Genomic DNA, 44,480 nt, shown 5'->3' with positions numbered 1-44,480 from the left:
TTCTTTGTCATGAGGTTTATTATATTATAAATTTGCTTTTTGGGACATAATCAACTTTGGTATACTAAGACATTATCATCTTTCGTTCATAAAAATGTTTAAAAAAATAAAATTCACTATTGACAATATATGTCCTCCAATATATAATATTAATTGTTGCGGTAATGATGTGGGTTGCGTGATTGAGGGCGCATAGCTCAGCTGGGAGAGCATCTGCCTTACAAGCAGAGGGTCACAGGTTCGAGCCCTGTTGTGCCCACCATGATGTAACGGCTAATTGGCTCAGTAGCTCAGTTGGTTAGAGTGCCGGCCTGTCACGCCGGAGGTCGAGGGTCCGAACCACTTCTGGGTCGCCAAAAAAAATGGCCAGATAGCTCAGTCGGTAGAGCAGAGGACTGAAAATCCTCGTGTCCCTGGTTCGATTCCTGGTCTGGCCACCATTGTTAATGCGGGAGTGGCTCAGTGGTAGAGCGTCACCTTGCCAAGGTGAATGTCGCGAGTTCGAATCTCGTCTTCCGCTCCAAGTAAAATTAGATATGTGGCGCTATAGCCAAGTGGTAAGGCAGAGGTCTGCAAAACCTTTATCCCCAGTTCAAATCTGGGTGGCGCCTCCAAAAATTATTTCAGAGTGTTTACAAGTGGTTTAACTGTTGATTTATCAATGGGTTGAATTGGTTGCAGACACTTTTTTCGTTTATTTCTTTCTTTACAATATTAAACCTGTCTACGAACCTTTGTATCGAGTTTTGCGTATAAACCTTTGTGTGGCTCTTTATGATGATTACAGTTATTATAAGGAGTGAAAGTTATGGCAAGAAAGAACGAAGTCAAGGCTACACGTAAGCTAATAACAATGGATGGAGTACCAACAGTAGAAACAATAGGAACACCAATAATTACAGAGAAGAAACATAAGGACACTTTTAATATTGGCGAGTTCTTAAAATTACATGAGCAGTTTATGACTGTAAAAAATCTTGAAGGATTAGCAGAAAAGACAATTCAAGACCATTTAACATTTATGAGGTACTTAAAAAACTGGGTGCAGAGTGAGGTACAGGAGTATGAGAACCGTATCGTTGAAAAGGGTATATTTTTAGAATATATTGCCTATTTATTCTAGAAAGAATATAAGCCATGTACAATTAATTTAAGATTAAGGACAGTTAAATGTTATTTACGTTGGTTATATACAGAGAAGATTATTACAGAGGATATTTCCAGTAAGATTAAGCTTGTTAAAGTGCCTAAAGATACAAAAGAACCTCTAACAGTAGCAGAAGTTAAGAGAATGTTTAAGGTTCTGGATTTAGCGGAGTATTCCCAATTTAGGGACTATGTTATTATGTTAGTTATATTGGACTGTGGTGTAAGAATAAATGAACTGCTTAACGTTAGCATAGAGGATTATAACAGCAAGGATAAGACGGTCAGAAACAGCTAAGACAAGAGAAACACGTATACTACCTATAAGCTTAAAGACTGCAAAACAACTGAAAAGGCTGATTGATATTGCCGAGAATAATAACGAGGAATACATTTTTAACTCAACTTATGGTGGCAGGATAATTACTCATAATGCTAACATTAACTGGTTATATGTCTTCCAGTCAGTTTTATATATGTTCCTCTAATTGTAAATTGTATAAATTATTATGGTATAACTGGAATAATTGAACTTGGGGTAGCTGTAATACATTTACATCATGTGGGGCATTTTAAGTTCAGAGGATAACATTGTATTACTGTTAATAGAGTGTTTTATTGGTATGGCTTACAGGGTTTGCTTCATGGGTTAGAAGCAGTGGCTTTGCAATTATAATCAGCATATTTTCTGCGTTATGACTGCGTAACCAAGTACCCATCCCCCAGATAAAAAAATACAGGAGCAGTACCGTTATTTCAGCACCGTACCACTCACCACTAAAAATAATTTTAAAATTTCTCAAGCTTTTTTCAAAATCATGCCCCAAACTACTCTAAAAATTCGTATATATATTGTAAAGGCAAAGCAGGAAACCCTCTCAATAAAAATAAAACAGTTATATTAATACTTAAATAATACTGATAACAGATAAAGCAGTATATATAGCCCCACAGGGTTAATTATATGAGTGGCGAGGTTTGCGAGTGTTTTAGTTAATATCTGTACGCAATAAATCAGCAACAATCCTACAACAAACTGGCTGTTTTAAGCAACAAATATTATTATCCTGCAACAAACATGAAACTCAATAACTGGCTACACAACTTCTGTAACTTCTTCATGTATCTACTTAACTTTTTTCTATCATCTTTATTTGTCCAGACCAGAACAGCAGGAATATTTTTCTTGCAAATTTGTCCAGTTGCTAATCCTATTAATACCTGTTTATCTATCTCAGAGCAGTTCAAGTTACTATCGCAAGGTAAGTTCTGTAAATCCAGTAACAATTCCATGTCTTGATAAATATTTTTATTATCTGGTATCTGCTCCAATATTTCCGTAGGTATGCAGTTCATATCCCATTGCCTTTTATTGGCATTATAATATTTCCGTTTGTCCTTGGATATACATTCTAATTGCTTGTACAGATTATTCATAAATGGGGTCATAAATTCCTACTCTAAATAATTCTTCTACTTTAATTTCAAGTTCGGTGTCCCAGTAGGCTCTACGTTTTCCTCTAACAGTTTCCTCGAAGTGTTCAAAAGAGTTGGACATTGTTTCCTGCAAGTGCCTGTTTACTACGCTGTTGCTTCTATTATTTGATTTTGTACATAAATTCCACATATCGTATCACCCTGTAACTGCTTTCGGTGTAACCTCTTTTTAGCAGTTCTTTTCCTTAACGTGACTTGTTTATTTTTTCCGCGTTTCCACTTTATTTATTGTTTTTGTTCTCATATATCATGTAGAGAAAAAGTTTGTTTTGTGACATAAATTTAATTTCAATATGATGTTTTGAATTATCCATAAAGCATGTATGGGCAGAATGTATCCTGTGATTTGAAATATTGTAAATTTTTGTTGAAGGATTTCTATTATTATGAATTTTAATTATTCAACACAGTCTGATTATAAGCATACTTGACAATATGATAGGTACACTTGTATTTTTGCATAGTATACTTGACATATATAGTGCCATATGTTACCATATTATTAAAGGAGATGGTAATTTGTATGAAAATATACAACTAAAAAACCGTTTAAAAGTTGCTCGTGCTGAGAAAAGTCTATCACAGGAACAACTTGCTATACTTGCAGGAGTAACTCGACAAACAATTAGTTCCATTGAAACAGGTCAATATTCTCCAACTGCAAAGTTGGCGTTAATACTTTCAAAAACACTTGGCAAAAAGTTTGAGGAATTATTTTATTTTGAGGAGGTAAAAAATAATGACTAATAAAATGATTACAAAGGATGAAAGAACAAATTTTATTGAAAATATTAGCTATAAGTTTGGATATAATTTCATTGCATTTACAGTATTGCTTGATGTTGTGTATAGAGGATTGAGATTTAATGAGGCACCATGGGATTTACTTGCAATAGTAATCATAAGTGGTTTAGTTATGACTGTATATCAGTACAGGAAAAAAATTTTAGGAAAGGCTTGGCTAAAAACTGTTGCTATAACATTTATGGTTACATTTATTATTGCCTTTATTTTTGCATTTGTTGTAAAAAAATTTTAAAACTTAAAATTATATTAAACAGGCTAAATAGATTAGTTGCTTCATGGTATTGTATGTATAAAATAACACTTATAAGAAAGGGTATTGCAACATTTTTGATATAGAGTTTTGATTAAGTCAGTATTTACAACAGTTATCATGGAATTAATATTAATTTTTGGTTGCAGTTTGTTTCATATACTTGATTATGGATATGCTTTATAAAATAATAGAAAGATATAAGATTGGGGATATTATATATTAATAAAGACCACAACGCGGTTAAATACGCATGAATACAGAGGTTGCCAGGCCAATAGCAGTGAACATAACTGCAAAACCTTTATCCCCAGTTCAAATCTGGGTGGCGCCTCCAAAGATAAACCCTTGAAATTCAACAGCTTCAAGGGTTTTATAATATAATTTTATTTTAATGATTTCTTAAGATGGTGTCCTAAGAGATCATTTTTGTTTTCTGGTGTCCTTTGCTTTATTAATTTGGAAAATTTTTCTACTACATCTTTTTGAGCTTGAGGTTTGATACGTATATAAATATCATCTGTGATTGACGTTCGAGCATGTCCTAGTCTTTTAGATATTACATTGCTAGGAACACCAGCTTCAAACATTATGCTAGCGTGAGTATGTCGTAAGTCATGAAAGGTTATTTTTTTAAAATTATATTTTTCTACGTATTTAGAAAATGTTTTGGTTATATATTGTGGCCTTAGTGGACGACCATCTGGCCATGAACATACATATTCATAATTAATTTTATTATCTTTATAAAGAGATAAATTTCTTTCTTGTTGCGTAATTTTTATTTTTTTCAGATGATTTTTAACAGTGTCATCTATGGAAATGCTCCTTTTCGAATTTTGTGTTTTTGTATCTTCGGGTATTAATTGGCCTTTGTCTTCAACCATACTGTGTATTACTTTTATTGTGTTATTTTCTAAATATACGTTTTCCCATTTTAAAGCAGACATTTCTCCTTTTCTCATTCCTGTCATGTAAGCTAAATAGGCAGCAGGAAATAACTGTGTATTTTTAATTAATTGCATAAAGGAATTTACATCTTTTACAGACCAAACTTCTATATCCATTTTGTAATCACTTGGCGGTATACGTTATGGGCAGGATTTACATGTAGCATCTGCCATTTAACAGCCCATCTTAGAGCTAAATGAAACATCTTGTGAGTTTTAAGTACGGTACCATTAGAATATCTTTTTTTAATAGTACCGTCTTTTAACTTTTTCTTCTCTAAAGGTAAATTACTATAGAACTGCTGAATTATAGGAGGAGTTAATTTTTTAAGCTTTATGTGGCCAATGTTTTCCTTTATACACTTGCAAAAAGCAATTACAATATTAGATGGAGAGTTTAAAGGAAAGAGTATGGGGACTTATCAATCAAATAAATGTAAAGAGATTATAGATGCAGTAAGAAAATCGATAGGTTGCCGGACTGTTAGCGTCAAAAATATTGAGAAAATACGTGAAATAGTGGATAGATATTAGTGCGTAAAATGAATAATTTACGACACAACTATTGGAATTTGAAATACGAACATTGGCCTTTGAAAATTAAATAATGCAGTGTAAAGAAATAAGTGATTTGTATTTGTTAGGAATATAATTGGTTTTTATTGGTAAAATTTATGATATAATTACTATTAATAAAATCAAAATAGTAAATTTTTATGAATTATTGTTGACTGATCCCTTAGGCGTTAGTTTATACTATCAATAACAAATAATACCTGAGGAGGATTTTTATATGAAAATAAGTGAAGTTATGAAGATTACATCTCTTACAAAAAAGGCTATAAATTATTATGAAGAAAGTGGAATAATTAGTCCTTTGGTAAATAGGGATAATAATTATAGAGATTACACTAAAGAAGATATTGAAAAATTAAAGCAAATTTCTGTTTTGAGAAGCTTTGACATACCAGTAAAAAAAATTAAAGAAATATTAATAAGTCCTAAAGAAATTGAAAAGATATTTAAGGAACATTTAAATAAAGTACAGATACAAATTTTAAATATGGAAAGATCTCAGGAAATTCTTCAACTATGTATAAATGATATTAATCTCATGAATTCTAATATGGACAAAATTACTGATGACATGATGCTATTAAAAAGAAGTTTTGACATGAGTGAAAGAGAAAAAGAAGGATATATGAAAAAAGAATTGTTACGTATTTTTCCTGGATTCTTTGGCAAATACATTTGTTTCAAATTTTCAAATTACCTTGATGAACCAATTGATAATAAAGAAAAAGAAAGTGCATGGATTCATTTAGTTAAAATACTTGATAATAGTCATGAGTTAAAAGTTAATAATGAAATTTTAAATAGTATTGAATCAGATAAGATGGATTGGAACTTGATTGAAGAAATAATTAAAAATAGAGATAAAGATTTTTATTCGATGAATAAGGAAGATATTCAAACTTATATAGACAATTTGTATGATATTGAACTAACTGAAACTGATTTAAAATTATTAAAGCAGTTTATAAATTATACAAGTTCTAAGGACAATATAAAATATATGAATGATTTACTTAAATTAATAGATGAAGATTTGAAGATACTTAGTTCAAAGTATAAAAAATTTCAAGAGAATCTTTTAACAGTTAATTGTGAAATGAAAAAAAGATACTCAGAGTGTTTTAAACCTAGTGTTGATGAAATTGAAAATAATATGGGGGTAACTACTTTACCTGAAATGATTTTTGTTGGATTTGAATATAAAAAAATTATTCCTCTTGGTAAAGTACCTAAGCTAGTTGAGAATTTTAGAAAAACAATTGATCAAATTAGTAATGTGATAAATCCTAACGATATTTATACGATTAACGGGATTGACAGCTTACCTCAATATAAAAAGCCTAAAACTTTAGTTCACAAATTTAACTTTTCATTTATAATAGGGGTACAAGTTTCCAAAGTAATACAGATACCACAAGATATGCAGGCATTTACCATACCTTCACATGAGCATGCTTGGTATACTACTTTAGGAGGAAGTAAAAATTTAAAGACGCTTATAAAAAATGAAATGACTTTAATTACTTTTATTTCAAAGGCGTATAAAATTGTAAAGTTCCCTGTGTTGACACTATATAGCAATGATTATAAAGGTACTGGAAAGTCAATTGTTTATAATTATATGCCAATAGAATGAAATTATATATTTAATACGCAAATTTCTTATTTAGTGGAACAACTGAAAAAACGAATAAATTACCTATTAGTTAATTGTATGTAAATATAATCATGGAGGGAGAAACATTGAAAAAATTTATTATTAGTTTATTGGTAATAATTTCAATGTTCTCTTTTTTTATATTATATAATGAGCAGAAGCAGATACAAACTTATAATATGAAAAATGCAGAACATCATCTGAAAAACAGTTACGAGGTAACAATACCATCCAAGATAAATTTACTTCCCAAAGGACAGCAGTATAAGGAAATATTGAATAGTTCAAATAATGATGATGCAAGTATATATTTTAGTCGTGTGGATGAGGTAAATGGAAGAGAGAAAATAATAAAGTATATATATGCAAATGACAATGAATATATGAATAAATTTCATCTTCTATGGGGTAAAAAACTTGATAAAAGTCTAATGAATACAGATTACTTTTTATCTACTGAAGATACAGGAAACAAAAATCAAATAGGTAAAATTGCAAGCTTTAATGGAATTCCTATGGAGATACACACGCTTCAGGGTATGATTGATGATGGACTTTTACTGGACGGGCCTTGTACTGTAACAGTTCCAGATAATAAAAGCATTTACAGCTTTAAAGACATGCTTGGAGATGGAATAGGTGTTAAAGATATGGACATTTCCAAATCACAGGATATAGGGGATGTTTCTAAAAATAGTTATATTGAGATATCATCACTTTTCTTTATAATCATGATTCTTATTTTATATGATATATTAAAATCTTATAAAAAGATTGCTGTAAAAAAGTTACTTGGATTTTCAACAATTGACATTTGGAAATTTAGAATTCTGAGAATAATTTTTACACAATTTATAACAATGATCCTTTCCACTATTATAATGAGCCTAATATTGTTTAAAGATCTTAACATATACTATATCTATTTCTTAAAAAATCTTTTAGGTATGTACTTTGTTTTAATGCTTATCACATTTTTAGTAGCTTCCATACCATATATATATGTGAATAATATAAATATATCCGCAGCTATAAAAAATAAATATCCATCAAAAGAGATAATGGTTTTTAACACAATAGTAAAGATTATATTATGTCTTGGATTTATATTTTTAATAAATAAACAGGCTGTAAATTATAACAATATAAAAATGGCATTTAATAGCTCTTATAAAATATGGGAAAATGTTTCAAACTATAGAGTTTTAAGTCTTGAAAAACTTGGAACTGAAACAAAATATTCCAATAAAAATATAGATATATACAAATATTTTAATAGTAGAGGGGCGCTATTTGCTGGGTTTGGAATGTATGAAAAACAGAGTGTTGAGGCTAACACCAAACTTCCTAGTACAGAGTATTTTGCCATGGTAAATCCAAATTATCTAAAAGAAAATTCTGTTTATGATATTAATGGTAAAAAAATAATGCTTTCAGAGAAAAATAGTAATTGGATATTACTTGTTCCGTATAAATATAAAAATAAACAAGCTGAAATCGAGAGATTTCATCAAAACTGGATTGATTCCTTTGGTGTTAAACGTAAAATCCAAATAATATGGATGAAGTCAAATCAAAAATTATTTTCCTATGATTTCATGGTAAACCCTGAAAGTGGATATTGCGTAAAGAATCCAATTTTATTTGTTGGTACTGAAGAAGGTGCCTATCCTGGATGGAACGCACAATTATTTAATATTCAAGGGAACCCATTTAAGATAAAAGTTGATAAAGGTGTGTCAGACAAAGATTTTATACAATCTGAATTAAAACAATATGGATATTTATCTTATGGACTCCATATTAACTATGCAGATGAGGAATTAAGTGCAAATATTAAAGAATACAAAACAATGCTTATATGGAGTTCAATTGGCATAGTATTAATATTATTTGTTCTTGTATTAATATTTGTCCAAAACATCTACAGCTTTTTCGAAGAATTTAAAGTTAAAATAGCTATAAAGAAACTTAATGGATATGGAAAGGCAGATAAATATAAGGAATATTTCATATTTATATTATTACAGTGGGCATTTATAGCGGAAGTTTCATATGCAGCTTCAATTGCCTATTTCAAGGTTATTCTTCTTGTAGTGTCTATAGGGTATATATTGGAGTTTTTATTTTCTTTTATAATGCTCAGCTATGTGGAGAATAAAAAAGTACTTGATTTTATAAAAGGAGGGGCTTAACTTTGGCAATCATAGAATTAAAAAATGTAGTAAAAACTTATGGAGATAAAAAAGTACTTGATAATTTTTCGCTTAAAGTAGAGGAAGGAGAGATGCTTGCCATAATGGGTTCAAGCGGAAAAGGAAAAACTACTATATTAAATATAATAGGATTACTTGAAACTTTTGATAAAGGTGAGCTTATTATTGATGGAGAAAACAATATTAAAGTTAATTCATCTAAAGTTGTAAAAATGTTAAGAAGTAAGATAAGTTATTTATTTCAAAATTTTGCATTGGTTGATGAAGAAAGTGTTTTGTATAATTTAAATCTAGCTTTAAAATATGTTAAAGAACCAAGAAAAATAAAAAAGAAGCTTATAAAAGATGCACTAACTGAAGTTAGACTTCCTGGAATTGAAAATAAAAAAGTATTTTCTCTAAGCGGTGGAGAGCAGCAAAGGGTTGCTGTGGCAAGAATAATATTGAAGCCATCTAAAATTATTCTTGCCGATGAGCCCACAGGTTCATTAGATGAAAAAAATATGCAGAGAATATTGAATCTTTTAAAATCATTGAATAAAAAAGGAAAGACTGTTATCATAGTAACTCATGATAAAAAAGTATCTGAACAATGCAGTAGAGTTATATGTATATAATTAAATCTAGCAAAAGAAAAATTAAAAAGGAGTAAAAAATGAAACTTCTGATACATGATCTGTCAATTAAAGATTTCAAACGAAATTTTAAAAATTTGCCTAAAGATATAAAAGTTATTTCGGACAACGGAACAATACATAATTGTATGGGATGTTTTGGATGTTGGATTAAAACTCCTGGAATTTGTATAGTACAGGATGAGTATAAAAACATGGGAAAAATTTTATCAAAATCCAGCGAGGTAACAATTATAAGTAAATGCTGCTACGGAGGATTCAGCCCCTTTGTAAAAAATGTATTGGATAGAAGTATTTCATATATACATCCGTATTTTACAATCAGAAACAAAGAGATGCACCACAGGGCACGATATAAAAATGTCATAAACCTGAAAGTATGTTTTTATGGTGAAAATATAACGGACCGGGAGAAGAAAATTGCCAGAGAACTTGTAGATGCCAATTCTGTTAATTTAAATTGCAATGTTAACAAGGTTACATTTACAAATAACATTTTGGAAATGGAGAGACATATATTATGAACATAGCTTTTATAAATGGCAGTCCAAAGCTTAAAAATAGTGTATCATATTATATACTGCAGGAATTAAATAGTCTTTTAAAAAATCATAATAATATGATTTGTGAATGTTGTTCTGGAGGTTGTAAACTAACAGAAACGGATATACAGAAGATAACTCAATGCAATATTCTTATTTTTGCATTTCCACTATATGTAGACAGTATACCATCTCATTTATTGAGTTATCTTGTAGAGATGGAAAGTGCATTTTTGTCCATAAATAAAAAGGATATAGGTGTATATGCCATATCAAATTGTGGATTCTATGAAGGTCATCAAAACAGAATAGCACTTGATATAATGGAAAACTGGTGTATAAAAACAGGACTTAATTGGAAGCAGGGCCTTGGAATTGGAGGAGGGGCAATGCTTACGGGAATAAAAAATGTGCCAATTGGCCATGGACCTAAGAAAAACCTTGGTAAGGCACTAAAGAAATTGTCAGAGAATATACTAGAAAATGCTTCAGATGAAAATATATTTATTACACCAAATTTTCCACGATTTTTATACAAATTTGCGGCTGAGGCGGGCTGGAGAAAATCAATTAGAAAAAATGGACTTAGTGTAAAAGATTTATCACGCTAAGAAAATATAGGGGCATGTGCAGAACATACCCCCTAACTGTGTCTTTAAGGAATAAAATATTTATTTAAAATTATATTCAGTGACTATGGAGTCTCTATCCATGGTTTTATCGTTGAAATATTCATAGAAGGATAGTCCTAGGAAGCCTCCGGTTATATTCCAAACATTATTAAAACCTAAATTTTGAAGTGCCAGTACAGCGTTATAACTTCTTTGTCCTGTTCTGCAGTGTACATATACTGGCTCGTCTTTTGGTATTTCATTTGTCCTTTTTCTAAGTTCACTTAATGGAATATTTACTGCATTTTTAATATGTCCATTGGAATATTCATCTTTTTCTCTCACGTCTATTATAACGGCCTTGTTTTTAACAAGTTTTCTAACTAAATCGATATTAATTTGTTTAAAGTCTCCATTTAGGAGATTGGAACCAACATATCCTGCATAATTGGAAACGTCTTTTGCCGTAGAAAAAGGTGGCGCATAGCATAATTCCAGATCCTTTAAATCATCAACTGTACCTCCAAATTTTATGGCTGTGGCAATTACATCGATTCTTTTAGTGACATCACCTTTGCCTATAGCCTGAGCACCAAGGATTTTTCCTGTTGGAATTTCATATAATAGTTTTAAATGTATTGGCGACGAATTAGGCATGATTCCAACCTTATCCGTTAGAATTACCTTTACGATGCCATATTGCACCTTCAGATTTAAAGCATTTATAAGTGATTCATTTAAACCGGTTGCTGCTCCGTTATAGTCGAAAACTTTTATGGCAGATGATCCTATATAGCCTTTATTTAAAACTTTTCTCCCGTTTATGTGATCTGCAACGGATCTTGCCTGCTTTTGAGCCGGACCTGCAAGGGATAACTTTGTTGAGGAATGTGTGAGAGAATTGTAGACTCCTATTGCATCACCGACTGCGTAAATATTTTCGTCGCTAGTCATATAATTTTGGTCAACCCTTATAGAACCTGTTTCGTCAATATCCAAAGCTGCTTCTTTAGCAAGGGTAATTTCAGGCGTGATGCCTATTGCCATAACTACAACTTTTGCTGCAATCTTTTTACCTGAAGTTAATACAATTTTATCTTTTTCGAAATTTTCAACTTTATCTTTTACAATCAAATTTATACCATTATCGTAGATTTCTTTGTGAAATATTTGAACCATATCATAATCAAATGGTTTTAATATCTGTGAGGTTCCTTCTATAAGAGATACATTGTAACCGGCATCCCTTAAATTTTCTGCCGCTTCAACACCTATGAATCCACCACCTATAACGGCTATGTCTTCTGCATTTATTGATTTTATATATTTATTGAGTTTGTCTATATCTACAACATTTCTTATGGTAAAAATATTAACATCCTGAATACCGGGAATATTAGGCACAATTGGCTTAGCTCCAGGAGACAACACCAGCTTATCATAGCTTTCTTTATATGTTTTGCCATTTTCCAAATTTTTAACTGTTACATATTTATCTATTTTATTTATTGATAAAACTTCATTATTCACTCTTGCCTGAATATTGTACTGAGCAAGAAATTTCTTAGGACTCATGAGGACCAATCTGTTTGCCTCATTTATTATTCCACTCAAATGATATGGAAGTGCACAATTTGAGAAAGATACGTGAGGTCCTTTTTCAAACATAATTATTTCATCTTCCTCGCTGAGTCTTCTGAGTCTTGCGGCAGTGGATGCTCCACCTGCAACACCACCAACTATTAATATCTTCCTTTTCATAATTATTTTCCTCCTTCCTAAAGCTGGACTGTTATTTTCTTTTAGTTCCTGCGTATGATCCCATTCCGCCTGAAACATTGATTACATTGAAACCTTTTGTCATAAGGGTACTGCAGGTTCTTGCACTCCTGCTTCCAGACTGACACATTATGTAGTATTCTTTGTCTTTGTTTAAATATTTTTCTGGAGAACTTAAAAGTTCACCCATTGGAATATTTTTTGCACTCTGTATACTTCCGCCTGCATATTCATATGTTTCTCTTATATCGATTAATTCAACCTTCCCGATTAAGCTGTCAATATCATTTATGTTGATTGCCTTCTGATTGCTTTTTTTAAATAATCCAAACATTTTGTTTCCTCCTTAGGTTTATATTAATAGTTCATTTAAATCCTTGAGTATTATTATTTTTCCTCTTTCCAATTTTATATATCCTTTTTTTTCGATACGTTTTAAACTTCTGCTGATAACTTCTCTTGCAGAATCAATTTCAAAAGCCAGTTCATTGTGAGTTGTATAGATTATTCTGTTATTTTTACCTATAAGTAGTTTTATGAGTCTTGTTTCTATTGACTCATGCATCATTTTTTCCTTGTTTTCTATAACAGTGCTGAACTTTTTGTGAAGGTCCTGATAAATATATAATAGAAATTCTTCATCCTTCATAATGTACTGCTTCACAATGTCCATTGGTATAATACATATTTTTGAATATTGAAGTGCTTTTCCAGTTATATTCAATGGTTCAAAGTTTGATACACAACTTAAAGCTTCGTGACAGAATTCTCCTTGTTTTATGTTATATAAATTAGTCTGTTCTCCGTCTGAATTTATCTTTTGTATATTGATTACTCCGTCCAGTACAAATAAAATTCCATTGCAGGTTCCCTCTGCCGCCTCTATATATTCATCAGCATATAAATTTTTGAAGTACGCCTGCTGACTTATTATTCCACTGTTTTTTTTATCAACTTTCTCTAATACGGGATATTCTTTATATAAAAATTCAATATCATGATTAGCGTTGGACATAATTTATTTCCCTCCATGGGTTTATTATATACGAATTATCAGTAAACTTATGTGACTATATCACACAATAATAATATACCTCAAAAGAGGGAGAATAAACTATTTTATATTTGCTTTTTCATAGCCAATTGCTGTTTTAGGACAGGCAACTGCGCATTTTCCACATTGTATACAATCAGGGTGACTTAGTAAATTACCTTTATAACTATAAGGAACTATTCCCAGGGGACATTTTTTTTCACATATTTTGCAGGAAACACAGCTGTTTGATACTTGAAGCACATTTTTATTCCTTTTAAACTTTGATACAATAGATGCCAAAGTTCCCATGGGGCAGAAATTACACCAGGTTCTATGATTATATACAAGGGACAGGACCACACCTATTACAGTTGTTACAACAATTAATCTGTAAAATACCATTCCTATACCATAGAGGTCGCCCCAATTTTTATATATACCGGATATGAAAACTGTCATCATAATTGTCAGGATTACAGCTCTGAAGTAGTAAGATTTAAAAAATTTAGGGGGCTTTTTCTTCCCACTAAATTTTGAAACTACGGAATCGTAAAAACTTCCTCTTGGACATAAATTGCCGCACCAAAACCTTCCTTTGAAAATAGAAACAAACACTGGTGCAAGCATGCAGATTATTGCAATTATTGCAAATCGCAAATCAAGTAGTCCAAGTAGTATAAAAGCTATTAATATAGCAAAGGAATATTTTTTCCATAATTTTAAGCCTTTTTTCATTTAAATACCTCCATTTTAATAAGTTTCTCTATCATTTTATTAAATATCAATAGTTCTATCTGTGACTTTATCACCTACATGTTATGGAGTATTCCATGGAATTTAATATTTATTAGTGGGTTGACTGCTGACGCTTTTTTGTACAGCAAAGTGAAAAGTATTGTGGAAAACAGCCCTTGACATTGAATTCAGCATATGATATAAATTAAGCGACAATTATTTAAAAAAATGTCGCTTAAAAGGAGGATATTTTATGCCTATATTATTTTCAGAAGAAGAAAAAAAGAAGCTCAAGGAACAAATGCTTGAAGTTGGATTTGATTTGATTCGAGATTATGGTGTTACACATGCTTCTGTAGACAAGGTTACAGGGTCAGTTGGGATTGGAAGAACAACTTTCTATAATTTTTTTCCGACAAAGGAGCATTTTCTCATTGAAATAATCCGCCATCAGCGAGAAAAAGGAAAAAGATATTTACTTGAGCTTTTAAATGGCAGAGAAAAAATGACAGTACCAGAGGCAAAGGATTATTTGAAATTTCTAATGACAGGGAAAGAAACCATTTATCAATATTTAACTATAGAGGAAAGCGGCAATGTATCAAAAACCATTCCTGAGGCATTTTTGCCAGACATTGAGAAGGAAATAAAAACAATAGATTATATTACATCCCATATGGAAGGGGTTAAAGAAAATTTAGAATATGGAATTATAGCAAATTTAATGAAGATGCTTGCAATAACGCAGACAGAAAAGAAATCATTTCATGAGAAAGATTTAAAAAAAACACTGGATGCAGTACTTGGGCTCCTGTTTTCCTATATTTTTAAAGAGGATGTGATTGAAAAGTGAAACAGGAAAAGAAAAATCCACTTTCCGATATATTTGTTTTTGCAGGTCAGGAAAAGAAGAAAATGATTGTTAGTACCATACTTTCAGGTTTTGCAGCTGTGTGTGGAATTATACCATATATAGTCATTGGAAAAATATTGATATTTTTATTGCCCGGTAATGTGTCGTCCCGGCAAATTATAATAAGCAGCTCGGTGGTGGCTGCAGCACTTGTACTTGAAAAAGTGTTTTCGGCATTATCGACAAAGTTGTCCCATAAAGCGGCTTTTGGCATACTTTCAAATATTCGATGCACTCTTGCAGAGAAGATAAAAAATACTTCCATGGGATATATAGAAAGTAGTACATCTGGAGCATTTAAAGAAACTATTATGGATCAGGTAGATCACATTGAGGATGCTCTGGCACATATGATTCCGGAATTAATACCAAATATTATTTTACCGTTTGCGGTAATTGCTTTTCTTTTCGTACTTGATTTTAGAATAGCTTTAGTTTCTTTAATATCAATTTTTATAGGCATTATGACATGGAAGCTTATGCTTGGGAAAAATGCAATGAAGATTTTCAAGTTAACCCAGGATGGAAACAGGAAAATGAATGAGAGAATTGTAGAATATATAAATGGAATGGAAGTAATTAAAGCATATCAGCAAACTGCCTCATCTCTTAAAAATTATAATGGAGCAGTTACAAATTATAGGGATGTTTTAGTTGACTGGTACCGTCACTGCCATCCTTATTTAAGTGTATACAGTGTAATTGCACCTGCAACTATTTGTTTTGAACTGCCCATTAGTGGAATTTTACTGCTTCATGGCTCTATAACAGTTGAAACATTTTTGATGTGTATGGTTCTTTCTCTTGGAATTGTAGGTCCTCTTATGAAAGTGGTCTCATTTACCGACCATATTACTGAGATATATGCGGCGAATACCAGAATACAACATATAATGGACGCTCCTGAAACCTTTAAAGTTAAAAATAAGGTTCAAATTTCAGACAGCGGCATTTCTTTTAAAAATGTATCTTTTTCATATGATGACACGGAGGTTTTACATAAATTATCTTTTGATGTGAAACAGGGAAGCACTACTGCAATTGTAGGGGCTTCCGGAAGTGGAAAATCCACAATTGCAAAACTTATGGTGCGTTTCTGGGATGCCAGTTATGGAAAAATTGAAATTGGAGGGATTGACATAAAGAAAATTCCGTTTGAACAGTTAATGAATCAGATTAGTTTTGTCTCTCAGGATAATTTTCTGGCAAATATGTCGATTGAATCGAATATAAAGATGGGTAAACCAGATGCTACTCACGAAGAGGTAGTGTTTGCGGCAAAACAGGCATGCTGTGATGAATTTATAGAGAGGCTTCCAAAAGGATATGATACAAATGTGGGCGATGCAGGAAGTTTACTGTCTGGAGGGGAAAAACAGCGAATTGCAGTTGCAAGGGCTATTATAAAAGATTCACCAATTGTAGTATTGGACGAGGCAACTGCTTCTATAGATTCTGAAAATGAAAAGAAAATAGGAATTGCCCTTGGTGAACTGACAAAGGGAAAAACACTGGTTACAATAGCACACAGGCTTTCAACAATTATAGCTTCAGATAAGATTATAGTGATGCAAAAAGGAAATAAAATAGCGGAAGGAACGCATGGAGAGTTACTTGAAAACTGCAGGGAATATAAAGTTATGTGGAACAATCACGTTGGAGCAGAAGGATGGAGTATTAAAGAGGAGGGAGTTACATGCTGAAAATTATTAAAAAGATTATGAAATTATCAGGAAAAAATAAAAATAGCATAAAATACAGTGTAATTACGGCATTCTTGTATTCCATTTTTATTTCATTTCCATATATGGCAATATATCTATTCTTTAAGGATTTTTCGCATAAAGAGTTGAGCATTAATACTATATTTTCGTGTACAGGAATATTTGCAGCTGGACTTTTGGGAGGAGTTGTTACAAAAACAATTACAATGCATTTGCAGGAATGTGCGGGAAATAATGTGGCAGCGGAAAAGAGAATTTATCTTGGAAATCACTTGAAAAGTGTGCCAATGGGTTTTTTTAAGAAAAAGAATTTAGGAGAAATAACAACTGTTTTAACAAATGATATATCAAGTTATGAGCATATAGCGAATGCATTTTTGGAATGGACTATTAACGGAGTTATCTCTGTTATTGTTTCATCCATTGTAATTTCTATATTTGATTGGCATATAGGTATTGTATTTTTATTGACTGCATTGGCCGCTCTTTTCATCATGAATGTAATACAAAACAGGGGAATGCATGTAATTACATTACACAAAAAGGCTCAGGCATCTGCAGTCTCTGCAACATTGGAGTTTATACGGGGCATTACTGTTTTCAAGCTATTTTCAATGGGATGGGAAAATGTAGAAAGAACCAAGGATTCTTATAGGAAATATTGTGATGCGGCTTATAGCTTGGAAATGGAAGTATTTCCTTGGAATGTGCTTTTGGATTTGATTTTACGTATTGGCATGGCATCCGTTATTTTACTGGCACCAATACTTACAGTAAAGGGGATTATTCCTGTAGAGAATGGGGTTTTAATGATTTTGGCAGGATTTCAGATTTTCAAGCCAATTGAAGAACTGGCAGGCGCTTCAAATACAATTCGAAGCATAGAAAATACTATAAACAGGATGGAGGAGATAGGAGATTTCCCAAGTATTGATGAAAATAGCAAGAATTTAAAACTTTCAAAGCATGATATTGTATTTGATAAAGTTGAATTTTCTTATGAAAAGGGAAAGAAGACCATTGAGGATGTATCGTTTAAAATACCTGAGAGTACAATAACAGCTATTGTAGGAGCTTCCGGTTCTGGAAAGAGTACAGTCGCAAGCCTTATAGCACGTTTCTTTGATGTACAGGCTGGAAGTATAGAAATAGGCGGAGTAAATATAAAGGATATAACTTGTGATTCACTATTAAAAGATATTGCAATTGTTTTTCAAAATGTGTATCTTTTTAACGATACAATAGAGGCAAACATCAGGTATGGAAAGCCGGATGCCACGAGAGAAGAAATTGAATCTGCGGCTAAAAAAGCTCGTTGCCATGATTTTATTCAGGAACTTCCAGATGGTTATAACACAATTGTAGGAGAAAGCGGATCACATTTGTCAGGTGGTGAAAAGCAGCGAATATCTATAGCCAGGGCAATTTTAAAAGATGCACCAATTGTTTTATTGGATGAAGCCACTTCCGCAATTGACCCGGATAATGAAGTGTACATACAACATGCGATTAATGAATTGGTGAAGGATAAAACGCTTATAGTAATTGCACACAGGCTGAAAACAATACAGGATGCCAATCAGATTTTGGTTATGAAAAATGGGAAACTTGTTGAATCGGGAACGCATAAACAGCTTATGAAAAGTCGGGGTGAGTATGAAAAGTTTTGGAGAATTGCAACTCAGTAGTGATAGCATGTATTTGTAGAGATTATATGGTTTTCCTGCTACTTTTCTTTTGAATGAACAAGGTTAAAGAGCTGAATTTTACTGGTAATTTCAAGCTTTTTATATATGTTTTGTACGTGATTGTCAACGGTTTTGTTTGAAATATATAGCTTTTTCGCAATTTGTTTATACGTGAGTCCATTAAGTAATAACTCAGTCACATTAGTTTCCTGTTTTGTGATTGAGTATTTTTTAATAAAAAAATCCGTTAGTTTATTATTTTCTATAAAATTTGGCGAGTTAAAGTATTTACTTGCAAATATAAGTGAAAATATATTGATTAGTAAAAAGTACAAGGGCATAGAAAAAATTTTAAGTATGACTATATTATTTAGCATAGGAATATATGCACGAATGGATTCGAAGATAAATAGTGGAAAAAATATGAGCGAGATAAAAGCAAATAGAGTAATTGCTTTTTTTAAAGATTTATTTCCTATTTTTTTATAATTCACTATTGTAATAAATATCTCATAGAAAATTACGAGTAAGATAGATATTTTAACGATATAATTGAGATACGGTATAGTGTATAAGCCACAAATTAGAATAGAAACTAATTGAAATCCAGAAATGATGGCAATAAGTCGTTTTTTATTTTTGGATATTTTTTTCAATAAAATACAGCTGACGAAAAGCACTCCACAAAAACTACTAAAGGATGTTCCTACTGCATCAAATATTTTAGATAGAGTATAAATAAATTCTGAGGATTTTTGTATACGCGTCTCATAAAGAGTAAAAAGTATTGAATTTTGGATTAGAAAAAATGATAGATTCAAACCAATAAATAAGTCTAAAGCCTTTTTTGTGTATTTCCGATTAATGAATATTGAAATTGATATAGCTGCCACGCCTGTAAAAATGGAAATCAAAGTAAATAAAATTGCTATGTCACTCATAGAATGCTCCTGTTCTTTAAGTCTGTTTTTATAATTATAGCATATTTATCAAAATTTATGACTAAAAGGATATAGGGGTTTTCCCCTAAAGTAATATTTTATTGAAAATAGGTAATCTTGCTCATTTTATTACGAAGAGTTTTATGCTTTACTTCAATCAATACTTAATAGTTTGAAGGGAGTATACAGATATGAAGTTAAGAAAAATTACTGGATTTGCCGCCTTTTTCTTTTTACCTGTGACACTAAATTATTTTTCGCCGGTTCTGCTTGTTCAATCTGGATTTGAAAATACTTTTTCTGTTATGCACATTGTTTTTGGAGCTATGATTATTCAGGCTATTTTCTTTGGTGCAGCATGGTGCGGGTACATATGTCCATTTGGTGCATTGCAAGATCAATTGCCAAGCAAAGGTAAAAAACCAAAGCTTATGCACAAAAAAAGGATTAATTTTAAATTTATTACAGGAGTGATATTTTTACTTTTAGTTCTGGGGCCAATAGTCAAGCATGGATTTAACAAGGTAGTAATATTTTATCATATGGAGGATACTAAAGTAACATTAGATGGTATCCATGGATTGATCTTGTATTATATAGTAACATTTTCCATAATTTTAATATGTATGATATTTGGAAAGCGTGTATGGTGCAGGTATTTTTGTCCAATGTATATTCTAAATTACATTGGTATTAAAATATCAAATTTATTAAGGCTTCCTCACCTTAAAATTTCATCAGATCAAAATAAATGCGTTGGTTGCCATAAATGTAATAACTCATGTATTATGGGTCTTGACGTAACTAACATGGTTAAAAATGAAAAGTGGAACTACAATGAATGCATACAATGCGGAGAATGTATCAACATATGCAAAAAGCATGTACTAAGGCGAGAATTTAAAAGGTGAAATGTGGCAGTTTTTTAATTTATACGATTAATTGAAGAAAAAGTTTTTTATGGTTTCCCCGGTATTTTTTAATAATGTTTTATTAGTGAAGAACTTGAGAAAGATGCCTGTTTTAGGGCAGGTATGATTACATATAATTCCGAGATAAATGGGACAAAATAAGTATTATGTTTAATTTGTTCATCCATAATATTGATTATAATATAATTTATGTAAAAATAACTACATAAAAATACTATATATACTTATATTCGTCAACTTTTTATGAAGTTTAATACATATTTACAAATTAATTTTATACTATTATGTACAAAAACTAGACAAAATATTTATTTTGTCTAGTTTTTGTATGTATTAAATTTAAAGATTTATATATTAATTATAATGGGGAGTGATTCTAATGAACTTTTTGAGAAATGTACAAGTAAGAGTAAAGTTGCTTGTTTCTTATTTAATTATTGCAATGTTAATTTTAATTGTGGGTATAATTGGAATGATATCTTTAAAAAACATTTCAAATAATTCTACTAGTATGTATAGTAAAAATATGCAAAGTATATATAAGTTGTCGGATATGAATAAAAATTTATCTGATATAAGGGCGGATACTTTAAAAATAGTTTATCAGAAAGATGACATAAAAAAACAGAAAGCTGAAAAAGATATAAAAGCCAAAGAAGTTAAAAATGATACATATATTAAAATACTAGATAGTACTGAGATGGATGAATCAGAAAAGAATATGTGGAGAACATTTAAAGGTCAGCTTGAAGATTATAAAAACATAATAGGAATTGTAGATGGGTTTATCGAAAAAAAGGATTATAAATCTGCAGAAGAAAAACTTCTCAATGAAGCAACGACTGAAAGAGAAAAGATGTCTGAAAGTCTTAATACTATAATAAACTTGAATCTTAATTATGCTAAAGATAGCAATAAAGATGGTTCTAATTTATATAAGATGTCCAGGACAATTATGATTATATTAATAATTTTAGGCTTTATATTTGTAATATTAATTGGGTTCTTTATGTCAAATGATATAAATGGAATACTTAAAAAGATGCTTGATTTTGCATCTAAACTTGAAAATTATGATTTATCGTATAATTATGAAGTAAAAAGAAAAGATGAATTTGGGAAAACGATGGCTGCACTTATGAATGCCAAGCAGAATATAAAAAATCTTGTTAAAAATATAATTGAAGATTCACAGGATATGAGTGCTGCCAGTGAAGAATTATCAGCTACAGTAGAGGAACTTTCTTCTGAAACGGAAGGTATACAAAATGCAGTAAACAACATGACATCTGTTATACAGGAAACGGGTGCATCCACTCAGGAAATCAATGCATCCATTGAAGAGGTTAACTCGAGTATAGGTGAGCTTTCACAAAAGTCACTGGATGGAAGTAATAGTGCGAGTCAGTCTAAAGAACATGCTTTAACTGTACAGCAAGATGGAGAAAGAGCAATTAAAGGAACTAGAGAAGTATATAATGAAAAAAAGGAAAAGATGTTGAAAGCAATTGAAGAAGGAAAAGTAGTGGAAAATATAAAGATTATGGCAGATACTATATCTGGTATATCAGAACAGACAAATTTGCTTGCGTTAAATGCAGCAATAGAGGCTGCAAGAGCTGGTGAAAATGGAAAAGGTTTTGCCGTGGTTGCTGATGAAGTAAGAAAACTTGCAGAACAGTCTTCGGAGGCGGTGGCTGGAATTCAAGATACTATTTCAAAGGTTCAAGATGCTTTTAAGAATATGTCTTCTAATGGATCTGACATACTTGATTTTATTTATAATGATGTTGGAAGAGAATTCAGATCTTTTGAAAGTATGGGCGATCAATACTATAGCGAGGCTGAATTTGTAAGCAAGATGTCTGAAGAAATTGCAGCCATGTCTGAGGAGTTGACTGCAACTATGAATCAGGTCAGTGAGGCTACGCAGGGCATGGCAGAGGCAACACAAAAATCTTCAGAAGATATAAACATAATAAAAGAGAGTATGAATGAATCAACACAGGGAATTGGGCAGGCGGCGAAAACTGCACAGGTTCAGGCGGAAACTGCACAAAAACTCAATGACATAATTCAAAAATTTAAATTGTAAGTAATATAGAGCTGCTTAATTAAAAGTAGCTCTATATTTATATTATAAGTAAGTATACATTGACAGGCGAAGTATATTTACTTATAATATAAATAAAAAAGGGTAATTTGATATTCAAGGAGTGAGCAGATGTCTATAACTTCAGATGTTATAAGGGGACACACTGAAACTATAATTTTAGCACATTTAGCTAATAAGGATAGTTATGGATATGAGATAAACAAGCGTATAAAACAAAAGACGGACAATAAATATGAGCTGAAAGAAGCAACACTTTATTCTGCATTTAGAAGACTTGAAAAGGCGGAGCTTATTGCATCATATTGGGGAAATCAGAAAACTGGTGCAAGGAGAAGATATTATTCAATAACAGAATTGGGAATGGAAGTATTGAAACAAAACAGGCTTGAGTGGAACGAATCAAAAGAAATAATAGACAAATTGATTAACGTGAACAGATGAAGAGCATGTATTTAGAGTGGCCATTTCAAATATTGGGAATTCTGAGTTTCTATTTGAGTTGAAATTAAAGTTGAATCCAACTAATTAATAGATAAAAGAGCGGTTTGATTGTTGCCGCTCTTTTTAGTTGTTTCAATTCCAAAAAGTAAAAAGCATGGTTGAAAATTTTAACTAAGTATTTTTAAAGTCCTTGATTTGCTTTTTTAAATCTTTGATCTGATCCTGTTTTTCCATTAAGGATTCAAGGGTTTCTTGTTGACCGGCAATTAAAAGTATGTTGGAGGCGATAGCAGTTAAAAAATTACCTAATGTATTATTATAGTCTGATGAATTGCCTTCTGTAACTTGAATTGCAATAAGACTTGCCAGCAGACATAATTCTCCAGGTGTTATTGAGTCAAAGGATGACATTATAGATCACCTCAGAATTAATATATTAAAAAGTTGTATAATTGTTACTGTGATTTAAATATGAAACAAGTGAGAAATTGAATTTATGATGAGTACTACACCTATAAATCTAATTGGAGCCCTTGAGGATGTACCGTCTTTTTTAAAGATTAATACAGCAAGCTTTCCTATAAATATATTTAATAAAATTCCTGCAATCAGTGCAATTGACCATAAAATATTTGTCATGTCCATTTTTAAAGCCTCCTTTATAATTTTTCAGTTTTTATATTAACATTTAACAGAATGCAGGATATTAAAAGGGCTACAATGCCCATAGCAGCTAGAATAATCATTGGAGTTAGCTCGGAGATTAGGTTTGCATTGTTAAATGTGATATCTGAGATTGAGTTTATAGCATAGGACTCTGGAGTAAATTTTGAAAGTGTCAAAATAGCTTTTGAGGAAACCTCATCAAGAGGAAAGAAGGAGCCTCCTAAAAGTCCTGTTAAAGCCATCAGTACTGACCCAAGTATTGTTAAGGTTTGCTGTCTTTTTATAAAGGGAACAAATATCATTACAATTCCGGTTATGGCAAATAGATAGACTGCAAATACAAAGGCTTCTGCACCTAGATTTTGAGCAAAGGTTATGTTAAAAGCATATTTCCCTATTATAAGGGTTACTATAAGCAAAATGACACTGAATATATAAGTTGAGGCTACTTTAGATATAAGGTATTTGGAGTAATTAATAGGTGAACTCAGTATTCTCTTAAAGATATCATTTTCTCTCTCTTCAATTAAAGTTCTAAAACCTTGAAGTATAACAAACCAAAGGAACATTAAGAGAAAACCTATCAAGCTTTTAGTTGTTTTGTTTTGAGAAATTGAGTCGTCTTTATCGTATATATGGATATTTGATGTATTTAAAGCTTTGGAAATACTTTTTGAATCTATGGCTGTTTTTCTAAGAGTGTTTGCTGCTCCAAGTGTAGCTTCTTTAACTATGACACTTTCTGAGCTTGGATAATTTTGAACCAGCTTTATATCTAGCTTTTTATTGTTAAAAAGATCATGCTCAAAATTTTCATCTATTATTAAAGCTTCGGGAACATCATTTGTATCAACTTTTTTTAGTATATCAGCTTTCGATACTGATATTAAATTTATATCTTTATTGTTTTTAATTATGCCTGCAAGCTCACTTGAATAGCGAGTTTTATCTAAATCAGCATAATATAAATTTATTTTATTATTAGAAGCCACACTTGAAAAAACATAAGTTAATGCAATAGGCAGTAAAATAACAAAGAACATAGCTAATCTATTATTAAATAGCAGCTTTAATTGGTTTCTTATCATTCTTAACATTTTTCCTATCTCCTTTGCGAGTAGATTTTGAAGAGGCTTTTGAATTATAAAAATGTATTCCAATTATAAGAAATACTAAGCCCAAAGCTAAAAGCTCTAAAAGATCTGTGCAGGCAGTCATAAGGCTATTGCCCTCGGATATCTTTAAATAGCAATTCAATGCTTTACCGTTGGGGACTAGCTGCTGAATTTTTTGCATAGCGCCTGGAAGTGAAGTTTTATTAAGTATACTTCCGCCTAAAATGCTCAGTCCCCAGAGGATGGCAGAAGAATAACTTGATATGGAGCTTTGATCCTTAGCCAAAGTACCGGCACAAAACACAATGGAACCTACAGCAAAACCGTAACAAATGGTTATTATAAGAAGATACAGAGGATTTCCCAAATATGCTCCAAATATAAAATGACATGAAGTGAATATTATAAACATTTGTACAGCAATTGCTAAAACCATTCCGAATATTTTACCAAGGGCGTATTGAAGATTGAAAGTGGGAGTTGTTTTTATTCTAAATTGTGTGTTGTTTAGCTTATCTTCAACTATGCTGTGAGAAAGTTCGAGTGCGGTTAATATTGAAAACATTATGCATATGCCAAGTGTAAGGTAGGTCATTACGCTAATGGGTCTAGTATTTTTATTAGTCGATACAGTAGAAATTTCAGAGAAATAATCTGGATTTTGAATTTTACTGGCAGTAGATTCAAATCTTATGGTATTTATATTTTGTTTGAATCTATTTAAGATATTTGTGATAATCATTTTATCAACTGGGCTGCTGCTGTCGGCAATCAGTGAAATACCTGTTTTGGTATTATCTAAGCAGGATTTTGTAAAATTTTGTGGTACATATATAAAAACGGATATTTTTTTAGCTTTAACCATGTTTTGACCTTCACTTAAGCTGCTTATTTTTGTTGTGGAAAAATATGATTTTGCATTCGCAGATCCTAAAACATCATTTTCAAGAGTATCTCCAAGAGAAAATGTTTTTCCGTATTTTGTAACAGAAGAATCTTTATTTAAGAGGCCAACTTCAAATTTTGAGACAGGCTTACTGGAATCGGAATTTCCAAGGGCAGTTCCTAAAATAAGGACTATAGCAATTGGAAATAGTATTAACTTTAAATAAAATACTTTGGTTTTTGAAAGTAATTTTAAATCTAGTAAAATAATTTTTAACAATCTAATCACGATAAATTCTCCTCTCTATTCTCTTAAAGACTTGCCGGTTACTTGAAGGAATATGCTTTCCAAGTTTACTTCCTCATATTTAAAACTTCTTAAGTTTATCCCAAGGGATCTAACTTTATCAATGACATCCATGGCATTTGTTTTACTTGGTGATACAAGCATGTATATTTCATTTTTGTTAATAGTCACTTTTTCTATACCACTTATATTTTTTATAGTTTCAAGTGCTTTTTTGTCTGCTGTACTGTAATTTAAAGTTAAAGTATCACAAGCATTCAATTTTTCTTTGAGTTCATCTTTTGTTCCGGTGATTATTAATTTTCCATGGTCAATTATAGCGACCCTTTTGCAGAGAAATTCTACCTCTTCCATATAGTGACTTGTGTAGATTACTGTCATACCTCTTTCTTTGTTAAGCCTTTTTACAGTTTCAAGAATGTGATTTCTTGATTGGGGGTCTATGCCGACAGTTGGTTCATCGAGTATCAATAATTTAGGATTGTTCATAAGAGCAACCCCTATGTTAACTCTTCTTTTCATACCACCTGAAAATTCACCAACAGCTTGATTTCTTTTATCTTTCAACTCAATTATTTCAAGAACCTCATTACATCTTTTTCTTATTTCACTGTTTGAAAGTCCGTAAAGACTACCGAAGAATTCCAGGTTATCTTTTGCACTTAAGGATTGATATAAGGCTATATCCTGTGGAACTATTCCCATTATTTTTTTAGATTCGATTGGATTTTCACTTAATAGTTTCCCATTTATTTTTATTTTACCGCTGGTAGGTAATTTGACTGTACTTATCATGGATACAGTTGTGGATTTTCCTGCACCATTTGGACCAAGAAGTCCAAAAATTTCACCATCTTGAACTTTTAAACTTATGTTATCAACTGCAGTGTAATCTCCGTATTTTTTTGTTAGATTTATTAATTCAAGCATTTTAGTTCCTCCTCTTGTTTTTTTATGCTCTAATTGTAGTCTTTATATAGAGAAATTCATATTTACAAAAGTAATTGGTTTGTATATTACTTTGGATAGAAATTCATGTGTTACTTTAGTCATATAGAGAAGGCGTATATATGATGGTATAATTTAATAGGTAGAATGGAGGAAGGTATTCATGATAGAGTATTTATCAACTAGAATCAGGCTGTTAATAAAAGAAAGTATGCGATTTGGGGCATTATTTTTGATATTTCATGATGCTTTTAATCGATTTCATAAGGAAACTCCATTATTTGTAATTATGCTTGTTTTAATTGTAGTAACGTTGATTAATGATTTTGTACGAGAAAGATTTTTAAAGAAGTATAGATCGATTTTATATGGTATGTCATTTATTTTAAGCGGCTTTATAAATACGTATTTTAGCTATAAACTTGCAGGAGATGGAACGTCAATATACAGTATTGTTTTAATAACTGACATTATGTTTAATAAAAAAATCGATAAATTCCTTTTGACTATGAATTTTATAAGTTACAGCATTCCATATAAAATTAGCTCCAGTTCACAAAGTAACCTTAGTATAGAACAGATATTTTTAAAATATTGTGGGATATTTATAATTATTTTCATAATGAGAAGTTTATTTGTTGAAAAAACGAAGGTGATTAAGTTAAATGAGGAACTCACTGAGGCAAATTCAAAGCTTAAGGAGTACTCCTGTAAAATAGAAGAACTCACAGTTTCAAGAGAGAGGACGAGAATAGCACAGGAATTGCATGATTCAATAGGACATTCTCTTGTAGCCTTAAGTATGAATTTGGAGTACGCTCAAAATGTAGCAGATATAGATTCTGGCAGAGCAAAAACTGTTATAAATAAAGCACATGGCATGACAAAAGACTGTATTCAAAAACTTAGAGATGTAGTAAGCGTGATGAAAGAGGATTCTTCCGTAAGCAATTTGCATGAGGCAATCAATAGCTTGTTTTTAAATTTTAAAAACAATGAAAAATATGAGTTTGATTTGAAAATGTATGATGGTATTGAGGAGGAATCGGGCAATATAAAAAGCTGCATATATAAGACGGTTATGGAAGGAATAACAAACGGCATCAAGCATGGAAAGGCAAAGAATTTTTGCATTGAAGTGGACTGCAAAAATGATAATATTTTATTTCAGGTGAGAAATGATGGATATATGGTTAAAGAAATTAAAAAATCTAACGGAATTCTTGGTATAGAAAAAAGAATACATGAACTCAATGGTACAGTAAAATTTTCTTCAAAAGAAGAAATGGGATTTATAATTGATGCAATTATACCTGCAGGGAGGGAAAAGCTGTGATAAAAGTTTTGATAGTTGATGATCAGGAAATAGTAAGAGAAGGACTTAAGATGATATTAAGCCTTCATGAAGAAATTGAAATTATAGGTGAAGCCTCAAATGGCGAGGAACTTCTGAAGCTTATGGAAATTAAGACACCGGAGGTTATATTGATGGATATAAGAATGCCTGTAATAGATGGAATTCACGCCACAAAAATTATGAAAGAAAGATATCCATATGTAAAGATAATAATTTTAACTACCTTTAATGAGGATGAGTATATTTTTGAAGGCTTGAAAAATGGTGCTGACAGCTATATATTAAAGGACTCGGGATCAAGTGAAATATTGACAGCGATTAAAAGTGTCATTCAAGGTGAGATGCTTTTAAATTCAAAGGTTACAGCTAAAGTTGTAGAGGCACTTAAAGGAATTAATAGCAGTGAAAAACAAGATAAAATTAGTGATAATAAAGTAAAGCTCTTAAAAATGCTTACACCGAGGGAAATTGAAGTTACAAATGGAGTTTTAGATGGAAAAAACAATAAAGATATTGCAAAAAGCTTATTTGTAACAGAAGGAACTGTAAAAAATTATGTGTCTAGGATACTGGAAAAGCTTGAAGTAAGAAGCAGAGCGGAATTGATATCTGAATTTAATTCCCATTATTATTTGAATATGATAAAATAAAGACAGCAAAATTTCTGGGAGGTAAATATGAAAAAAATATTATTGTGCCTGTTTGTACTCATCGCCGCAATTTCATTTCATACAACTACAGCTCTAGCTTCAGGTTCAGTTGATTTGTCCAGGTTTAACATATACAGTACAATAAACGAAGACGGCTCGGTTTACATGAAAGAATTTATAACTTTTGATTTTGACGGGGACTATAACGGAGCTTACAGGGATATATCCACAAGAAATACAGGTGGTGTATATAACGTTAAAGTGTCATTGGTATCTCAAAATGGCACAGAGGTGCCATTTAAAAATGTTCAAAGTGCTAAAAAAGGGGATAATGGTGTATTTGAGCTTATAAAACAAGATGATGACTTGTATAGAATAAAAATATACGTTCCTTCACGGGATCAAAAAAGGAATTTCAAGATAACATACACAATGAAAAATGTTGCTACACGGTACAAGGATACAGGAGAGTTTTTTTATGATTACTGGTCCTCTGGAAATAAAACAAAAATAGATAACTTGAAAATACATATTGCAATTCCAAAGATCACAAACTCAGAGAATATTAAAGCGTATTTTCATGGTATGTCGGGTGGAAAAACATCTGTGAAAAAAGGAGAAGTTGAGTACTCTATTCCCCATGTTGATTCAGATGAGCTTGTTGAAACAAGAGTGGTTTTTCCAAAAAACGCAATATTAAAATCCGTCAAAAGCAAAGATCAGTATAAATTAAAGGATATCTTGAATGAAGAACTGAATTACAAAAAGAAAATTGAAAAAAAAGCTGAAAGACGGGTCAACATCACAAAACTATTCAATGTAGGGGGTATAGTACTGGGTCTCATTTTTTCAATGATTACAGTTGTTACAAGAAAAAAGTTCAAAAAAAGGCCTAATTACAAATATAGTACTTATGTTCCTCTGGATGTGCCGGAAGAATGTACTCCTGCAGTAGCAGCATACCTTGTAAATGGATCTGTAAACGGAAGAACTCTATATGCTTCTATACTGGATCTTTGGAGAAGAGGATATTTAAATGTACAAAAAACAGAATATGAGGATGATTTTGTAATAGTTAGAGGTAACAAAAATTATGAAGGTCTGCTTAACCATGAAGTATATATTATGAACTGGTTTTTCAATACTGTAGGCAATGGCAAGTTTGTCAATTTGAAAACTATAACAAAAAGCAGTAAGAATGGAAATTTCAGCGAAAAATTTTACAAGTGGGTTCGAAAAGTAACAGATGAAGCAAGGAAGAGAAATTATTATGATAGAAAGGCAAGCAGCTTGTGTATAAAAATAAGTATTGCTTCTTTAATAGTTGTGGTTCTTTCTATAATAGCTATTGTATTAGGAGCTAAGTTTGGTATATTTTCCATGGCTGCGTCAATTGTTTCTCTTATATATGGTTTGAGTTATTGTTCAAGAAAGACTGAGCATGGGCAGATCCAGTATGAAAAGTGGATTAAATTCAAGGATTATATTAGAAACAAGCATTTCGATTACAATTGTGATACAGAATATATGGAAAAGTACATTCCATATGCGGAAGCTTTAAACATGGAAAGCACCAGCATGGAAAAACTTAAATCTGCATTTCAGGATACTTCCAGTGACATAGGATGGATATACTATTATGTTATGTTTGACAGTATGAGTTTGGGGGGACACCATAGGTTCAGCTATTACATGTACAACGCTTTTGACTCGGGAACATCGGGATCGGGAAATCCGGGTTCTGGAAGTTACAGCGGCGGTTCAAGCGGAAGTTCAGGCGGCGGAGGTGCCGGTGGATTTTAAAAATTCAAAAAAGCTCACTGCAGTATTAAAAAAATCTGCGGTGAGCTTTTAATTATAAAAAATTTCTACGACTTGATAGATTATTTGAATTTCCTGCGAAATATAAAGTGTATATACAAATTTACAAGGGAGGTAAAAATGAAAATAGATGAAAATAATTTTATAAAACAGCTGGAGAATAGAAATCAAAAAGCTCTCTACTACGTTATGGAAAAGTATGGCTGGGTAATAAAATCCATTGTAAAAAAACACATGTACAATATGAAAAATATGCAGGGGGAATGTATTAATGACATACTTTTGGGGGTGTGGAATAATATAGAAAGCTTTGAATGTAATAGGGGAGATTTTAAAAACTGGCTGGCTGGAATATGTAGATTCAAATGCATAGATTACAAGAGAAAATATTTAAAAGAACTAAATCATGAAAATATAAATGATTTGAATATAAGCCGGGATGATGTCGAGGAAAAAGCACTTGAAAATGAGTTGAGTTCTGAACTTGAATCACTTCTTGATTGTCTGAGCGAAAAAGACAGGGATATTTTTTATAAGGTATATGTGGAGAAAATGGATGTAGATGAAGTCAGCAGGGAATTCGGAGTCAAAAAACATGTAATATACAATAGAATATCGCGGAGCAGAATAAAAATAAGAAATATTTTTTCTTTGAGAAAAAAAGGAGGGGCTGGATGTGGCAAATAATATATATGATATTTTAAATAGGGGTAAATTTGATTTTGATGAATATGAAGCAGAAGATTTCAATGATATTGAAATGAAAATGCTGAAAAAAAATATTACAAAGTCGATAAATGGAAAAAGGCACAGCTCTAGAATATGTGCATCTGCATGTGTGGTAATTGTTATAATGGGAATTGCAATAATGAGTTTTGGTGCTACAAGGGCATATGCCATTTCAAGAGTGGATTTGATTGGGGAGAGCATTTCAAGTTTCCTTGGAATAGGTAAAAATTTAAGCAGTTATAATACGGTGGTCAATAAATCAGTTACAGATAATGGAGTTACAGTTACTTTAAATGAGGTGTTGCTTGATGGCGATGAACTTGTGGTATCAAGCAATATAAGTTCTGATAGAGTTCTTAAAGAAAATGATACATGGGACAGTGACATGCATCTTTATATAAATGATAAAAGAGTCAGAGTAGACGGCGCTCGCGGCGGAAGTAAAAATATAGATTCTAGTACGACTCAGCAGGTTATGAAGTATGATTTAAGTGCAATGAAGAATATAGACTTAAAAGGCAATTTAAATATAAAAATCATGTATTCAGATATGATGGTAAATATGTCTGATAATAAATATGGAACATGGAAATTTGAATTTAAGACAAATGGAGATCAGTTGAAGAAGGACACAAATACAATAAATATTGATAAAAAATTTGTAATTGGCAATGGAAATGAATATATAGTAAAAAAATATACAAGTAATGATTTAGGGCAAAAAATGTATGGCAGTATAGTTAACAATTCTACAAAAAATGAAACCTACAATGTTTGTGTAAAGGGTCATGATGACTTAGGCAATGATGTGGAATTTAGTCTTGTAAAGGGCACAAAGAACAGTTTTGTTCTCCAGTATCAGAATGTACTGGATGGAAATATTAATAAAGAGGCAAGTAAACTTACGTTGAATTTTTATGCAGTAAAAATGCCCGAGAAAAGTGGAAAAGAGCCTGATATAAGTCAGTACAAAAAGGTTGGAGAAGAATTTACAGTAAATATTAAATAGAATATATAATTGTTTAAAACCGAAAATCATGTAGGAAGAAGAATATATTCCTGCATGATTTTTTGCTTTAATATTAAAAATAATCATTATAAGTGTAACCTTTTTAAAGCTTTTACGTATAAACTTATGAGAGAATAAAAAATGTTCATATGAGAGGAGGGGGTTTTAATTTGTGATGACAATACTTTAATGAAAAATACAAAAAAAGGAGACAAAAAGTCTTTTGAAAAACTTGTACTCAAATATAGAAAAAGTGCAGTTGGATTTTCATACAGCATGATAAAGGATATTCATATGTCGGAGGATATTGTACAGGAAAGTTTTGCGGCAATATATATAAAGAGAAAAAGTTACAAGTTAAAGAATTCATTTAAATCCTTCCTGTTTAAAATAATAAAGAACAGATGTATAGATTATATTAGAAAAAATAATAAAAGCAGTGTTTCAAGTTATGAACAAATGGATTTGATATCGGAGGAATTTTCTCCGTATGAAGTACTGGAGCACAGTCAGAAACTTACTTATGCCGGAAAAATTCTTAATAAATTAAAGCTTGAATATAGAAATGCTGTATTTTTATATGAGTATTATGGTTTCAGTTACAGGGAAATTGCGGAAATTATGGACAAATCGCTGCCGCAGGTAAAAATCATCATCTATAGAGCAAGAAATAAAATAAGAAAATATGTGGAGGAGGATATGCAAAATGATAAGTGACGAAGAATTTTTAAATGGAATGTGGAAAAAGGTTTCAATGCTGGAATGTGAAGAGATGGAAAAAATGCGGGCAAAAGATTTAAATAGAAAAATTACATTTAAAAGAATATATATTTTGATGTTTAGTATTGTTGGGTTTTCAATTCTTATATTCTTTGCCAAGTATATGGAAGGCGCAGTATATCCTTTAGTCATTGGAATTTTGAGCGGCTCTTTTATATATGAAACTTTATCTAGTAGAATTTTGGAGGAAAATATTTATGAAAATAACAGTATCAAATTTGAATAAAAACTTTGGAAAAAAAGTTGCACTTAACAATGTGAACCTTAAAATAGAGGAAGGAATGTTTGGTTTGCTTGGCAGGAATGGTGCAGGTAAGACAACTTTAATGCGAATTCTTGCAACCTTGCAGAAAAAAACAGATGGGAATATTGAAATATGCGGCATACCTATAGAAAATGCAAAGGAGATTAGAAAGATAGTTGGATATCTTCCCCAGGATTTCTCAATGTATCCGGGAATGACAGTTTATGATGCCATGGATTATTTGGGAGTGCTTTCGGAAATACCTAAAATAAAGAGAAAAAAGAGAATTTTGGAGCTTTTGGAGAAGGTAAATTTGTATGATTGCCAGAAAATACGTATAAGGGCATTATCAGGAGGAATGAAACGAAGACTAGGTATTGCCCAGGCAATTCTGCATGATCCCAAGGTGCTGATTGTGGACGAGCCAACGGCAGGTCTTGACGTTGAAGAAAGAGTAAGATTTAAAAATATGCTCTCTGAGATTGCCAATAATAAAATAGTTATTCTTTCCACACACATTATAGAGGATATAGAAGATACCTGTAAAAATGTTGCCATACTCAAGGAAGGAAATGTCATATATCAAGGCAATATAGAAAGACTTTCTACCATGGATGATGACAATCCCAGCATTATAGGCGGATACATGAAGTTAATGGGAGGAAAAATATAATGGATTTGTTTTTTTTAGAATGTAAAAGAATATTAAAAAGTTACATTTACTATGTGTTTATAGGTGCCGTTATTTTGTTTTATGCGTCGCAGATGGGCTTTACAGACATGAAAGCAGTAAGTGAGTATTCTTCACCTCCTGAGAAGGTTAATATTCAGAAGTATTATGAAAAAAATCACAGGTATCCCTATGGTGAAAAGGCTACGAGTATATCAATTCAGACAATTCCCAATGTATCTCAGAATCTTTATTTTGAATATGAGGAAAATAGATATAGTACATATCCACTTGGTGTAATAAAGATAGTAAGATTAAAAGGTGACGACAAAATCAAGGTGCGGAAAATCCTCGAGGAAGTTACAGGAAAAAGCATTAGAGAACTTAGTTTGATGTACGATAAAAATCAAAAATTCTCGGTTGACAGTAATATGAATATTAATAAATTCAATGAACTTATGGTGAAAGTCGATTCCATTTTAGGTGGAGGTTCATCTTACAATAGCAAGGATATGCTTAGATTTACAAGGGTTCCCGTGACATACGAGGAGGCACTTAAAGAGCATGAGTATTTAGTGAGCAAGGACAAATTGACACAGGGGTATGCAAGGTTGTTTTGTGATTATATTGGTATAGTAATGGGAATACTGCCAATTTTTATAGTAGTATTCATGTGTCTAGCTGACAAACGCAGCAAAATGCAGGAGCTTCTGTATTTTAGGGACATATCATCTGCAAAATTGATTTTGTCTAGATTTTTTGCATTGGTTTTCATGATGATACTTCCGGTTTTTTTAATAAGTATTGAACCTTTAAGTGTATTTATTAAATTTTCTTTGATGAAAAATATATCCATTGATGCATTTGCCTTTGTAAAATATATTATGTGGTGGATTCTACCTACACTTATGTTTGTAATTGCAATTGGAATGCTTTTAACTACATTTACAAATACTGTAATTGCACTTGCATTTCAGGTTTTTATATGGTTTTTTAGTTTAATTACGACTGACCTCGCAGGGGAGTATCCAACGTTTGCACTTATAATACGCCACAACGATTCAGGACTTGGAGAGGTTGTACGGAACAATCAAAATTTAATTAATATAAACAGGCTTGTGATAATTGGGATGGCATTTATAATGCTTTTACTTACAATTTATGTTTATGAACAGAAAAGGAGGGGAAGATTTGACTTCAATTCAAAGATGCCAAAATTATTTAAGCTTGGCAAGAATAAATCTAAGGCTTGATGTATTATCGTATTTTGTATTTTCAGCACTTTACTTATGTGCCATCCCAATTTTTCAAGGAGTGTCAAATCTTGAGATGGCGGATACAGCTTCGTGTCTTGAAAATTTTGCAGCAGCAATTGGAATCATACTTATTGTACCTATATTCAAACCCGAGGAAGCAAGCGAAATATACGAGCTTATAAGATCAAAGTCCATGGCATCTTTTAAGCCTTATATTTTAAGAATAGTAGTTCAAATTGCTTTAATATTTTCTCTTACAATGGGATTTTGTGAAATGCTCAGGTACAATTTGTGTATATTTCCTTTTTATAAATATGCTTTGGGAACTTTCGTATCGGCAGTATTTCTTGGAAGTCTTGGCATGTTTGCGTCTTCTGTATCGGGAAGTACCATTGCCGGGTATATGATAAGCATGGGATATTTGATTATGAATATGATTACTGGAAATAAATATGTTCATAATTTTTATATCATGTCGATGAAAAACAACAGTTTTTACGAGAAATACTATCTTCTACTTGGAAGCATTATTCTTATAATAGTATCAATTGTTATAAAGAGCAGAAAAACACGATGATAAATTGGAGGTTGTTGATAAGTAAGGCTTGTCAACAACCTTTTAATTTCATAATATTGTTGAACTATTTGACTGTATAAATTACAATAGAGTTTAAAGTTTATAGTTGAAATCAATATGTGAGGTGCTATGTATGATTAATAGGTCAATATCAAATCCAGGTATATTTAAAATATTGGACACAAATTCCAATGAGGTATATTTTGGAGGCAGTCAGGAATGGTATGGTAAAGAGTGGCAGCGTGTTTCAGGCTGTGGTCCTACTGCAGCATCCAATATTATATTTTATTTGAATCGTATTCACAATGTGTTTAAACTCGGAAAAAATTTGAATATCAAAGAAAATTGGCTTGCATTTATGGAAGAGATATGGAATTATGTGACTCCAAGTAAAAATGGAATACCGTCGGTTGAGATGTTCTGTGACAAAATGCTTGTCTATGCTGGATTGCAGAAAATAACTTTGCAGTATTATTGTTGTAATTTGCCTGAAGATAAAAATATGCGCCCAAAGATGTTTGAAGTATTGACTTTCATAGAGAAAGGATTAGCTAAAGATGTTCCTGTGGCATTTCTTAATTTATGCAATGGCGGTGAAAAAAATCTCGAAAAATGGCATTGGGTTACAGTGATTTCTTTGGATTATACAGAAGATAAAAAATCTATATTTTTATATATTCTGGACGGAGGAATCGTAAAAAAAATTGATCTTGTTCTTTGGTATGCTACTACGACTCAGGGAGGCGGATTTGTTTATTTTGTATAATTTGTTTTTGAGCTGTGACTTATGTCTGATGCATGTGATGAATTGAGTAATTGTATAACGATTACCGAGTAATTATAGTATTTATTAATTATATTTTTTAATAATTTAGCATTTATTGTTGTAATAAAGTATAATTATTTAATAAGATAGTTACAGGGGGCTCAAATTTTTATGGGTAGACGCTATGTAATATACGAAGAGTTAAAAAAAATGACTGAAAAAATAGATAAAGATGGATTGATGTCTGGGTTTGATATTGGATTTAATGCTGAACAAATAGGAAATAATGTCGGAATTGCAAGAAACACTGTAAGCAAGGAATTGAATTTGCTGTGCAGGGAGAAACTTGTCATAAAAATAAAGAGCAGGCCGGTATTGTTTATTCACAAAGGTGCAATGGAGGTTATTGTTAATCATAAAATAGATAATAAATTTTGTGAAGTAAGAAGTATGTCTGAAATATTAAAACACTGCAAATTAAATATTCAAGATAATTGTGGTGAAGTTAAGAGTGAAGTTTCAGATCCATTTTCCAAACTTATAGGATATGACAAAAGCTTAAGGGATTCAATTGCAAGGGCCAAGGCAGCGGTGTTATATCCTCCAAATGGACTTAACATGATGCTTATAGGTCAGTCGGGAGTTGGAAAAACGTATTTTGCAGAATTGGTACATGAATTCATGCAGAAAACCAATTTGTCTAAAAAGAAAGTCCCATTTGTATACTTCAATTGTTCCGAGTATTATAACAACCCCGAGCTTCTGACGTCCCATCTGTTTGGATATAAAAAAGGTGCATTTACTGGAGCTTCCGAAGAAAAAGAAGGTCTTATAAAGAATGCGAATGGTGGATTTTTGTTTCTTGACGAGGTTCACAGACTTCCATCGGAAGGACAGGAAAAGCTGTTTTCAATTATGGATAAGGGAACGTACAGAAAGCTTGGATCGGCGGATGAAGAAGAAAGAGTAAACTTAAGATTGATATGTGCAACTACAGAAGATATAAAGTCGGCACTGCTAAAGACGTTTGTAAGAAGAATACAGGTAATTATTAAACTTCCAGAACTAAAGGACAGGACTTTGGATGAGAAAATAGAACTGATATTCAAGTTCTTTTATGCTGAAAGCACTAAAATTAGCTGCGAGGTGAGAATAGATAAGGATTTTATGTACTATCTTCTTGTAAAAAACTTTGATGAAAATGTAGGGCAGTTAAAAGGGGATATTCAATTTGTATGTGCTCAGGCATATTTAAAAAATATATCCAATAATAAGGGGTATCTTTTTATTGACAAAAAATTTGTAGGCGAATATAAAAAGTCAAACAATACGAGAGTAAAGATGGTTCTAGAAAATATGTTTGATGGAAAAAGGTATATCAGCATATACCCGGACAGATATGAAGACATAAATAAGAGGTTAAAGGATATTTCAAGAAATAACGGATCAGATATATTTTATGCTTATATATTTAAAGAATACACGAATTTGAGAAAAAATGATGTACCCTTGGACGAAATAATGAGCCTTTTAAAAAATAAACTCGACACTATATTCTATTATGATATATATCAAAAATATAATGAAGTGTCCGAAGAAGTAAATGAATTGGATAACATGCAGATACGTAATCAAACGCGGGAAATTATAAACTACATAGAAAAAAACGCCGGTGTAAAGTTTGACAATAACATAGTATATAATCTTAATGTACATTTTGCTACACTTGTATCAATAGCCAAAGATGCAGCCATTCCTGCTGTGTATAATTCAAACATCATGCTTGACAGCTGCAGGGGGGAATATGTACATGCAAAGGACATATGCAAAAAAATAGAAGATATATTTAATATAAATTGCCCGAATATAGAAATAGCTTTTATAAGCCTTTTAATCAATGAATTCAAGAATAGAAAAGTCAAAAATGATGTCAATTCTGAATGTGGAGTTATTCTCGTGGCACATGGAAGTTCCACAGCTACAAGTATGGCTGATTACGGTAATAGTCTTTATGAGAAAAACATAGTGCAGTCTATTGATATGCCAATAGATCAATCAGTAAATGATACGTTGGATATACTTGTAAATAAAATTAAAAATTACAGGTACAAGAAACTTATTCTGCTTGTAGACATAGGTTCGTTGGTATATTTTGGACAGATAGTCAGCAGAATGTTTAATATAGAAGTTCTTATGATAAAAAATGTTAACATGCTTATGCTGCTTGAAGTAGAGAGATATGTAATATATGAGACGACGGAGTTTAACAACATGGTATTGAAGTTAAAAGAGAGAAATATTGAATATGAGATGTGTGAAGGCAAGATTTACAGTTCCACAAAAGTATTGGTGATTTCGTGTATAACGGGAATGGGCACATCTGTAAAGATAAGAAAATTAATTGAGGATATTTTCAGTAAATTTATTTCAGAGAATATACGAATACTTGTTATAGATTATGAAGAGACTGAGAGTATAAATAAGCTATCCACCCATATAGAAAGTGGAGAGAGAATTGTAGGTATAATTGGAACGTTTAAAGTTGAACTTCCCGATATACCCTTTATATCTCTTGAACAGTTCTTTTCAGAAGAGGGAATTGAGCTTTTAACCAGTATACTTGAGCTTGGAGATAGCGTACAGGAGAGAGAAAATATTATAGAGAACGTATCTAAAAGATTTATAAATGAAATAAGTATGGAAAGTATAATAAAATATATAACAGTTCTTAATCCAGACAAGGTTTTGGAAGACATCAGAAAAGTTTACTATTGTATCTGTCAAGAAATAAATACAAAGTTTACAAAAAGGATTGCATTGCGATTTATGATACACTGCTGCTGCATGGTTGAAAGGGTTGTTGTTGACAGAAAGGTGTTACAAATACCATATGATGAAACTGTGAAGGATGATAAAAACGTAATATCTGTAATAAAAGTGTCATTCAAGCAGGTAGAAAATAATTATCATATAAAACTTACGGATGGTGAATATCATTATATTTACGAGCTTTTATTCAAGTAAGAGCTTGTAATTTTTTTTGCGCAAAAACAATGGCATGGTTATTGCTGAATAAATAGACAGACAGAATGAAAGGAGAAATTTGATGAATCATAAGAAAAAAGAGATTTTATTGTTGACACATGGGGGGTGGGGTACAAAACTGATACAAAGTTTAAAAATGATTATAGGAGAAATAGACGGAGTTTATGAGATTGCATTGAATCCATCGGATACTTTTAAGGAATTCTACGAAAGAGTAAAAAGTAAATTGGAGGAGATGCCGGAGGATTCTCTTGTCATCACTGACATATTTGGAGGGACAACCTCTAATGTAGCAGTAAGGTTAAGTATGGATTTTAAAGTAAATGTTGTTTCAGGATTAAATGCACCTATGCTGTTAGAAGCCATTACTTTAATAGATAATGATGAGTTTGATTTTGCGGACAAACTTGTGGATGCAGGAAGAGCGAGTTGTAAAAATGTAAAAAAAGAAGTTAATTTCAAATAAAAAGGAGAGAATTGTCATGGGAAAAATAGTACTTTGCAGAGTTGATAGCAGGTTAATTCATGGACAAGTAGTAACTAAATGGGTTGGTCAATCGAAAGCAAATAGAATTATAGTTGTGAGTGATGAACTGATAAAAGATCCGTTTATGAAAAATATTTATTTGATGGCAGCACCACCAAGCATTAAAGTTGACTGCTTCGGGTTGAAAGAAGCAGTGGATGCATGGAAGGAAAATGAATTTGGAACTGGCAATATACTTATTCTGTTCCCGAACCTTATGTCACTTGATGAGGCTATAAGAGGCGGAATTGAATTTGAAAAGATTCAAGTCGGAGGACTTGGAGGCGGTCCAAATAGAAAAGTAGTATTTCAGAATATAACGCTTGATGATAATGATGTAGAAATATTAAACAGGCTTGAAGAAAAAGGAGTAAAAATTTTCTTTCAGACAATTCCGGAAGATAAACCAAGGGACTTGAAAACTATTTTGAAAAAGTACAATTCATAATAAAATTAAGGGGGAATATTAAGTGAGTATTTTAGCTGTTGCTATTTTAATGGGAATTTATTATTGGTTTTCACGTTTGAGATTTGGATATACTTTTTCAGGCATGCTCATACAACCGATAGTAATAGGAGTATTCGTAGGACTTATAATGGGAGATATGCAGAAAGCAATGACTATTGCTGCAGGTATGCAGCTTGTATATCTTGGAGTTACATCTACACCGGGAGGAAATGTTCCGTCAGATCCAGCACTTGCCGCATGTATTGCAATACCTCTTGGAGTAAAAGCAGGCATGAGTGTGAATGTGGCTATTGCACTTGCAATACCGTTTGGAGTTATTGGAGTGTTTGTTGACCAACTGAGAAGGACAATAAATGCTGCATGGGTTCATATGGCTGATAAATATGCAGAAGATGCAAACACAGGTGGAATTATGAGAGCGGCTTTTCTATATCCGGCTATTGCAGGTTTTATAATCAGATTCCCTGTTGTATTTGCAGCGAATTTTTATGGAGCAAAGGTTGTAAACAGCTTTTTAAAAATCATGCCTTACTGGCTGACTCATTCCTTTGAAATAATGGGTGGAATTTTGCCGGCATTGGGATTTGCCATAACAATTATGGTGATAGGAAAAAAGAAACTCATACCGTTCTTTATATTGGGATTCTTCGCAGTTCTGTATTTGAAGATTGATATAATGGCAGTTGCAATATTTGGGACATGTATAGCGTTGCTTACAAGAAATAATACTAGTGCAGTGGAGGTGTAATTTCGCATGGAAAATAAAAATGAAGTAAAATTGACAAAGAATGATATAAGAAAATCATGGCTAACTTATTATATGGGAGCGGAACTTTCAAATTCATATGAAAGACTTCAAAGTCTTATATTTTGTGCATCTATGGTACCTATACTTAAAAAGTTATATTCAAAAAAGGAAGATTTGTCAGAAGCTCTGAAGAGGCATCTCAATTTCTTCAATACAGAAGGTGTAATGGGTTCTATTATACAAGGCATGGTAATAGCCATGGAAGAAGAGAGGTCAAAAGGTGAAGATATTGAGGAGAATACTATAACAAGTATAAAAACAGGACTTATGGGACCTATGGCTGGAATGGGAGATTCTATAATCTGGGGAGCAATAATGCCTCTTATAATTTCAATATTTATCCCATTTGCATCAAGTGGAAGTGCAATGGGAGGAATAATGCCGCTTATATTATATACAGGAATAACAGTTGCAATAAGCTATATGTTTTGTTTTAAAGGATATACTGTTGGAAAGAAATCTATAATAACACTTCTGCAGGATGGAAAGATGAAGCAAGTAATAAACAGTGCAAATATACTTGGACTTATAATGATGGGTGCTCTTTCTGCCAGTTATGTAACTATAAAAACACCATTTAAAATTACTGTCCTCAAGGGTTCAAGCATAGTAGTACAGGATATTTTAAATAAAATGGCACCTGGTATTTTGCCTCTTGTTGCTGTATTTGGAATATACTATTACCTTACTAAAAAAGGACCAAGATATACTACAATACTTTTAGCTATAGTAATTATAAGTGTGGTTTCATCTCTACTTGGAATTCTTTAGAAATTTACTTTGTATTGTTTTTATATAGGAGGAAATTTATGAGCGTTTACGAAGAAATAGGTTTGAAGAGAGTAATAAATGCATCTGGAAGGATGACGTTTCTGGGTGTATCAACTATAAGCGACGAAACAGCAGAATTTGCAAAGCAGGGCGGACAGAATTATGTAGTAATAGATGATCTGTTTGACAGGGCAGGAGAAATAGTATCACAGTATACTGGAGCCGAAGATTCCTGCGTAACATCCTGTGCATCTGCGGCAATAGTCCTTTCCATAGCTGGAATTATAACAAAAGGAAGGATTGACCTGGTTCAGAGACTTCCTGAAAGCGACGGACTGAAAAACGAGATAATAATTCAAAAAGGACATGCAGTTGACTATGGTGCTCCAATGACAACAATGATAAGACTTGCAGGCGGTGTGCCAAAAGAAGTTGGATATTCAAATCTAGTAGAAAAAGAGCACATTGAAAATGCAATAAATGACAAGACTGCGGCACTTATGTATGTAAAATCACACCACTGCGTTCAGAAGGGAATGGTTTCCCTTGAAGACATGGTTGAAATTGCACACAGACACAACCTTCCTATACTGGTAGATGCAGCTGCGGAGGAAGACCTGAAAAAATACGTTAAAACCGGTGCTGATCTTGTAGTATACAGTGGAGCAAAAGCAATAGAGGCAATAACCTCCGGCTTTGTAACAGGGAAAAAGCAGTACATCTCCTATGCAAAGAAGCAGTACAAGGGAATAGGAAGAGCCATGAAAGTTGGAAAAGAGAGTATAATGGGGCTCTTAAAAGCACTTGAGCTGTATACGAATAAAGATGAAAAGAAACAGGTAGAGAGACAGAAGAGCATTGTAAATTATCTGAAGGATGAAATAAATAAGATAGATGGTTTGGAGTGCAAAATTATAAAAGACGAAGCAGGAAGAGAGATATACAGGGCAGAGGTAAAGGTGGACGAGGCAGCTCTCGGTATGAATGCGGAGCATGTTGCAGAAGAACTGAGCTCTGGAAACCCGATAATATACGGGAGAAACCACAAGGTTAATCTTGGATTCATGAGTTTTGACCCAAGGCCTATGCTTGAGGGAGACAAGGAAATTATAGTGAAGAGATTAAAGGAAATCATAAATAGATAAATAAGGAGAGATTACAATTATGGCAGGAAAAAAGATAAGCTTTTATAAAGACAAAGTTGCAATAAATGTTCTTGCAAAGGATGTAGAAAATGCAGCAGAAGTAGTTGATGCAGCAGATGGACACGTTGCGGTAGGAGTGCTCTCAAAACAGTTTAATTCAGTTGATGAAGGAATTTGCGAGGTAAAAAGATGGCTTGAGAAGATACCTACGGTATCAGTAGGACTTGGAGCAGGAGATCCAAGCCAGTGGGAAAAGGCGGCAAAGATAGCAGCAGCAACGGATGCGGGACATGTAAATGAAGTATTTACAGGAGCACCTGTGGCAAGAGGAATGCTTATGGCAAACAATGCAGAAAATACAATGGTAAATTCTCTTGTAAGCCCTACCGGAACTCCTGGAAAAGTCAAGATTTCAACAGGTCTTTTAAGTTCCAAGGCAGAAGATGCAGTTGTAGATGCAGACACAGCAGTATTGATGCTGAAGGATATGAAAGTAGACTCAATAAAGTTTTTCCCTATGGGAGGATTGAAGAGCATAGAAGAGCTTAAAGCACTTGCGGAGGCATGCGCAAGACATGATCTTCCTATGATAGAGCCGACAGGCGGAATAGATACGAAGAATTTCGAGGAAATATTGAAGACATGCCTAGATGCAGGAGTAAAGAAAGTTATGCTTCATGTATATACTTCGATTATAGACAAGCAAACTGGAAAAACAAGAACTGAGGATGTAAAGAAATTGTA

General features: G+C 32.1%; 44 protein-coding genes and 5 tRNA genes. 37 read left to right on the top strand and 12 right to left on the bottom strand.

The features are described 5' to 3' along the window. Positions 1-186: 186 nt before the first annotated feature. The 6 genes from AC4CVH_RS15405 to AC4CVH_RS15380 all read left to right on the top strand — a co-directional run bounded on the left by AC4CVH_RS15405 (position 187) and on the right by AC4CVH_RS15380 (position 1,123). Positions 187-262 (top strand) — tRNA-Val (locus tag AC4CVH_RS15405). A gap of 17 nt (positions 263-279) precedes the next feature. Beyond that, a tRNA-Asp gene (locus AC4CVH_RS15400) sits at positions 280-356 on the top strand. Between the two features lie 8 nt (positions 357-364). Beyond that, positions 365-440 (top strand) — tRNA-Phe (locus tag AC4CVH_RS15395). Positions 441-448: 8 nt separating this feature from the next. Next, positions 449-523 (top strand) — tRNA-Gly (locus AC4CVH_RS15390). Between the two features lie 17 nt (positions 524-540). Continuing rightward, a tRNA-Cys gene (locus AC4CVH_RS15385) sits at positions 541-614 on the top strand. Between the two features lie 194 nt (positions 615-808). Beyond that, positions 809-1,123 (top strand): hypothetical protein, encoded by a 315-nt coding sequence (locus AC4CVH_RS15380; protein WP_490788615.1) that lies wholly within the window; start codon positions 809-811, stop codon positions 1,121-1,123. Between the two features lie 1,085 nt (positions 1,124-2,208). Here the strand turns inward: AC4CVH_RS15380 and AC4CVH_RS15375 are convergent. Next, on the bottom strand, positions 2,209-2,595 hold the full coding sequence (locus AC4CVH_RS15375; protein WP_490788614.1) for a hypothetical protein: 387 nt from the start codon (positions 2,593-2,595) through the stop codon (positions 2,209-2,211). 567 nt (positions 2,596-3,162) lie between these two features. On the opposite strand from AC4CVH_RS15375, the gene AC4CVH_RS15370 reads away from it, so the two are divergent. After that, positions 3,163-3,390, top strand: coding sequence for a helix-turn-helix transcriptional regulator (locus tag AC4CVH_RS15370; protein WP_490788613.1), 228 nt, complete (start codon positions 3,163-3,165; stop codon positions 3,388-3,390). Further along, positions 3,383-3,682 (top strand): hypothetical protein, encoded by a 300-nt coding sequence (locus AC4CVH_RS15365; RefSeq protein ID WP_490788612.1) that lies wholly within the window; start codon positions 3,383-3,385, stop codon positions 3,680-3,682. Before AC4CVH_RS15370 ends, AC4CVH_RS15365 begins: the two co-directional genes overlap by 8 nt. Before the next feature lie 404 nt (positions 3,683-4,086). On the opposite strand, the gene AC4CVH_RS15360 is transcribed toward AC4CVH_RS15365, so the two are convergent. Continuing rightward, positions 4,087-4,767, bottom strand: coding sequence for a site-specific integrase (locus AC4CVH_RS15360; RefSeq protein ID WP_490788611.1), 681 nt, complete (start codon positions 4,765-4,767; stop codon positions 4,087-4,089). A gap of 676 nt (positions 4,768-5,443) precedes the next feature. Here AC4CVH_RS15360 and AC4CVH_RS15355 point away from each other — a divergent pair. The 5 genes from AC4CVH_RS15355 to AC4CVH_RS15335 all read left to right on the top strand — a co-directional run bounded on the left by AC4CVH_RS15355 (position 5,444) and on the right by AC4CVH_RS15335 (position 10,887). Further along, on the top strand, positions 5,444-6,862 hold the full coding sequence (locus AC4CVH_RS15355; RefSeq protein ID WP_490788610.1) for a MerR family transcriptional regulator: 1,419 nt from the start codon (positions 5,444-5,446) through the stop codon (positions 6,860-6,862). 107 nt (positions 6,863-6,969) lie between these two features. Beyond that, the gene (locus AC4CVH_RS15350; RefSeq protein ID WP_490788609.1) at positions 6,970-9,078 is read left to right on the top strand and encodes a bacteriocin-associated integral membrane family protein; all 2,109 of its coding nucleotides are present in this window, start codon (positions 6,970-6,972) and stop codon (positions 9,076-9,078) included. Positions 9,079-9,080: 2 nt separating this feature from the next. Further along, positions 9,081-9,716 (top strand): ABC transporter ATP-binding protein, encoded by a 636-nt coding sequence (locus tag AC4CVH_RS15345; protein WP_490788608.1) that lies wholly within the window; start codon positions 9,081-9,083, stop codon positions 9,714-9,716. A 38-nt stretch (positions 9,717-9,754) separates the two neighbouring features. Beyond that, the gene (locus AC4CVH_RS15340) at positions 9,755-10,258 is read left to right on the top strand and encodes a flavodoxin family protein (protein ID WP_490788607.1); all 504 of its coding nucleotides are present in this window, start codon (positions 9,755-9,757) and stop codon (positions 10,256-10,258) included. Then, complete coding sequence (locus AC4CVH_RS15335; protein WP_490788606.1) at positions 10,255-10,887, top strand: flavodoxin family protein; 633 nt, start codon at positions 10,255-10,257, stop codon at positions 10,885-10,887. Before AC4CVH_RS15340 ends, AC4CVH_RS15335 begins: the two co-directional genes overlap by 4 nt. A 60-nt stretch (positions 10,888-10,947) precedes the next feature. Here the strand turns inward: AC4CVH_RS15335 and AC4CVH_RS15330 are convergent, their stop codons facing one another. From AC4CVH_RS15330 to AC4CVH_RS15315, 4 genes are all read right to left on the bottom strand, one after another. Then, positions 10,948-12,648 carry an FAD-dependent oxidoreductase gene (locus AC4CVH_RS15330; protein WP_490788605.1) on the bottom strand — a complete coding sequence of 567 codons (1,701 nt, stop codon included), beginning with the start codon at positions 12,646-12,648 and terminating at the stop codon, positions 10,948-10,950. A 31-nt stretch (positions 12,649-12,679) separates the two neighbouring features. Further along, a complete protein-coding gene (locus AC4CVH_RS15325; RefSeq protein WP_490788604.1) occupies positions 12,680-13,000 on the bottom strand; it encodes a rhodanese-like domain-containing protein in 321 nt (106 codons plus the stop codon). An 18-nt stretch (positions 13,001-13,018) separates the two neighbouring features. Beyond that, positions 13,019-13,681 carry a Crp/Fnr family transcriptional regulator gene (locus AC4CVH_RS15320; RefSeq protein WP_490788603.1) on the bottom strand — a complete coding sequence of 221 codons (663 nt, stop codon included), beginning with the start codon at positions 13,679-13,681 and terminating at the stop codon, positions 13,019-13,021. Positions 13,682-13,780: 99 nt separating this feature from the next. After that, a complete protein-coding gene (locus AC4CVH_RS15315; RefSeq protein ID WP_490788602.1) occupies positions 13,781-14,437 on the bottom strand; it encodes a 4Fe-4S binding protein in 657 nt (218 codons plus the stop codon). Between the two features lie 253 nt (positions 14,438-14,690). On the opposite strand from AC4CVH_RS15315, the gene AC4CVH_RS15310 reads away from it, so the two are divergent. From AC4CVH_RS15310 to AC4CVH_RS15300, 3 genes are read left to right on the top strand one after another with little or no spacing between them, the layout of a single operon-like run. Then, positions 14,691-15,290 carry a TetR/AcrR family transcriptional regulator gene (locus tag AC4CVH_RS15310; RefSeq protein WP_490788601.1) on the top strand — a complete coding sequence of 200 codons (600 nt, stop codon included), beginning with the start codon at positions 14,691-14,693 and terminating at the stop codon, positions 15,288-15,290. Further along, on the top strand, positions 15,287-17,053 hold the full coding sequence (locus AC4CVH_RS15305) for an ABC transporter ATP-binding protein (protein WP_490788600.1): 1,767 nt from the start codon (positions 15,287-15,289) through the stop codon (positions 17,051-17,053). Before AC4CVH_RS15310 ends, AC4CVH_RS15305 begins: the two co-directional genes overlap by 4 nt. After that, entirely contained in the window at positions 17,047-18,762 is a 1,716-nt protein-coding gene (locus AC4CVH_RS15300) for an ABC transporter ATP-binding protein (protein ID WP_490788599.1), read from the top strand. Before AC4CVH_RS15305 ends, AC4CVH_RS15300 begins: the two co-directional genes overlap by 7 nt. 38 nt (positions 18,763-18,800) lie before the next feature. Here the strand turns inward: AC4CVH_RS15300 and AC4CVH_RS15295 are convergent, their stop codons facing one another. Next, positions 18,801-19,703 carry a helix-turn-helix domain-containing protein gene (locus AC4CVH_RS15295; protein ID WP_490788598.1) on the bottom strand — a complete coding sequence of 301 codons (903 nt, stop codon included), beginning with the start codon at positions 19,701-19,703 and terminating at the stop codon, positions 18,801-18,803. 191 nt (positions 19,704-19,894) lie between these two features. Between AC4CVH_RS15295 and AC4CVH_RS15290 the strand changes: the two genes are divergently transcribed. The 3 genes from AC4CVH_RS15290 to AC4CVH_RS15280 all read left to right on the top strand — a co-directional run bounded on the left by AC4CVH_RS15290 (position 19,895) and on the right by AC4CVH_RS15280 (position 23,192). Continuing rightward, positions 19,895-20,614 carry a 4Fe-4S binding protein gene (locus AC4CVH_RS15290; protein ID WP_490788597.1) on the top strand — a complete coding sequence of 240 codons (720 nt, stop codon included), beginning with the start codon at positions 19,895-19,897 and terminating at the stop codon, positions 20,612-20,614. A gap of 400 nt (positions 20,615-21,014) precedes the next feature. Next, complete coding sequence (locus AC4CVH_RS15285; protein WP_490788596.1) at positions 21,015-22,730, top strand: methyl-accepting chemotaxis protein; 1,716 nt, start codon at positions 21,015-21,017, stop codon at positions 22,728-22,730. 129 nt (positions 22,731-22,859) lie between these two features. Then, positions 22,860-23,192, top strand: a complete 333-nt coding sequence (locus AC4CVH_RS15280) for a PadR family transcriptional regulator (RefSeq protein ID WP_490788595.1) — start codon at positions 22,860-22,862, stop codon at positions 23,190-23,192. Between the two features lie 171 nt (positions 23,193-23,363). On the opposite strand, the gene AC4CVH_RS15275 is transcribed toward AC4CVH_RS15280, so the two are convergent. Genes AC4CVH_RS15275 through AC4CVH_RS15255 form a run of 5 tightly spaced genes read right to left on the bottom strand, consistent with a single transcriptional unit; the run spans position 23,364 to position 27,095 of the window. Beyond that, positions 23,364-23,603 (bottom strand): hypothetical protein, encoded by a 240-nt coding sequence (locus AC4CVH_RS15275; protein ID WP_490788594.1) that lies wholly within the window; start codon positions 23,601-23,603, stop codon positions 23,364-23,366. A 54-nt stretch (positions 23,604-23,657) separates the two neighbouring features. Continuing rightward, on the bottom strand, positions 23,658-23,837 hold the full coding sequence (locus tag AC4CVH_RS15270; protein ID WP_490788593.1) for a hypothetical protein: 180 nt from the start codon (positions 23,835-23,837) through the stop codon (positions 23,658-23,660). 14 nt (positions 23,838-23,851) lie between these two features. Next, positions 23,852-24,955 (bottom strand): ABC transporter permease, encoded by a 1,104-nt coding sequence (locus AC4CVH_RS15265; protein ID WP_490788592.1) that lies wholly within the window; start codon positions 24,953-24,955, stop codon positions 23,852-23,854. Next, complete coding sequence (locus AC4CVH_RS15260) at positions 24,915-26,147, bottom strand: ABC transporter permease (protein ID WP_490788591.1); 1,233 nt, start codon at positions 26,145-26,147, stop codon at positions 24,915-24,917. Before AC4CVH_RS15260 ends, AC4CVH_RS15265 begins: the two co-directional genes overlap by 41 nt. Before the next feature lie 15 nt (positions 26,148-26,162). Next, entirely contained in the window at positions 26,163-27,095 is a 933-nt protein-coding gene (locus AC4CVH_RS15255) for an ABC transporter ATP-binding protein (protein ID WP_490788590.1), read from the bottom strand. A 181-nt stretch (positions 27,096-27,276) separates the two neighbouring features. Between AC4CVH_RS15255 and AC4CVH_RS15250 the strand changes: the two genes are divergently transcribed. From AC4CVH_RS15250 to dagF, 18 genes are all read left to right on the top strand, one after another. After that, the gene (locus AC4CVH_RS15250; protein WP_490788589.1) at positions 27,277-28,449 is read left to right on the top strand and encodes a sensor histidine kinase; all 1,173 of its coding nucleotides are present in this window, start codon (positions 27,277-27,279) and stop codon (positions 28,447-28,449) included. After that, complete coding sequence (locus AC4CVH_RS15245) at positions 28,446-29,120, top strand: response regulator transcription factor (RefSeq protein ID WP_490788588.1); 675 nt, start codon at positions 28,446-28,448, stop codon at positions 29,118-29,120. The genes AC4CVH_RS15250 and AC4CVH_RS15245 overlap by 4 nt, the downstream gene beginning before the upstream one ends. 27 nt (positions 29,121-29,147) lie before the next feature. Next, entirely contained in the window at positions 29,148-30,923 is a 1,776-nt protein-coding gene (locus AC4CVH_RS15240; RefSeq protein ID WP_490788587.1) for a DUF2207 family protein, read from the top strand. Between the two features lie 138 nt (positions 30,924-31,061). Then, a complete protein-coding gene (locus tag AC4CVH_RS15235) occupies positions 31,062-31,628 on the top strand; it encodes a sigma-70 family RNA polymerase sigma factor (RefSeq protein WP_490788586.1) in 567 nt (188 codons plus the stop codon). Next, complete coding sequence (locus AC4CVH_RS15230; protein WP_490788585.1) at positions 31,618-32,679, top strand: DUF4179 domain-containing protein; 1,062 nt, start codon at positions 31,618-31,620, stop codon at positions 32,677-32,679. The genes AC4CVH_RS15235 and AC4CVH_RS15230 overlap by 11 nt, the downstream gene beginning before the upstream one ends. Positions 32,680-32,868: 189 nt before the next feature. Beyond that, the gene (locus AC4CVH_RS15225) at positions 32,869-33,396 is read left to right on the top strand and encodes an RNA polymerase sigma factor (protein ID WP_490788584.1); all 528 of its coding nucleotides are present in this window, start codon (positions 32,869-32,871) and stop codon (positions 33,394-33,396) included. Beyond that, positions 33,386-33,685, top strand: a complete 300-nt coding sequence (locus AC4CVH_RS15220) for a hypothetical protein (RefSeq protein ID WP_490788583.1) — start codon at positions 33,386-33,388, stop codon at positions 33,683-33,685. The genes AC4CVH_RS15225 and AC4CVH_RS15220 overlap by 11 nt, the downstream gene beginning before the upstream one ends. Continuing rightward, on the top strand, positions 33,657-34,376 hold the full coding sequence (locus tag AC4CVH_RS15215) for an ABC transporter ATP-binding protein (RefSeq protein ID WP_490788582.1): 720 nt from the start codon (positions 33,657-33,659) through the stop codon (positions 34,374-34,376). Before AC4CVH_RS15220 ends, AC4CVH_RS15215 begins: the two co-directional genes overlap by 29 nt. After that, on the top strand, positions 34,376-35,626 hold the full coding sequence (locus tag AC4CVH_RS15210) for a hypothetical protein (protein WP_490788581.1): 1,251 nt from the start codon (positions 34,376-34,378) through the stop codon (positions 35,624-35,626). Before AC4CVH_RS15215 ends, AC4CVH_RS15210 begins: the two co-directional genes overlap by 1 nt. Continuing rightward, the gene (locus tag AC4CVH_RS15205) at positions 35,565-36,206 is read left to right on the top strand and encodes a hypothetical protein (protein WP_490788580.1); all 642 of its coding nucleotides are present in this window, start codon (positions 35,565-35,567) and stop codon (positions 36,204-36,206) included. Before AC4CVH_RS15210 ends, AC4CVH_RS15205 begins: the two co-directional genes overlap by 62 nt. 133 nt (positions 36,207-36,339) lie before the next feature. Continuing rightward, positions 36,340-36,972, top strand: a complete 633-nt coding sequence (locus AC4CVH_RS15200) for a hypothetical protein (RefSeq protein ID WP_490788579.1) — start codon at positions 36,340-36,342, stop codon at positions 36,970-36,972. Between the two features lie 171 nt (positions 36,973-37,143). Next, entirely contained in the window at positions 37,144-39,996 is a 2,853-nt protein-coding gene (locus AC4CVH_RS15195; protein ID WP_490788578.1) for a sigma-54-dependent transcriptional regulator, read from the top strand. An 82-nt stretch (positions 39,997-40,078) separates the two neighbouring features. After that, positions 40,079-40,483, top strand: coding sequence for a PTS sugar transporter subunit IIA (locus tag AC4CVH_RS15190; RefSeq protein WP_490788577.1), 405 nt, complete (start codon positions 40,079-40,081; stop codon positions 40,481-40,483). Positions 40,484-40,499: 16 nt separating this feature from the next. Then, positions 40,500-40,991 carry a PTS sugar transporter subunit IIB gene (locus tag AC4CVH_RS15185; RefSeq protein WP_490788576.1) on the top strand — a complete coding sequence of 164 codons (492 nt, stop codon included), beginning with the start codon at positions 40,500-40,502 and terminating at the stop codon, positions 40,989-40,991. A gap of 22 nt (positions 40,992-41,013) precedes the next feature. Beyond that, a complete protein-coding gene (locus tag AC4CVH_RS15180) occupies positions 41,014-41,760 on the top strand; it encodes a PTS mannose/fructose/sorbose/N-acetylgalactosamine transporter subunit IIC (RefSeq protein WP_490788575.1) in 747 nt (248 codons plus the stop codon). Between the two features lie 6 nt (positions 41,761-41,766). Then, positions 41,767-42,591 (top strand): PTS system mannose/fructose/sorbose family transporter subunit IID, encoded by an 825-nt coding sequence (locus tag AC4CVH_RS15175; RefSeq protein ID WP_490788574.1) that lies wholly within the window; start codon positions 41,767-41,769, stop codon positions 42,589-42,591. A gap of 38 nt (positions 42,592-42,629) precedes the next feature. Then, complete coding sequence (locus tag AC4CVH_RS15170; protein ID WP_490787383.1) at positions 42,630-43,736, top strand: DgaE family pyridoxal phosphate-dependent ammonia lyase; 1,107 nt, start codon at positions 42,630-42,632, stop codon at positions 43,734-43,736. Positions 43,737-43,755: 19 nt separating this feature from the next. Further along, positions 43,756-44,480, top strand: a 725-nt coding sequence (dagF, locus tag AC4CVH_RS15165; protein ID WP_490787555.1) for a 2-dehydro-3-deoxy-phosphogluconate aldolase, incomplete at its 3' end; no start/stop codon positions are given.

This window comes from Clostridium pabulibutyricum, assembly GCF_058242705.1.
This window is presented reverse-complemented; position numbering and strand designations above follow the sequence as displayed.

What these genes read in the sequence shown, in the direction of transcription:
- AC4CVH_RS15380 (WP_490788615.1), top strand. Translation starts at nt 809, where the DNA reads ATGGCAAGAAAGAACGAAGTCAAGGCTACACGTAAGCTAATAACAATG.
- AC4CVH_RS15375 (WP_490788614.1), bottom strand. Translation starts at nt 2,595, where the DNA reads ATGACCCCATTTATGAATAATCTGTACAAGCAATTAGAATGTATATCC.
- AC4CVH_RS15365 (WP_490788612.1), top strand. Translation starts at nt 3,383, where the DNA reads ATGACTAATAAAATGATTACAAAGGATGAAAGAACAAATTTTATTGAA.
- AC4CVH_RS15360 (WP_490788611.1), bottom strand. Translation starts at nt 4,767, where the DNA reads ATGGATATAGAAGTTTGGTCTGTAAAAGATGTAAATTCCTTTATGCAA.
- AC4CVH_RS15355 (WP_490788610.1), top strand. Translation starts at nt 5,444, where the DNA reads ATGAAAATAAGTGAAGTTATGAAGATTACATCTCTTACAAAAAAGGCT.
- AC4CVH_RS15340 (WP_490788607.1), top strand. Translation starts at nt 9,755, where the DNA reads ATGAAACTTCTGATACATGATCTGTCAATTAAAGATTTCAAACGAAAT.
- AC4CVH_RS15335 (WP_490788606.1), top strand. Translation starts at nt 10,255, where the DNA reads ATGAACATAGCTTTTATAAATGGCAGTCCAAAGCTTAAAAATAGTGTA.
- AC4CVH_RS15330 (WP_490788605.1), bottom strand. Translation starts at nt 12,648, where the DNA reads ATGAAAAGGAAGATATTAATAGTTGGTGGTGTTGCAGGTGGAGCATCC.
- AC4CVH_RS15325 (WP_490788604.1), bottom strand. Translation starts at nt 13,000, where the DNA reads ATGTTTGGATTATTTAAAAAAAGCAATCAGAAGGCAATCAACATAAAT.
- AC4CVH_RS15320 (WP_490788603.1), bottom strand. Translation starts at nt 13,681, where the DNA reads ATGTCCAACGCTAATCATGATATTGAATTTTTATATAAAGAATATCCC.
- AC4CVH_RS15315 (WP_490788602.1), bottom strand. Translation starts at nt 14,437, where the DNA reads ATGAAAAAAGGCTTAAAATTATGGAAAAAATATTCCTTTGCTATATTA.
- AC4CVH_RS15310 (WP_490788601.1), top strand. Translation starts at nt 14,691, where the DNA reads ATGCCTATATTATTTTCAGAAGAAGAAAAAAAGAAGCTCAAGGAACAA.
- AC4CVH_RS15300 (WP_490788599.1), top strand. Translation starts at nt 17,047, where the DNA reads ATGCTGAAAATTATTAAAAAGATTATGAAATTATCAGGAAAAAATAAA.
- AC4CVH_RS15295 (WP_490788598.1), bottom strand. Translation starts at nt 19,703, where the DNA reads ATGAGTGACATAGCAATTTTATTTACTTTGATTTCCATTTTTACAGGC.
- AC4CVH_RS15290 (WP_490788597.1), top strand. Translation starts at nt 19,895, where the DNA reads ATGAAGTTAAGAAAAATTACTGGATTTGCCGCCTTTTTCTTTTTACCT.
- AC4CVH_RS15285 (WP_490788596.1), top strand. Translation starts at nt 21,015, where the DNA reads ATGAACTTTTTGAGAAATGTACAAGTAAGAGTAAAGTTGCTTGTTTCT.
- AC4CVH_RS15280 (WP_490788595.1), top strand. Translation starts at nt 22,860, where the DNA reads ATGTCTATAACTTCAGATGTTATAAGGGGACACACTGAAACTATAATT.
- AC4CVH_RS15275 (WP_490788594.1), bottom strand. Translation starts at nt 23,603, where the DNA reads ATGTCATCCTTTGACTCAATAACACCTGGAGAATTATGTCTGCTGGCA.
- AC4CVH_RS15270 (WP_490788593.1), bottom strand. Translation starts at nt 23,837, where the DNA reads ATGGACATGACAAATATTTTATGGTCAATTGCACTGATTGCAGGAATT.
- AC4CVH_RS15265 (WP_490788592.1), bottom strand. Translation starts at nt 24,955, where the DNA reads ATGTTAAGAATGATAAGAAACCAATTAAAGCTGCTATTTAATAATAGA.
- AC4CVH_RS15255 (WP_490788590.1), bottom strand. Translation starts at nt 27,095, where the DNA reads ATGCTTGAATTAATAAATCTAACAAAAAAATACGGAGATTACACTGCA.
- AC4CVH_RS15250 (WP_490788589.1), top strand. Translation starts at nt 27,277, where the DNA reads ATGATAGAGTATTTATCAACTAGAATCAGGCTGTTAATAAAAGAAAGT.
- AC4CVH_RS15240 (WP_490788587.1), top strand. Translation starts at nt 29,148, where the DNA reads ATGAAAAAAATATTATTGTGCCTGTTTGTACTCATCGCCGCAATTTCA.
- AC4CVH_RS15235 (WP_490788586.1), top strand. Translation starts at nt 31,062, where the DNA reads ATGAAAATAGATGAAAATAATTTTATAAAACAGCTGGAGAATAGAAAT.
- AC4CVH_RS15225 (WP_490788584.1), top strand. Translation starts at nt 32,869, where the DNA reads ATGAAAAATACAAAAAAAGGAGACAAAAAGTCTTTTGAAAAACTTGTA.
- AC4CVH_RS15220 (WP_490788583.1), top strand. Translation starts at nt 33,386, where the DNA reads ATGATAAGTGACGAAGAATTTTTAAATGGAATGTGGAAAAAGGTTTCA.
- AC4CVH_RS15215 (WP_490788582.1), top strand. Translation starts at nt 33,657, where the DNA reads ATGAAAATAACAGTATCAAATTTGAATAAAAACTTTGGAAAAAAAGTT.
- AC4CVH_RS15210 (WP_490788581.1), top strand. Translation starts at nt 34,376, where the DNA reads ATGGATTTGTTTTTTTTAGAATGTAAAAGAATATTAAAAAGTTACATT.
- AC4CVH_RS15200 (WP_490788579.1), top strand. Translation starts at nt 36,340, where the DNA reads ATGATTAATAGGTCAATATCAAATCCAGGTATATTTAAAATATTGGAC.
- AC4CVH_RS15195 (WP_490788578.1), top strand. Translation starts at nt 37,144, where the DNA reads ATGGGTAGACGCTATGTAATATACGAAGAGTTAAAAAAAATGACTGAA.
- AC4CVH_RS15190 (WP_490788577.1), top strand. Translation starts at nt 40,079, where the DNA reads ATGAATCATAAGAAAAAAGAGATTTTATTGTTGACACATGGGGGGTGG.
- AC4CVH_RS15185 (WP_490788576.1), top strand. Translation starts at nt 40,500, where the DNA reads ATGGGAAAAATAGTACTTTGCAGAGTTGATAGCAGGTTAATTCATGGA.
- AC4CVH_RS15175 (WP_490788574.1), top strand. Translation starts at nt 41,767, where the DNA reads ATGGAAAATAAAAATGAAGTAAAATTGACAAAGAATGATATAAGAAAA.
- AC4CVH_RS15170 (WP_490787383.1), top strand. Translation starts at nt 42,630, where the DNA reads ATGAGCGTTTACGAAGAAATAGGTTTGAAGAGAGTAATAAATGCATCT.